The organism is Streptomyces sp. NPDC026673 (genome assembly GCF_040638135.1).
Classification (GTDB): Bacteria; Actinomycetota; Actinomycetes; order Streptomycetales; family Streptomycetaceae; genus Actinacidiphila.
The window spans coordinates 57,672-99,858 of record NZ_JBEZXR010000029.1 but is presented as its reverse complement, the minus strand read 5'-3'; the positions used below and the strand labels follow the sequence as shown (position 1 = coordinate 99,858).

General features: G+C 64.0%; 27 protein-coding genes and 5 pseudogenes (1 of these 32 running past the window's edge). 20 read left to right on the top strand and 12 right to left on the bottom strand.

From position 1 onward, the window contains the following. Both AB0F62_RS20955 and AB0F62_RS20950 read left to right on the top strand, forming a co-directional pair. Positions 1-1,026: Ig-like domain-containing protein (locus tag AB0F62_RS20955; protein WP_361800860.1), on the top strand; the 1,026-nt coding region annotated here is incomplete at its 5' end. Positions 1,027-1,575: 549 nt separating this feature from the next. Beyond that, entirely contained in the window at positions 1,576-1,782 is a 207-nt protein-coding gene (locus AB0F62_RS20950; protein WP_361800857.1) for a hypothetical protein, read from the top strand. Between the two features lie 45 nt (positions 1,783-1,827). On the opposite strand, the gene AB0F62_RS20945 is transcribed toward AB0F62_RS20950, so the two are convergent. After that, positions 1,828-2,040, bottom strand: coding sequence for a transposase (locus AB0F62_RS20945; protein ID WP_361800854.1), 213 nt, complete (start codon positions 2,038-2,040; stop codon positions 1,828-1,830). 1,540 nt (positions 2,041-3,580) lie between these two features. On the opposite strand from AB0F62_RS20945, the gene AB0F62_RS20940 reads away from it, so the two are divergent. The 4 genes from AB0F62_RS20940 (at position 3,581) to AB0F62_RS20925 (ending at position 7,739) form a co-directional block, all read left to right on the top strand. Beyond that, the gene (locus AB0F62_RS20940; RefSeq protein ID WP_361800851.1) at positions 3,581-6,208 is read left to right on the top strand and encodes a nitrate- and nitrite sensing domain-containing protein; all 2,628 of its coding nucleotides are present in this window, start codon (positions 3,581-3,583) and stop codon (positions 6,206-6,208) included. Further along, on the top strand, positions 6,205-6,642 hold the full coding sequence (locus AB0F62_RS20935) for a roadblock/LC7 domain-containing protein (protein WP_361800848.1): 438 nt from the start codon (positions 6,205-6,207) through the stop codon (positions 6,640-6,642). Before AB0F62_RS20940 ends, AB0F62_RS20935 begins: the two co-directional genes overlap by 4 nt. Beyond that, on the top strand, positions 6,642-7,007 hold the full coding sequence (locus AB0F62_RS20930) for a DUF742 domain-containing protein (RefSeq protein ID WP_361800875.1): 366 nt from the start codon (positions 6,642-6,644) through the stop codon (positions 7,005-7,007). The genes AB0F62_RS20935 and AB0F62_RS20930 overlap by 1 nt, the downstream gene beginning before the upstream one ends. 126 nt (positions 7,008-7,133) lie before the next feature. Then, the gene (locus tag AB0F62_RS20925) at positions 7,134-7,739 is read left to right on the top strand and encodes an ATP/GTP-binding protein (RefSeq protein ID WP_361800872.1); all 606 of its coding nucleotides are present in this window, start codon (positions 7,134-7,136) and stop codon (positions 7,737-7,739) included. A 125-nt stretch (positions 7,740-7,864) separates the two neighbouring features. On the opposite strand, the gene AB0F62_RS20920 is transcribed toward AB0F62_RS20925, so the two are convergent. Then, positions 7,865-8,359, bottom strand: coding sequence for a response regulator transcription factor (locus tag AB0F62_RS20920; protein ID WP_361800845.1), 495 nt, complete (start codon positions 8,357-8,359; stop codon positions 7,865-7,867). A 1,045-nt stretch (positions 8,360-9,404) separates the two neighbouring features. Here AB0F62_RS20920 and AB0F62_RS20915 point away from each other — a divergent pair. Further along, a complete protein-coding gene (locus AB0F62_RS20915) occupies positions 9,405-12,152 on the top strand; it encodes a ricin-type beta-trefoil lectin domain protein (protein ID WP_361800842.1) in 2,748 nt (915 codons plus the stop codon). A gap of 532 nt (positions 12,153-12,684) precedes the next feature. Here AB0F62_RS20915 and AB0F62_RS20910 read toward each other — a convergent pair. Both AB0F62_RS20910 and AB0F62_RS20905 read right to left on the bottom strand, forming a co-directional pair. Continuing rightward, positions 12,685-12,983 (bottom strand): annotated as a pseudogene (locus AB0F62_RS20910) (Tn3 family transposase); the annotation flags it as partial. Between the two features lie 105 nt (positions 12,984-13,088). After that, a pseudogene (locus AB0F62_RS20905) lies at positions 13,089-13,202 on the bottom strand (transposase); the annotation flags it as partial. A gap of 426 nt (positions 13,203-13,628) precedes the next feature. Between AB0F62_RS20905 and AB0F62_RS20900 the strand changes: the two are divergent. From AB0F62_RS20900 to AB0F62_RS20885, 4 genes and pseudogenes are all read left to right on the top strand, one after another. Further along, complete coding sequence (locus AB0F62_RS20900; protein WP_361800839.1) at positions 13,629-13,862, top strand: hypothetical protein; 234 nt, start codon at positions 13,629-13,631, stop codon at positions 13,860-13,862. Between the two features lie 701 nt (positions 13,863-14,563). Continuing rightward, positions 14,564-15,232, top strand: a complete 669-nt coding sequence (locus AB0F62_RS20895) for a hemerythrin domain-containing protein (RefSeq protein ID WP_361800836.1) — start codon at positions 14,564-14,566, stop codon at positions 15,230-15,232. 765 nt (positions 15,233-15,997) lie between these two features. Further along, positions 15,998-16,342: pseudogene (locus AB0F62_RS20890) on the top strand (IS21 family transposase); the annotation flags it as partial. A gap of 155 nt (positions 16,343-16,497) precedes the next feature. After that, positions 16,498-16,968 (top strand): hypothetical protein, encoded by a 471-nt coding sequence (locus tag AB0F62_RS20885; protein ID WP_361800833.1) that lies wholly within the window; start codon positions 16,498-16,500, stop codon positions 16,966-16,968. 22 nt (positions 16,969-16,990) lie between these two features. Here the strand turns inward: AB0F62_RS20885 and istB are convergent, their stop codons facing one another. The 8 genes and pseudogenes from istB to AB0F62_RS20845 all read right to left on the bottom strand — a co-directional run. Continuing rightward, the gene (gene istB / locus AB0F62_RS20880) at positions 16,991-17,761 is read right to left on the bottom strand and encodes an IS21-like element helper ATPase IstB (protein ID WP_361800830.1); all 771 of its coding nucleotides are present in this window, start codon (positions 17,759-17,761) and stop codon (positions 16,991-16,993) included. Continuing rightward, positions 17,758-19,175: pseudogene (gene istA / locus AB0F62_RS20875) on the bottom strand (IS21 family transposase). The gene istB and the pseudogene istA overlap by 4 nt, the downstream one beginning before the upstream one ends. 65 nt (positions 19,176-19,240) lie before the next feature. Beyond that, entirely contained in the window at positions 19,241-19,471 is a 231-nt protein-coding gene (locus AB0F62_RS20870; protein ID WP_361800827.1) for a winged helix-turn-helix domain-containing protein, read from the bottom strand. 549 nt (positions 19,472-20,020) lie between these two features. Beyond that, entirely contained in the window at positions 20,021-20,773 is a 753-nt protein-coding gene (locus AB0F62_RS20865; RefSeq protein ID WP_361800824.1) for a hypothetical protein, read from the bottom strand. A gap of 561 nt (positions 20,774-21,334) precedes the next feature. Continuing rightward, on the bottom strand, positions 21,335-23,032 hold the full coding sequence (locus tag AB0F62_RS20860; RefSeq protein WP_361800821.1) for an amidohydrolase: 1,698 nt from the start codon (positions 23,030-23,032) through the stop codon (positions 21,335-21,337). A 105-nt stretch (positions 23,033-23,137) separates the two neighbouring features. After that, positions 23,138-23,908, bottom strand: coding sequence for an alpha/beta hydrolase (locus AB0F62_RS20855; protein ID WP_361800869.1), 771 nt, complete (start codon positions 23,906-23,908; stop codon positions 23,138-23,140). Positions 23,909-24,120: 212 nt separating this feature from the next. Next, on the bottom strand, positions 24,121-25,443 hold the full coding sequence (locus AB0F62_RS20850) for an MFS transporter (RefSeq protein ID WP_361800818.1): 1,323 nt from the start codon (positions 25,441-25,443) through the stop codon (positions 24,121-24,123). A gap of 1,109 nt (positions 25,444-26,552) precedes the next feature. Further along, positions 26,553-28,488: pseudogene (locus AB0F62_RS20845) on the bottom strand (DUF4158 domain-containing protein); the annotation flags it as partial. Between the two features lie 577 nt (positions 28,489-29,065). Here AB0F62_RS20845 and AB0F62_RS20840 point away from each other — a divergent pair. From AB0F62_RS20840 to AB0F62_RS20800, 9 genes are all read left to right on the top strand, one after another. Beyond that, complete coding sequence (locus tag AB0F62_RS20840; protein WP_361800815.1) at positions 29,066-29,227, top strand: hypothetical protein; 162 nt, start codon at positions 29,066-29,068, stop codon at positions 29,225-29,227. 148 nt (positions 29,228-29,375) lie between these two features. Then, positions 29,376-30,776 carry a type VII secretion integral membrane protein EccD gene (gene eccD, locus AB0F62_RS20835; RefSeq protein WP_361800812.1) on the top strand — a complete coding sequence of 467 codons (1,401 nt, stop codon included), beginning with the start codon at positions 29,376-29,378 and terminating at the stop codon, positions 30,774-30,776. Between the two features lie 52 nt (positions 30,777-30,828). Beyond that, positions 30,829-32,313, top strand: a complete 1,485-nt coding sequence (eccB, locus tag AB0F62_RS20830) for a type VII secretion protein EccB (RefSeq protein ID WP_361800809.1) — start codon at positions 30,829-30,831, stop codon at positions 32,311-32,313. 161 nt (positions 32,314-32,474) lie between these two features. Next, positions 32,475-32,849: a hypothetical protein gene (locus AB0F62_RS20825; protein ID WP_361800806.1), complete on the top strand. Its 375-nt coding sequence runs from the start codon at positions 32,475-32,477 to the stop codon at positions 32,847-32,849. Between the two features lie 32 nt (positions 32,850-32,881). After that, positions 32,882-33,205, top strand: a complete 324-nt coding sequence (locus tag AB0F62_RS20820) for a WXG100 family type VII secretion target (RefSeq protein WP_361800803.1) — start codon at positions 32,882-32,884, stop codon at positions 33,203-33,205. Positions 33,206-33,285: 80 nt separating this feature from the next. Further along, positions 33,286-33,861 carry a type VII secretion system-associated protein gene (locus tag AB0F62_RS20815; RefSeq protein ID WP_361800800.1) on the top strand — a complete coding sequence of 192 codons (576 nt, stop codon included), beginning with the start codon at positions 33,286-33,288 and terminating at the stop codon, positions 33,859-33,861. Between the two features lie 83 nt (positions 33,862-33,944). Then, a complete protein-coding gene (locus AB0F62_RS20810; protein WP_361800797.1) occupies positions 33,945-36,551 on the top strand; it encodes an AAWKG family protein in 2,607 nt (868 codons plus the stop codon). Beyond that, positions 36,548-37,078, top strand: a complete 531-nt coding sequence (locus AB0F62_RS20805) for a YbaB/EbfC family nucleoid-associated protein (RefSeq protein ID WP_361800794.1) — start codon at positions 36,548-36,550, stop codon at positions 37,076-37,078. The genes AB0F62_RS20810 and AB0F62_RS20805 overlap by 4 nt, the downstream gene beginning before the upstream one ends. A gap of 473 nt (positions 37,079-37,551) precedes the next feature. Further along, on the top strand, positions 37,552-42,187 hold the start of the coding sequence (locus AB0F62_RS20800) for a hypothetical protein (RefSeq protein ID WP_361800791.1). Its footprint extends 28,817 nt past the window's final position; 4,636 of the gene's 33,453 nt are visible here — the first part of the coding sequence; its start codon is at positions 37,552-37,554; its stop codon lies off the right edge, out of view.

Genomic DNA, 42,187 nt, shown 5'->3' with positions numbered 1-42,187 from the left:
ATACGCAGCGCGGGCGATGTCGAGGTCTCCGGGGGAAGGATCTCGTCCGTCACCCTCACCACCGCGGGAGGACAGGCGGTGCGGGGGACGGCGGCCGGCGACCACCGCCGCTGGTCCCCGGACGCCGCCCTGGCCTACGGCACCTCGTACCGTCTCGTCGTCCGCGCCGCGGACGAGGGCGGCCGCACGCAGACCCGCCGTCTGTCCTTCACCACGCTCGCGAAGGACCAGCGCCTGATCGGCACATTCACCCCCGAGGACGGCTCGACCGTCGGTGTCGGCATGCCCGTGTCCCTGACCTTCAACAAGCCGGTCGCCGACAAGAAGGCCGTGGAACGCGGCATACGCGTCACCAGCGACAGCGGCCAGGAGGTGGTGGGCCACTGGTTCGGCGACCAGCGCCTGGACCTGCGCCCGCGGACGTACTGGAAGGCGCACGCCAAGGTCACCCTGAGCCTGCGCCTGGACGGGGTGAAGGGCGCCGCGGGCGCCTACGGGACCCAGGACAAGACCGTCCGCTTCACCGTCGGCCGCCGCCAGGTCTCCACCGTCGACGCCGCCGCGCACACCATGCGTGTCATCCGTGACGGCCAAGTCGTCCGCACGGTCCAGATCACCTCCGGCGCGCCCGGGAGCACCACGTACAACGGGCAGATGGTGATCTCCCAGAAGTTCGTCTCGACCCGGATGGACGGAGCCACCGTGGGATACGCGGGGGAGTACGACATCCCCGACGTCCCGCACGCGATGCGGCTGTCGACCTCCGGCACGTTCATCCACGGCAACTACTGGGCGCCGGACTCCGTTTTCGGCAACTCCAACGTGAGCCACGGCTGCGTGGGACTGAACGACGTCCGCGGCGGCGGAGATTCGGGGCAGGACGCGGCGTGGTTCTACAACCACTCCCTCATCGGCGACGTCGTCGTCGTCAAGAACTCCCACGACCGCACGATCGCCCCGGACAACGGACTCAACGGCTGGAACATGTCCTGGCAGGAATGGAAGAGCGGCTCGGCTTCCAACTGAATTCACCCCCTATGCGCAATTCACGAACGAGGTCCCCAATCTGGCCTACGGCGGCATCGCCAGTCTCCCACTCTCACAAGTGCGCACACCCGAGGCCTGATCGACGAAGCGACGACTGCAGCTGACCTCAGCTGGTGAGACTTGGGGACGGGCCGGGCACGACCCAAACGAAGCTTCAGTTGGGTGTCGCGCTCACCATGGCACCCGGCGAGGTACCCAGCCGACGCAAGCATGCCGCTGGCCGAGCACGCGGTGTTCGGAGCTGTAGCCTCCGGCCCGACCGTGTTGCGGCTGATCGGCACCCTCACCGCAGGCAGTCAACCCTGGCCAACGGCGACTCGCGCTTCTCGTGCCACCGTGCATGAGCCAGGTGTGGAAAATCGTCACCGCGGCAGCTCCGGACACGGAACGGCAGGTTCACATGCACGGCGTGGCGGTCATGGCGGTCCCAGGCAACCAAGATGCCGCCATCGCCAGGAACTCAAGCTCCGACACCGCCGTCGACACTCACTGCAGCCCGACTCAATCTGGCCCGGTTACCGAAGGCCGATGGGCGTACACACCACACTTACCCTTGCAAATTATGGCGGCGGCATCCACAAGCTCATCGCCTGGATCACCAAGCGGGGAACCTGGCTGCCCCACTCAGTCTGCATCGCCATTACCGACGCCAATCAGGGGGTCGCGCCCGAGATGCAGGCCTCGGCCTGGACACCAGCCACGGAATCGGGTGGCGAGATCCGCGACAGTGCCTGAATCACCGAGCCCACCGGGAGCATTCCGACAGGCCAGCCGAAGCGCCTACTGCTGACTGTGCGCAAAGAACGACCGCACCCGCTCGACACAGGCGGCGGAGCGGTCTCGGCAGATCACTTCGACGCCGGGGTGATTTGCGAGCCGCCGAGCCACCGTCGATGTTGTGCGGTCCGGGAGCAGGTCGATTGGCTGACGGGTCTCGACACCGATCAGGATCGTGCCGTAGTCGTGCCCTTTGCCCGGTTCAAATTCGTCCACCCCCCAGCACCCGCGGCGTCGTGGTTTCGGACTCTGGCAGTCGCCGGATCAGACGCAGCACGTCGGCCTGCTCACTCCGGCTGTCAGGGTCTGGGACACGCGGGCGCCGGCCCGACCGGCCATCATTGCCGCTAGGCGTTCGAGCACGGTCTGCAGACCAGTACTTCGCCGCCCATGCCGGAAGGTGAGCCCGTCGACTGCTCGGCGAACGTCGCTTGCCCGCAGGTGCGTTCATGGCAGCAGAGCCGCCGCACATGTAACTCGACCAGCACCGAGCGACCGCCGGCCGCACTATCTGCGAGTCGACGTACGTACCGGCTGTGCACGCGGGACGACAGTTTCCGCACGCCGGACACGCAGCCTGCCCCACACCCGTCCGAGCCCGTATGTCAGTCAACTCGCCGTCCGGCATCGTGCTTTCGACCTCTACACCCTCGACCTGGTGGAACCACAGGTCCTCGGGGACATCACCCATGGCCGGTTCATGATCGCGGTTTCAGTGAGCCCCGTGGCCCTGGCGCTGAACGGTCCAGAACCATTTTTCACCCGTCGCCGACAATCCCCGTCGAGATGAACCTGTCGTCGTCGGTGGCGCGCGAGGCCGCCTGACTGGAGACGCACGACGGAACGGAGCGGATTCAGTGGTCGGCAAGCGCGAACACCTGGCGGGCGTTTGTCTGCGTGGTACGGCAGCATCGTGGTTCGCCGGGCGGTGGATGAGGGAACCAGGGGCCGTCCGAGGACGGTACGCCTGAGCACGTCACACGGGCGTCCGAAGGACCGCGATCAGCAGTTACTGCGGCTGGCCCGTTGGATTCCAGGCTGTTGAGCGACTGCTCGAGCAACCACACCCACTTCGCGTGACGAAGCCGGAAACCCGTGTCCGAGCGAGTACGGAAGGGCAAAACACCTACCCAAACGACATAGACATTGCGTCTGGACGTGTCATCTCGCAACCACCTCCTGTTTGCAATTACGTAAATCTCCTATCATGTGAGATTCGCGAAAAACGGTCAGACGTGGCGCAAATCGACCGCAGACGCTCCTCCGTTTCCAGCCCGAGCACCCCTCGTTACGTCTCGAGCTCCCGGGGATCAGAGGTCGTGGACGACGGTTCTTGGAACTGTCCCCTACGCGCATCATGACCGCCCCTGTACGCTGCAGCCGTCTCACGTGACCACTCAAGATCGTTCACAGAGCGCAACGTTCACTTCTTCTGTTTCAATCTACAGGCAGCGTTTCGCCTAGTTTCGGGTATGCATCCTTCGATGGTAATGCACGCACTCTGCCATCTCCTGCCAAAATACGGATGGCCGCCTCGTTGCACTTTTCCTGTTGCCGCGTGCCACCGAAGCGGGCCGCAAATCGCAAGAGTATAAGATCTCCAGATTCTCAACCTGGAATCGTCAACGCCCAGCCACATGGCTAACATCGCCTGGCGATTCAAGGCCTTACGCCACCTCCAAAGGCTAACAAGGCCTCACAATTAATCGGAAAAGATCCGACAGTAGATCCTCGCAAGCGGAGACAGTGATAGCGCATGAGATCTCGCAACTGGACCATTCGCAGAAAGATCACTGCTCTACTACTGCTTCCGTTGTTGTCCCTTGCCGTGCTGTGGTCATATGCCGCCTATCTATCATTGGGAAACGCGCTCACGCTCGCGCATGTGGACACCATGGGAAACCACTTGGCACGCCCCCTTGGGCAGGTATTCATCAGCCTGCAAGCAGAGAGGCGTACCAGTGTGGTCCTTCTCGCATCCAAGCGGCCGGCACCCGAAAGCGATACACGGGGGCGATCGTCATACGAAGGTCGCACATCCACTCTGAGCAGGAGCCGTGATGCGACCGATGCCGCACTCGCGCAGTTCCTGATACACGCCAATGACGAGGACGTGCGCAGCGACGCGAGCCCGCAAGTGCGCAAGAACATCGATGCCGCTCAACAAGCTCTCCACGGCATCACCGAACTGCGTGAACAAGTCGACAGCCATCGGATCAGCCTTGCTCAGGCGATGGAGGCCTACAGCAAATTCAATGCCATGATCTCCGAGGCTTTCGATGCGATGACCCTCCTCCCGGACAGCAAAGCCCAGAGCTTCGGGCAGGCCTTGTACACACACACCTTGGCCAGCGACTTCCTGTCTCAGGAGGACGCGCTGATCTCATCCGTGGCGGTTACCGGTCGGATGACGCCCGCTATTCACACCGTGCTTGTGCAAAACATCGGAGCCTCACGCTATCTGAATCGCCTGGCGATGCAGAGTTTGCCGGCGGCGCAGCGCGGGCCTTTCGAGAGACTGGCTGCTCCGGGGGGGCCTCTGCAGCGGGTGGCTAAAATGGAAGATCAGATCATTTCCGCAGGAACTGACGCACGGAGTCTCCCGTTTTCCGTCACGCAGTGGCGAACCGCTTACGATGCACAATGGGCGGCAAGTAATCAGCTTGCGCTCGACAACATCTCCGTAGTCTTCACCCTTACCGGTCCGCCGGCAGAACGCGCGTTGAAGGAGTTGCTCATAGCCGGAGTGCTCGGGCTGGCTTCCCTGATCATCTCCGTGATCCTCTCCGTACGCATTGGACGCTCCCTAGTTGGTGACGTTGCCCGTCTGAGCGAATCCGCGCGCAACCTGACCGAAGACCAACTCCGCGACGTCGTTGGCCGACTGCGCCGTGGCGAGACCGTCGACATCCAGGACGACATGACTCGCCCGGAATTCGTCAACCGCGAGATGGCTCAACTCGGAGATGCCTTCTTTGCCCTCCAGACGACCGCGGTCGATCTCGCTGTGGAGGACGTTCGATTGCATCGGGGCATCAATGAGGTGTACGTCAATCTCGCCCGCCGTAGCCAGACCCTCGTGCACCGTCAACTCGGCATCCTCGACGCCCTCGAACGTCGAGAGGAAGATCCTCAAAGACTGAGTGACTTGTTCAGTCTCGATCAAATAGCAACCCGCCTGCGCCGTTACGCCGAGGGTTTGATCATCGTGTCGGGTTCAGCCACCGGTCGTATTTGGCGACATTCAGTTCCGGCTGTCGACGTAATTCGAGGTGCGATTGCCGAAACCGAAGAATATCAACGTGTGACGGTCTTGCCAGTCCCCGACGTCGCTATTGCCGGACGAGCAGTAGCTGACGTCGTCCACCTCCTGGCTGAACTCATCGAGAACGCCGAGAATTTCTCACCGGACGACAGCCAGGTTCGCGTGAGCGTGGGAATTGCGACTAACGGCCTGGTGCTGGAGATCGACGACCGAGGCTTGGGCATGAACGCTGAGGATATCGAAAAGGCGAATGCCCGGATCGACTCGCACGTAGACATCAGCGCGCTGGACAGCACTCGCCTTGGCTTGGCCACGGTTGGACGACTCGCCAAGCGACACAAGATTGCCGTCACGCTCAGGAAGTCCCCCTACGGAGGTGTAACAGCCGTTGTGCTAATCCCACAACACCTGCTGGATTGGGAACCGCACACGGCTAGTGCCCCAGCTCTACCCCGGACACCAGACTCGGACACGGTGCATGCTCGCGGGCTGGTGCAAGAGAAGCTTCTCGGCGCTGAACAGCCACTTCCACAAACTGTGCCAGTGGCCGAAGGTTCCGCAGGCTCGGCACCGGGCTCCATGCAGGCACGCCTCCGGGAGGTGCCGGACGTCGAGGCTCCTTCCAGCTTCCTTCCCGCAACGGCTCCTTCGACGGCGTTGCCTCAGCCACCCCCTTTGGATCACGCAGACGCTCATCGCTCCGATGCGGAAACCGTCGACGGTCTCCCGCGACGGGTTCGTCAGGCCAACCTCGCCCCGCAGCTGCAGGTCACCGGCTCCCTCGACACCTCACCACCAGCGTTCGACTGGAGCGGATCGACGCCCCAGCATCACGCCCAACCGTGGCAGCCCCCGTCACCCCCGGGTTCTTTCGCTCACCTCGAGTCTTCAGTCCGTCATGCCGGCATACCCCGGGCATTCCCTCGGGGCGAATCAACGCAGCCGGAGGCATCCGAGGCGTTGGGGAACCGTTCCGATCAGGCACGTTCGCTCATGTCTGCCCTTCAGGCCGGCAGCGCTCGTGGACGCCTCGAGTGGGGGGAGTCCCTGCGCAACGGTGGTCACCATCAACTCACTCATCCATCCGTCGATTCACCAGAAAGGGAAGGTACTCGATGACACACCCAACTCCGACGGAAGTCACGCCGAACCTGGATTGGCTTCTCAATGACATGGTCCAGCGAGTTCCCGAGGTTGGGCACGCCATCGTGCTTTCGTCCGACGGGCTCCTACTCGCGGCCTCCAGCGCCTTGGCCCGAGATCAAGCACACCAGTTGTCCGCAGTCGCAAGTGGATTTCACAGTCTCGCCAAGGGAACTGGTCGACATTTCGGAGGGGGGGAAGTCCGCCAGACAGTGGTGGAGATGGAGATGGGCTATCTCTTCGTCTGTGCCGCCGGAGAGAACGCCTGCCTGGCGGTACTCACCCCTCAAGGGGCCGACATCGGCATTGTGGCCTACGAGATGGCACGGCTGGTCGGCCGTGTCGGGCAACACTTGTCGGTTGACTTCCGCGGTCAGCGAGAGCAAGCCCGTGCCCGGTTGTTGACGTGATGCCTGCCGATTGGATAGAGGACGGGTCCGTACCCCTCGTCAGACCTTACGCCATGGTGCGAGGGCGGACGGGCGTCCGCCAGAACCTATTCGAGCTGGTCACCTTTGTAGTTGCCCTCGTCGAGTCCCTGCATGGGCAAATTCATGCTGAGCCCGAACATTTGATTCTGCTGGGGCTATGTCAACACCCCCTGTCGGTGGGGGAGCTCGCGGCCCGGACAAACCTGCCCTTGGGAGTAGTTCGGGTACTTCTAGGAGATCTCCTGGAAATGGGTGCAGTCCAAGTCAGCGAGTCCGCCCGAACCGGCGACCGACCAAGCATTGGGCTCATTAGAGAGGTACTGAAGGGCCTACGTGCACTATAACCCTGGTAGCTCCTTTCTAGCATATGCAAAATGCTGCGGGCGGTGCGGCGCACCGAATTCGGAGATGAAATGTTCAGACACGAAAGGCGTGTGACGGGAGTGCGACGGAAAGATGGCACTGCACCCATGTTGACAGTAGAAATGCCTCAGGCGGTCAAAATTCTCGTGGCGGGGGGCTTCGGGGCAGGGAAAACCACGATGGTCTCGGCGGTCAGCGAGATCGATTCTTTTCACACAGAGGAAAGTCTTACACGCTCGGGCATCGGAATCGACGATACTCAGGGCGTGAGCCTGAAGACACATACCACCGTTGCCCTGGACTTCGGCCGTATCACTTTGAACGAAAAGTTGAGCGTCTTCCTCTTTGGCACACCGGGTCAGGATCGATTCTGGTTCATGTGGGAGGAATTGGCTGCGGGGGCCTTGTGTGCCATCGTTCTGGCTGACACTCGACGACTCGCCACCTCTTTCCCGTCAGTCGACTATTTCGAGCGGCACCGACTGCCATTTGTTGTGGCTGTGAACACATTCGCCGGCGCCCGCTCGTACCGCGCAGAAACCGTCCGCACAGCGCTGGACATTGATTCACGGATACCTGTCCTCGATTGCGATGCGCGGGACCGCATATCCGTGAGGGAAACCCTGGTTACAGCCGTCGAGCATGCACTGGCCATGGAGGAGGCGGGAGAGCACATGGGCCACTACAGTGACGACACCAAGCATGTCACCTGATTTCACGGGTCAGGGGTCCCTGCCAGCCCCCAATCCGGCAATTATGGAACATCCCCCACTTAGCAGATACCCGTGATTTATTCGGAATTTTACATGAAGATCCCATTTGCGTCGTATGGTCAAGCTCAAATCACCCCAAGGCGGGCAGCGTAACCGACCGCGTGCGCTCGGCTGCGAAGGTCGAGTCGGGTGAGCATTCCATGCAGGCAGTTCTTGATAGTACGCTCCGAGTAGCTGAGCTTGTCGGCAATTTCTACCGTTGTCCAGCCCTCGGCAAGCAGCAGGACTATGTCGAGCTCCCGCTTGGAGAAGCTACTTCGCTCGAATTCAGCCGACTGTGCGGATCGTAGATTTTCAATCACCCCGCGAATCCACGCTGCCGGAAGGTGCGCTCGGCCAGCTCGGACGTTCAAGGCGGCCGACAGAATATGCCGCATCTCGGACTGTCGCCTAGGGAGGAAACTCACCACCCGATTCTGGATTGCATTCATCAACTGAGCTTCAGTAATTTCATTGGCCACCAAAATGGTGCGCATTTCAGGCTTTACACTTTCGAGGGACGCTCGCCTCACAGAATTCAGGGTCGAGGTGGTGACATCATCGGCCAGCACGACAGTCACGTCCGCATCGGAATGTCCATCAACACCAAGGACCTGAACTTGTGGTTGGGAGCGCAAGTATCGGATGACACCCTCACAGGTAAGCGGATCACTGGCTGAGATGGCTATTTTGAGAGACGGTGATGAAGTTGTGGCTGCATGATGATCCGTATGGCTGCAGCCCTCGGCTCGAGAATTTCGAAAATTCGGGTTCGATTCGATGACGGACCTCTTTGAAAGATTGGGTCTTGGACGACGACCCATCGACAGATGAATCTTGGTCGCCAGTAAGAGACTCCATTGTGATGCACGATCAGTCAATACGTATCATGACTCATGTGCTCTGCTCCGCGTTCGCACCGTCTCCAACGTCCCGATGTAATGTTGTGGGATCCTGCCCTCGGCGTTTCGTGACAGCCCCTCGGTTCTTCTGGCAGGCCCTTTCAGTGTTCGGACTTGATGGAGGGCGTGCTGTGGGCCCAGATGCCGCGTCGGATGGACGTCGGCGACGCTCCAGGGGGTGCTGCTCATGGGGGCCGGCAGTTGACGGTCAGTAGGGGTTCGGGGGATCTCCGAGCCGTTGCGGGGCTTAAGGAGTCGTGCTCGTCCAGAACCACTGCCGGGAGAGTACGAGGATGCGCGACGTCCGGTGGTCACGAGTCGCAAGGGGGTGGAGAACAGCCGAAGCCGAAGTCGCCGCGGCTCCCAGAGACTGGCTTCGCCGGCGGGAAGGAGAATCGGCTCAGGCGAGTAGCCCGTGAGCGATCTGGACAATCCCCAGCCGGATCCGACTCGGTGGGGCGTCACGCAAGTGGAGGTTGCCGGGCCAATGTCCCGTACAGCACGAGCCCGGCCCACGGCCCGTGCCCGCCGCCGGCACCCCAAGTCCAGGTCGACGAGCCGGGTGTCGGCAGTTCAAGTATGTGCCAAACCCCCAGCATTCCTCCGCCACCGGCTGGCGCGCAATCTGCCACGCGATGAGGTATTGAAGTAGGCGATCCGTAGAGGTCGTCAAATCCACACATATGAGGGGTGTAGCGTTTTGCGATGCAAACAACGGCCGGTCGTGCTGACCCTGGCCGGGATCCTTGTGACTGTCAGTTTGGCGGCCTTCAGCCAAACGCCGGCCGCGGGCAAAAATCAGGCTTCCCCCGCACCGTCATTGAAGAGCGTGCAGGCGGCGCAAGCGCTGGTTGACGCCAGATCGCCGGAGTTGCGGATCGGACGAGATGACGTGCTGTCACGCGCGCGTGTTCAGTCCGGAGGCGGCGGACTGAACTACGTGTCCTACGAGCGAGCATATAGGGGTCTGCCGGTCGTAGGCGGCGACGCAGTCGTGGTCACGGACGCGGCGGGCAAGGTGGTTCAGACCGCGACCGCGTTGAAATCGAGCATTCGTCTTCCCACGGTGAAGGCGCGGATACCGGCCGCAGAGGCGGTGGAGAGAGCCCGTTCTCAAGTGCCCATCGTCCGGTCCTCCACACCACCCCGGTTGAAGGTTCTTTCTTGGACGAAGGTACCTCGGCTGGTCTGGGAATCAGTCGTGGCCGGGCAGTCTCGGGACCACACTCCGTCGACACTGCGTGTGTTCGTGGACGCGGAGACCGGAGCGGTGGCGGGAGTCAAGAGCGAGGTAGCCTCGATCGCAGCCGGTGGCGCCGCAGAAAGGCCATCTGCACCGACGCAGCGAAGGGATGTGATGGCAGCCACGGCATCCCCTGAAGGGCCGAGCAACGCGGCGGGCCACGGCTACTACAACGGCGCTGTAAGCCTCTCGACGACCAGCTCGGGGGATTCTTTTCAACTTCAGGACTCGACAAGAGGACTCAATCTCGCCAAGTACGACAACCCGAACTTCTCCTGCGGTACGTTCACCGACCCGGTCCTCATGAGCGCGGACAACATCTGGGGCAACGGCACCGGCCCGCACGTGGAGACAGCGTGCGTGGACGAGCAGTACGGTGCCGCGAACGTGTACGACATGCTGGGGAGTTGGCTCGGCCGAGATGGCTTTGACGGGTTCGGCAGTGGAATCGAAGCCGCTGTCGGTTTCGACCGTCCCAACGCGAGCCTAGTTGGCACACAACCGCAGTTCGGTATATCCAGCGACGGCAAAAGGGATCTGACATCCCTGGATGTTGTCGGATCCGTCTATGGCTATGGTGTCTTTGCGACAACGCCCGGCGGCGCGGGAACAGGAAACGAAAACGGCGGGCTCCTGGTCGGCACTGGTGACATATTCGGCGCGCTCACCGAGGCCTACGTCAACAACCCCAACGACAAGCCGGACTTCACCGTGGCCGAATTGGACAACATTGACGGCGGGGGCCCTCTCCGGTATATGCATGATCCGTCAAAAACAGGCTTGCCGAATTGCTATAGTTCCGCAATCCCAAACGCCTCACCCCACACGGCGGTAGGCCCCCTCGACCACTGGTTCTACCTGGTGTCGCAGGGATCGGCACCGGCCGCCGGACCGGTCAGCCCCATCTGCGCCGGCGGTCCGGGGTCAGTGAGCGGGCAAGGCATCAAGACGGCGGGCCAGGTATTCTATAACGCGCTTCTCGCCAAGACATCCACGTGGTCCTACCGAGACGTCAGAGTGGCCACTCTCATCGCTGCCAAGAGCCTGTCCCCGCACTCCTGCGCGGTGTACAACTCCGTCCGGGATGCCTGGAACGCTGTCGCTGTGCCGGCCCAGGCAAGCGAGCCTCAGTGTGCCCCTGTCGGCAATGCCTTCTCCCTGAGCGCGTCCCCGATCGGCGTCAACGTCCTGCGGGGCTCCTCGGCAAGTTTCGCAGTTTCCACCTCCGTGCTCGGCGGAACTGCGGAGACCGTGACCCTCTCGGCGGGAAACCTCCCGGCTGGCGCCACCGCCTCATTCAGCCCCGCATCGGTGAAGGCGGGCGAATCATCCACCATGACGATCAAGACGGCCGCGACGGCGCCCGAAGGCGAGTACCTCATCACCGTTGTCGGTTCTGCATCGTCGCTGGTCCGGGCATCGACAATCGACCTGAGGCTGTTCACCGCCAACGTCTCTACCAACGCACCCCGGGCCTTCACCGGCCAGCCGACTGCAGGATCCAGCTTGACAGCGGAGATCACGACCAGCGAGCTTGCCATCGACAAGACTCGCGACACCCTCAGGCTGTACACCCGACCCCTGAGCCTGGGTGCAACGGCCGCATTCTCGCCGCCCACGGTAACCGCGGGACAGGCCTCAACCCTGACCGTAAGCCTCCCGCCTGACTTCCCGTACCGCATCGGCTCCATGTTCGTATGGGTCTACATGGAAAAGGCGTCCGATCCGGGCCACGAATACCTCGTCGGCGGCATCGAGATGAAGTTCGGATCCAGTACCGCTCCGAGCCCAACCCCCACCAGCGGTCCCTCTACCACGCCTACTCCGACCCCCAGCACCACCCAGGCCTCGACGGGCCCCATCCGCGGGCTGGGCGGAAAGTGCGTGGACGTCAATGCCGCAAGTTCCGCCGACGGCACCGCTGTACAACTCTACGACTGCAATGGCACCGCGGCACAGAACTGGGCGGTGTCGCCGGACGGAACGCTGCGCGCGCTCGGCAAGTGCATGGACGTCCAGGGCGGCGCGACGGCCAACGGCTCGAAGGTCCAGATCTACACCTGCAATGGATCCGGAGCCCAGAAGTGGCAGAAGTCCGGAAAGCTGCTGATCAACCCCCAGTCGGGTAGGTGCCTCGACGCCACTGATCACAGCTCGGCCAATCTCACCAGGCTCCAGGTCTGGGACTGCACCGGCACGCCCAACCAGCAGTGGTCCGCGGCCGCATAGCTCCACCTGACCCGCTGTGTGACCGGCAGGTGGCTTCGTAAGCCAAGCACCCGATGGGCACTGGACGACCCTGGTCTGGGGCCTGAGGGGCCCAGACCAGGGTCGTCCCCGGACACTGCCGGGGACGGCCCCCGAACACGCGATGTCGACGCGGCCCACACCCAGATGTGGCACGACCTGGACGCCCTGAACAAAGTGGGTGCCGCTCGTCTCGAGTGAAGATCGTGATCATCGTGATCAAGGGGTGGCAGTCGCTAATTCTCATTGGATCACCCGACAATCCCGCGTGGACGACGTGACCGGAGTGGGCTGCCGTGATCCTGACTGACGCTGAGATAGATGACGTACTCGCACCCGCTGGACTCCGACTCGTCGAAGGGGTTCAGCGGGGCGTCTTGCTGCCCTCGCTGCCGAAGTACGTGTCACCTACGGCCGCCGGGCCCGAGCACGGGCGCTTCGACTCACACCCAGACGAGGTCCCCAACGTGGATACCGCGGACCTAGTCGACTCGTTGACGAAGTGGCCCTCTGCGCGGAGCTGGGCGACGGCAGCATCCAGGTAGCGGGTGTTCAACAGCGCCACGGCGTTGAGCACCAGGCCGAGGGCGGCGAGCTGGTCCCCCTGGCCCCCTCGATATGCCTGGCGGGTCTGACCCCGACCCCCGTGGCATTGCGCTCGGGGCGAGACGTCGGCGGGACTCCTGCACAGGTGGCTGCCGATACATCAATCGGCGGTAGGTGTCGTCGGGGGTCGGCCAGGACGAGCAGGTGCATGGTCTTGTCGATCCGATCGCGCTCCGCGAACGTCGGCCCCAGCGGGGAGGGCCAGCCCCCACGGCCGAACACCGCAGTGGGTCGGGCGTTCGCGGCCCAACGGCGTCGGCGGCTCAGCGGGCACCTCCACCCGGCGCCCCGGGGCCGGCTCGCACCGGCCGCCCGGACCCAGTTCCGCAAGGTTTCGCGGTTGACCCCCAAATCGGCAGCGACCCGCGATTGATACAACGCGACCGCGTCCGCCTTGAACTGCGGCGGATAGTTCTTCATGACCATGAGATGTCCGTTCTCGGATCCTCGGGACTCAGTGTCTCGGATGTCCAAGATCAGGGGTCAAGGCCCTGTTGGATTCGGCAAGGCCATTCGCCCTGTTGACCACAAAGCGGTCATGGTTGTGCCGGAGTGTCTCCGTCAACGGCACTGGACTTGGCGGGGCGGCCGTCGTACCGAATAGGCCCCTCGCTGCCCAATCCCCTCCCCCGGATGCCTCAGGACGGATCCGGAGCTTCTGACTTCCAGTAAAGTTCCATCGGGAGCGATCAGCTTTTCCATTCGGTGCCGTATGGCGAAACCGTCCACTCCGGCCCATCACTGGACGAAGATCAACGGAAGCGGAATTGCATGTCAGGAAATTTGAACGGTCCTGGAGGCGACTCGCTTGGCCTGAAGCCAATGCGCGATGCCTATGCAAGGTGGGGCGACATGGCCCCTGTGACGCTCGACATGCCGCGACAGGAAGCATGGATTCTCATGGTGGGTCTCCAGACTGCGGCGGCACACCCGCTGATTGCGGGAGGGCCGATGGGGGCATGCATGGAAAAGATTGGCCGACAGCTTCAGGAGATCATCTGCGATGATCCCGAAGTTTACATAGTGGCCGAAAGCGGATGGAATCGATCCTTTGACGTGGGCCAGGGCCATAGCACAGCCGATTAGAAGCCGACCAGTCTCAACACTCCCACCGACTCAGGCATGGCTTCCCCGGTTCTGCCCGACTGCCACCGCAGATCCGGGCAATCCGCTGCGCATTCAGGCCAATCAAAGGCTCCCGGAGAACGAGACTACCGCCAGCCGCGGGTCCAGCCACTTCCAGCGCGCCTCGCTGACGACCCGGCACCACGGGCACAGCCAAATCCACGCGGTCACCGCCGGCCCGCACTGTCGCCTTCACTCGACGGGCAACCCTGGTATACCGATCCGTTGCGGCGCCGGGCGTGGCGCGGTCGCCGCTCTCTGTCTTGTCGGCGAGAACCTCAGATTGATCGGATGGCCCGGTAACCTGTATAAAGGGATACGGCTAAAGTTGCTCGCCGTCGAAACTGACGCGCCCTTGCAAAACATGCTCCTGCGCATCGCGACAGGCTTACGACACCCGGCACCTCGGGAAGCCGTTCGCCGCTGGCCCGACAACACTCCGCACGCGACAGCGCCGCCGGGCTATGTCGACAACCGGTCGGGGAGGATCGGTTCATCGATGTTGGCGAGTACAGCACCCGATGGACTTGCGAAGCCCGGTAGCAGACCGCCCCGATCCCTCTTCCCCGTTGCGGGGTCCGGTCGTGATGCCCTTGCCCTCTTTCACTTGCCCGCCACCTAGGCGAGGCGTTTCCGACACCGCCCACCACCGAAGGAGAACCGTGACCAACGCTCACGGGCGCGCCGACATCCGAGACATGCTCGTCGTCCACGAAGCCTTCCGCAGGGTCTACGACCGGATGCCCAACCTCGTGCTCTCAGTCACACCTGGCGATACAAACAGGGCCGCCGTCGTAGCCGATCACATTCAGCTCATCGAAGAGTTCCTGCATCTGCACCACAAGGGCGAGGACGTACTTCTGTGGCCAAAAATCACAGAACGGGCACCACGTTACCTGGCTCCCCCTCTGGCACTCATGGAGGAGCATCATGCCGAGATTGACGGCCTGATCGTGGAATCCTCCGGCTCGCTCGCACGGTGGCGAAGCAGTGCTGGCGCGTCCGACCGCGACGAACTCGCCGCGGTGCTGCGTGCCCTCGGCAAGAAGTTGACGGAACACCTTGCTGTCGAAGAAGCAGAGATACTGCCCGTAGTCGACCAGTACCTGACGGCGGCCGAATGGCACGAGCTGGGAAACCATGCCATCAACGGCCTCCCCAAGAAGAAGCTACCCATTATCTTCGGCATGCTGGCATCGCTTGCGGAGCCCGAGGTCGTCACCTTGATGCTGTCCACCGCCCCGCTCGTCCCACGCCTTGTCATGCCCATAGTGGGGCCGCGTGCCTTCGCCGCGCACGCTCGTAAGGTCTACGGATCCAGCGGCTTCTAATCTTGTTTAGCTGGAGCGGGTTGAACAGTCCGGTGGCAAGGGCCCCGGGCTGTTCGGTCCACGCCGATTTGGGCAGTCCCGGTCAGCCTCGTCGTCCTCCGACAGGGCACCTCGGGCTGAGCGCCTCGGGCCGTTGTCGTGGCGCTGATCGCGGCCTTCGTCACCTTGCGGGCCATGGTGATCCTCGGAAGGAACTTCGGCCGGAAGTCCTCGACCGCGATCGCATCATGGCCGGTCCACGCGCTTGGCCCTTTGCGAACGGCACCCTGCCGCTGACGCGCCACCGTCTTGTGCAGCTTCGCGACTTGCGTCCACACATGTGCCGATAGCCGCTGGACGCAGCCTGCCCACAAACTGGCCCACGCCGGGTTGTCGTCGGCTCATACCACCGGAGTCGCTGCGCAGCGGTCTCCGCGTGCTGGGCGTGCGGCAGGCCCTGGGTGTCGTCGGCGGTGACGGCCTCCCTCACGCCCCAGGCCACGCCAAGCACCACTCCAGTGGCGGGCCCGGCTGCAACCGGACGACGACCAACGGGGCGTCACAGTGGCCGAGGCTGTCGCGGTGAACGCGTACCGAGGTGGGGTGGTCCGACGGGTCGCGGGACCACACAGGGTCACCGCGACGCCGCCGGTCGGGTACAGACGCCCGTCCTTGAGCCGCAATCCCCGGGTGGTGTGGTTCAGCGTCGACGCGGCCTCGCGCTCGCGCCTGATGCGGGGCATCCCAGCCCGCTGCCGACCGAGATACGCCACCGGGTCTGGGCATTCGTGCGTGATGGTGCTGCCGTGCTCGCGGCACATGTTCGTCCGGCCGGTGCTGCACCTGGGGCAGCACGCAAGGACGGAAGCCCACGTTGCGGCCTTCCGCTACTTCGGCGATGTCCCGCGCCGGCTCGTTCCGGACAGCCTGAAGACCAGTGTCGACAAGCCTGACCTCTACGACCAAAGAATCGATTGAGATTGCGTCGAGCTCACCGCCCATTAGGGTGCGTTGGTCAATCCGGCCCGGGCGGCGAAGCCAAAGGACAAGCCGCAGGTCGAGCAGCCGATGCCCTATGTCCGCGACTCGTTCTGGCGAGGCCGGGAGTTCGCCTCGATCGAGTACATGCAGACCGAGGCGGCTCCTGAAAGGTGACGTCTGCTGCCGCCGTTGACCCGGATCACCGGGGTGACGCCTGTACGTGACCAGGTGCGGGCGGTGTGCGGCGTCATCGAGAACCCGGCCTCGTCGGCGAAGACGGTCCAGGTGTCGGCGTACTCGTAAAAGTGCTCAACGAAGTACGGATGAATGTGCTCAGCCGGGTGTTCGTTTGCGGTCCGGAACAGGTGGACGCGTGCGACGATCGTGCTGTGGAGAGTCCTGATCCCTTGTTCCGTCGGCGCTTGTTGCTCGAGTCGCTGACCGTGCTGGCGGCTGATGCCCAGGCCCAGGTTGCCTGGCTGGCCAAGCACGACGTGGTGACGGATGAGATCGCCCTGGACTTCGATCATGCCTTTCGCATGGCTGAGGCGCTGGTGGAAGAGGGGCGACTCGGTCGCGGTGTCCTGCCTGATCTGCGGGAGATCGACGCTGTTCTCAGCGAGATGAGCGGTGCGGGAAACGCTGATCGGTGGATGAGGGACGCGTTGTCCGTCGATGAGGGGTGGATTCAGGCCCGGCGGCTGGCCCGCCGGGTACTCGTTGCGGAGCTGGGTGAATGGCAGCAGCCGCTTCCGGAGATTTCTGTCATCCGGTGACAGGCTCCGCCGTTCTTGCTGGTCAGGCCACTTGGGTGTCTCGTTCGATGGCGGCGAGCCGGTTCTTGATCCGGTAGCTGGGGCCGTTGATCGAGATGACGTCGCAGTGGTGAAGCAGTCGGTCGAGGATGGCGGTGGCCAGTACCTCGTCGCCGAAGACCTGGCCCCATTCGCTGAAGGTCTTGTTCGAGGTCAGGATGATGGAGCCCTTTTCGTAGCGTTTGGAGATCACCTGGAAGACGAGGTTGGCCTCCGTTCGTTCCAGGGGTTGGTAGCCGACCTCGTCCACCACGAGGACGCTGGGGCGCAGGTAGGTGCCGAGTTTGCTGGTCAGGCGTCCTGCGGCTTCGGCGGCGGTGAGGTTGCGGACCATGTCGTCGAGGCTGGTGAAGTAGATCGAGTAGCCGGCCCGGCAGGCTGCGACCGCGAGGGCGACGGCGATGTGGGTCTTGCCGACCCCGGGCGGCCCGAGCAGGGCGGCGTTCGCTTTGGCCTCGACGAAGGAGAGGGTGGCGAGGTCCTTGACCTTGCGCGGGTCGAGTTCGGGCTGGAAGGAGAAGTCGTAGTCCTCCAGCGTCTTGTGGTGCGGGAGCTTCGACAGCCGCAGTCCCTGGCGGAAGCGGCGGTCGTCGCGGACGGCCAGTTCCTCGGAGAGGACCAGGTCGAGGAAGTCGAGGTAGCCCATCTTGGCCTCGTCGGCCCGCTGTGCGTATTGGTTCAGGGCTTCGGCCAGGTGGGGCAGGCCGAGCTTCGCGGCCGTGGTGCGGATGCGGTTGCCGGTCAGCTCGCTCAAGACGGCTCCTGCTTGTCGGCGGCGGTGGTGAAGGGGCGGGTGCCGGTCAGCTCGTCATAGACGGACAGCGGACGGCGTCCGACCTGAACGTTGGCGGCCGTGGCCCGGGTCAGGAGGGCCTGCAGCGGTCCGGCCTCCTCGCCCAGGGGCGCCTCCTGGCGGGGCCTGGGGACGATGTCGCCGGTGGTGACACGGCGGTTCCTGCCGTCTGGCAGACCGTCCCAGTGCTTCTCGTCGACGACGCGGACACCTCTGCCGACCGCTCGGGGGTGGGCGGCCAGCAACGTGGAGCCCTCGGCATCGGCGGTGGTGGCATGGAGCATGACCTGGGACTTCGTCGCCCGGACCTCGATGAGCTGGCGGGCACGGACCTTGCGGGCCGGCACCGAGTAGAGGTTTCCGGCGAACGCGACGAGGCAGTCCTTGCCGACCGGCCGCAGGTGCCGCTGAGTGACGACATAGGGCGTTTCTGGCAGCGGCCGCAAGGCCATGTGATCCCTGACAGCCCGCAGGCCGATGACCTCGCCGTGGGTGCGGTGGGTCCGGGCCCGCCGAAGGGGCACCCAGGCCATGAACGCTGAGTTCATCTCCTCGATGGAGGCAAAGGCCCGGCCGGCCAGGACGTGGTCCCGGACGATGTCGACCTGGCGCTCGACCCGGCCTTTCCCGGTGGGGCGGTAGGCCGCCAGGACGTCGATGTCGAAGTCGTAATGCCCGGCGAACGCGACCGCTTCCGGATGCAGGGGAACGGCCTCACCTGGGGCGACATGCCGACGAACTACCGTCTTGGTGCGGTCGTAGACGATCGACATCGGGACCCCGCCGAAGTGGGCGAACGCCTGGCGGTGGCAGTCGAAGAAGGTGGCCAGGTCCTGGCTGGTGGTGAAGCAGCAGAACGGGTCACGCGAGTAGGACAAGACCATGTGGAACGAGTAGACCTTCGGGATCCCGACGTGGGCGAGGATCTTGCCCTCGTCACCCCAGTCCACTTGTGCCTGCGCGCCGGGAATGACCTCGAACCGGCGGTGCAGGCCCGCCAGGTCGCCGGGAGCGATGCCGAGTTCCTCTGCGATTCGGGGCCGGGCTTCCTGCAGGTAGAGCTTCACACGCTGGTAGTTGCCGGTGACTGGTACGCCTGGGCCAGCCGCTCGTGGACGACCGCACCCTTGATCGTGATCTCCGCTCGCAGCATCGCGTCGATCAGCGGTGCGACCTCGTCGACCACCCGCTTGCGAGACCGGCCGTTGACTGGCCGCCGCGGCGGCGCGACCGGGGCCTGGGCTGACAGGTACTTCCGGGCCGTCCGACGGTTCAGACCGGTCTCCTTCGCGATCTCCGACAGGCTGATCGCACCGGACTCGTACAGACCACGGAACCGGCGAAGCTCCAACCACCGATGAGGGTCCAAAACCATGACCAGCCGCCCTCTGCCGCCCCAACAGATCAAGCAGCAGTTGCCCAGCAACAGCATCCCGCACCTCACGGACTGAGCACGTTCATCCGTACGGGACTGGGCACGTTCACGTGTACGCCGACACCAGGCCCCGAGCGCCGCCGCGGTGGTTCCACGGCCGGCCAAGTCTCCTTCACCCACGTCGCGACCGCCTCATCGTGGCACTGCACCGCCCTGCGATCCGGAACCTGAGGCGACCAGCCGTGCCGGTGCAACAACAGGCACACCCCGGGCACGGTGCTGCACCAAGCGCGCATGCGCGCGCAGCAGCTTCGCCACTTCGGCGCTATCACCACCGGCCGCGAACATCTCGCCCGTGTCCAGACGGATCCGCTTGCGGAATGCCCTCCGCTCGGCAGTCAGCCCACCACCCTGCGCGCACCTCATGACCGTGATGCACCGCGACAATCACGGTCTGTCAGCACCCCACGACATCAGGCACTACAAGTGGGTAGGCACACAGGAAGAGCCGGCGCATAGCGCCTCCAGCATCGAGATCCGCTTCACCTCCGGCCTGAACGCCGGAACACTGCGGATAGTCCTGGTAGCCCCGGCAAGCGCAAAGTACATAAAGGAGTGGCAACGACGGGCACCCACATGTCCGCTTGCCTGGCTCCATCGCCCACCCAGCTCTATAGCCCGGCACCATCGGTGCCCGGGCCCCGGTGCTGTCACCGCACCTCGGCCGACGCCGCATCTGTCATCGGTCCCAGCGCGGGAGCGGGATCATCCCCGTGGGCACGGGGAGCAGAAGTGCGATGTGATCGAACCGAGGACGCCCGAAGGGCGGCCAGTCGCATGGACGGTCACTGCGATTTGATCACAACCGTGATGATGAGTCCGAACGCGTAGGCCACGGTGTAGTAGCGGAGTATTGGCTGCCGGGGAGAACGAATAAGCAGGGCCAGGGCGAGCACGGCAACCATCGCAACAACATAGGGATCGAAAACGGCCTTCTCAAAGGCCAGGTTGGCCACGATGCCCGCGCTGACGAACAGTGCGTTGATGGCGATCAGGACATTGTCCCACACACTCAACAACCTGTGTGACGGGAAACGCACCTGCGTCGCCATCACCACGACGTTGAGCACTGAGAAACCGGCAAGGAACAAAAAATCGGAGAAATTGTCATCGTTGAAGGCGATGATGTCGCAGAGCCGTGACGGCGTCGACGCGCAGAACCGTCCGTGCAAATAATTTGTCACCTCATGGTTTCCGAAGCTGAGCCCGTACACGTAGGTGCCGATGACGAATATGGCACCCAGTGCCTTCCGTGCCCGTGCCTGTTCTCGCCCGGAGGTGACCACCAGGTGGGAGGAGAGATGGAAGTACAGCACCACCGTGGACAGGCCCAAGATCATGTTGTTCATCTCAGTCCAGCGCAGGAACTGATTGGCTGCCACAAACGAGCTGGTGACGCTGCTCTTCCTGTTGATGGACACCAGCACGATCATCAGCGAGATGAGCGAGAGTATCCCGTGCAAGCGCCAATACGACGCCGGGCGACGACCGGTTGCATCCGTAGGAAGTGCTGGATCAGTGGTAGAGGGGAAAATCATGGCTCACATCATTAGCATGCACACGGGCACCCGGGGGTTCCGGCCCCTGCGTGTGGAAGGCACGAGCAGGGTCGGCTCGATGCCCAACCGCCATTTGAAATAGACACGTTCGGGGTCATGACGCTTGAATCGCCTGTCGCTTGACCCTCGGCTACCTCGCGCCCCACAAGTTCAGGCCGGGTAGGTCAACGCCCGCGGCAAACGGCTGGATCGACTGATCCAGGACTTATTTCATTTTCCGGTCCATTCATCGACGGCACAATGCATGAGATCCAACTCTCTGTTGCCTCCGATCCGAGGTCATGGCGATCTCAACAGGCGTGGGGACGCCAGGTAGCCGTTCCAACGGCTTGCGTGCGCTTCCGGTAGAGCCCGCCCGCTCTGCCGCCGGTGGCGCTTCCCTGAGCGTCTTCTCCGTCTGGTCAGGACCCAAGGCTCAGGCATCGAGCCGTGATGCGAACTGGCTGAAACACGCCTCTGTCCCGCTACCCGGGCGCAGGACTGAGTCATCGCCCCGTCCCTGTGGGACCCGCGACGGCCGGGCGGTTGATGCGGGAGGGATCAGGTCACCGGAGGAAGGTTGGGGCCGGTGGTGCCGAGTTGCTCCGTGGCCACAACTTGAGGCACTGGCCACGTCATGCCCTCGGGCGGCCAGCTCTGCCCGGTCCGGCGCAGAAAGTCCGCGGGCGGCTCGTACAGGGGCGGCTGGGTGCCATCGGGGATCATGGACGTCCAGTGGATCCCAGCGGTCCTCCCCTTGAACTCCTGCTTCATGGCTTCCAGGCGGTCAGGCTGGTCAATGAGGTCTACAGCGCCGGCCGCCAGGTAGCGGGCGGCGGACAGCATGCCCTGGTGGCCGATGTTGGTGGCGGCCGTCGCGGTGACGCCCCAGTTGTGGTTCGGGACGCCTGACGGGTAGGCAGCCGACAGCAGCACCGCGGTCGGTGCCTGCCAGCTGATGTCCGCCGTGTCGGTGGCCAAGCCACCGCTGTAGCTGGCTGCGGGCGGTGCGAGCGGGGTGAGCTCGGTGGGCATGCCCACCTCCGGTCGGCCGAGGGCCTTCTGCACGGCTTTCGCCAACGCGTGGTCCCTCTCGGTGAACGCCGGGGGGCCGATCTGTCGCATATTGTCGTTGAGGAGTTCCGCGCCGGCTTTGTTGGCCAGCAGGTTCCATGTGGCGGAGTGAAATTTGTGGACCAGACGCGTCTGGCTGGCCTGGGCGGCTGCCTTCGCACACTCCACGATCTTGTCATACAGGATCCGGGCGCGGTCCGGGCTCCCCTCGCGGACGAAGAACCAGATCGAGCACATGTCGGGAGTCACATTGGGGGCGCCACCACCGTGGATGATCGCGTAGTGGAAGCGGCCCGATGGCGCAACGTTCTTCTCCCGCAGGTACTCGGACATCGTCGCCATCAGCAAGGCACCGTCGAGTCCGCTCCGGTTTCCCAGGGGTGTGCCGCCGTGGCCGGAGGCACCAAGGAAGGTAAAGGTCGCCGAGATCAGGGCGCTTGTGGTGTTCCAGAACGGGACCGTGATGTTGAACGGATGCCAATCGAGGAAGGCGTCAAGGCCGCCGTAGACACCGGCCTTCACTGCGTACGCCTTGCCAACCAATTGTTCCTCGCCCGCGCTGCCGAATAGCTTGACCGTCCCCTTCAGCCCGTGCGTGCGGATCGCATGGGCGACGGCAATGGCGGCGGCCGTGCCGCCCGCGCCGAGGGCGTTGTGGGCGTCGCCATGTCCTGCACCGTATGACGGGCCGTAGGCGTCGTAGTTGTAGACCAGCGGATCGTGCGTCGGCACTCCCTGTTTCTGGGATAGGCCTGGCAAGGCGTCGTACTCGGCGTTGAAACCCAGGACAGGACCGCTGTTGCCGTAGGTGGCGACGAAAGCGGTCGGGAGGCCGGCAGACCCCCATTCGATGGTGAAGCCGTTTTTGGTCAGCAGGCGGGCAGTGGCCAAGGAGGACTTCCATTCACGCAGAGACAGTTCGGCATGCTGCCATACCGCGTCGCTCAGCTTGGTGATCACGCCCTCGTTCGCCCGGATCCAGTCGAGTGCGGTCTTCTTCGCCGCGGAGTCCTTGGCGAGGCCACCAGGGGGTTCGTAGGTAGCGGGTGCGACTCCGATTCTCTCGTCGTACCCAAGGGTGGCCGCCAGCACCGGGTCTGCCTGCACAATGGCAGCCGTCGTCGCGGTGGCACTCAACCCGAACATCTTCAGCAGGCGCCTGCGGCCCACACTCGTTTCGTTCACGTCAACGTCGTCTCTTGGCTCGGAGCGGAATGGGGAAGGCGAGAGTGGACTCTGCCCCGCGGCCGCCCGCACCGTTGAGTGCGGACCGGCCAACGGGCGTAGGGATTAGTCCAGGTCGTCGATGAATCGAGTGAGTACGTCCGCGAAGTCCAGGGGTGCCTCAACGTGCGGGGCGTGTCCGACGCCCGGGAGAATCTGTACCGCCCCGCGCCAGAGCGTCGGCATGGCAAGCCCGCGAAGGTAGTCCAGGCTGACGAGTTGCTCGCCCTCACCCTGCAGCACCGCCAGGGGCCGCGTCAGATCCGCCACGACGGCGACCTCATCGGTAAATGCGCCGGACTCGAGGCTTGCAAGGAGGCCGGCGCGGGCCGCGCCATCGGTGGCGAGTATGTCCGCGACGAACTGGTCCGTCGCTGCGGTCGAACCGGGGGCCAGGAAACTCGACGCGAAGGACAGCGCTGACTCGAGATCCACTTCGGCGGAGAAGCCAGCGTTCATTGCGGGATTCGGCAGGAAGGCCCTGCTGACATCCTCGGGGCCGGCGATCGGTGGGGTTCCGAACAGGACGAACCCCGCGACCCCGGGCAGTTGCGGCACCGCTTCGAGGGTGATGTGCCCGCCCAGGCTCCAACCGGTGATCACGGTATCGTCGCCGCCCAACTCCTCGGCAAAGCCCACGAGAAGTGAGGCATAAGACCGAAGCGAGTAGTCCGCAGGGTGCTCGCGACGTCCGGAACCGCCGTGGCCAGGCAGGTCCACTGCCAGGCAACGGAACCGCTGCCCGAATTCACTTTCAAGCAGCGGACGCCAGACACGTGCGGATGATGAGTTCCCGTGCACGAGGATGATGGTCCTCCCCGTACCCTCCGATGCCATGTAGGCGGTCTCATGTCCGGCGATAGTCAGCCGCTGTTCCCTCACCGTTCTCCCTCCCATGCCAACAAATGGTCGATCAACAAGTTTCCGCGTCGGGCGCAGCGCGCCCATGAACTGCGGGGCACTTGGCACTTTTCCGTGTTCCTGACTCTGCTGCAGAAATCGCCACAGAGGCGCTACTCCGCGGCAGGCCAGCCTCCAGGGAATCCTTCTCAGGCAGTCGCGCTTCCTTGACCGGCTTGCCGATAATGCAGCAATCGGGAAGGTAGAATCCAGAAAATCACAAGCAACCCACCGCAGGCCGATATCATCAGAGTTGACGGCAAGCCAATGACTGAACCAAGAATTCCCCCGATTGCTGCTCCCACTGGCCGGGCTCCGAAGCTCACCATCTGGAAGGCACCCCGGGCCCGGGAACGCATTCGATTCGGGACTTCCATGGTAAATATTGCGCCCACGCTAATATTTTGGATCGCGCGGCCGAGGCCGGATCCGAAGAACACCAGGGCAAGGGCAAGTTCGGTGACCGGGGTTCTCTCGCGGATCAAGGGAACAATAATCAGCGGCGCCGAGATCGAGACCGCTCCAAGTAGCAGAGAACGACCGATGCCAATCTTCTTGGCCACGCCCTTCGTGACAACGGCACCGAGGAGTCCGCCCGCCGCTTCTCCTGCGAACAGTAGACCGATGACACCAGCACTCATGTGGAGATCTCGACTGAGGAAAAGAATCACCAGAGTGTGAAACATAAGGCTGAAGAAATTGACCGTGGAGGTGGTGGCCAGGGCCGTCCTAATGGTGGCCGTCGTCATGATGAATCGTAGACACTCGGCCAACATCCCACGTGATGCACCGGAGTCTGGTGGCGGTTCAGTCGTGTGCGCGCGCACGAGCATGAGGGCCGACCCGAGGAAGGAAAGTGCATCTACGAGGATTGCAAACGGGGCGGTCATTATCTGTACGAGCACCCCGCCAGCACTCGGGCCGGCAAGTGAGGCTGCCGACTGGCTGCCGTACATCAGTGACTGTCCCTCTACATACCGATCGGGGGGGACGAGCGACGCGAACAAGGCATTGTCACTGACGGTGAAAAGCACGGAAAAGGAGCCGACAAGAAAAACGGATGCCCAGAGTTGAGGAAGGCTCAAGACGCCGCACGAGAACGTCACCGGGATACTGATCAGCGCAGCAAAGGAACCCAGGTTTGCGCCGATCATCACCAGTCGCTGGTTCCCCAATCGATCAACCCAGGCTCCCGCATGCAACGAGAAGATCAGGCTCGGCACCCAAAACAACACACCAAGAAATCCCATTTGCGCGGGACTTGCATTGAGAGAAACGGCGGCGACAAGAGGAATGGCAACAAGGGAAACACCGTCCCCCAGCATTGAAATCGTCGACGCTCCCCAGTACCACCGAAAAGGGCGGTTCCCCAGGAGTCGCGGAACAAGAACTTGTGCGAAATTTCGGTGAGCAGACGTTTCCGTCTGCTCACCGACAGCGGGGGAATTTACCTTCCCGTCGGGAAGTGTCACAGGAGTTCTCCCGTGATGTGGGCGATCGAGGTCCGCATCCCAATTTCCCCGGCCAAGACGTTCGCCACCCGTGAATGATTGTCTGAATGTTGGGTGCCTGGCATTTCGCCAGGCACCCAACAGGTCACGCCGAGAACCAGTCGGACTGGCTCGGCCACTTGTCGAACCAGTCGGACTGGCTCGGCCATGCGCTGATGGGATTCATAGGGTTCACCTCCCTCAACGATGATGGAGGAGTTATAACACCACCCGGGCGCAACGGTCCATGCGATGTGGATCACCGTGAGACTCGAAGTCACCGGCGACACAGCACATATGAGGTTCCGTCAGTCACGCCTTCCGATGCGGTCCGACGGCGAAGCAGTCCCGGCTCGACTCGGCTTCAGATGCGGTTGCCGCCACTCCGAAAAGCTACGGACCACACATTCTCCGAACGCTCGATCCGTCGTGGGATACCGGGCATCGCGGGCAGCAATCCAAGTGCAATCGGGCAAGAAATTTGCCCGTCGCGTCTCCCAGACCCCTGCCCTCCGTTCCGCAGATCGGTATTCGCACGGTGACTCAATGCAGTCGGGGCGTCAACTGAGGGCGCTTGCGGCCGCTGCCGCACGAGTGAGGCTCCGACGACGTCGGGGACTGCACGATGTCCCCGGGCCGCGCGTAGTCGAGGAGCGCGCGGGACTTCGGGCGCCGGAGGGGGTGGAGGCGGCTGGGTCCTCCTCGAAGACGACCTGGTCCTCAATCCCGGCCTCGTCCAGGACGAGGTTCTGCCGGTTGATCTACTGCCGGTCGGTCGAGACCCGCTTGTAAACCAGCTTCGCCACTCGTGGGCCCCTTCCGTGCGAAGGATCGGACCTTGTCTGTCGTCAAACCCCGTCAGCAATCGCCATCGGATCTGATTGGATTCGCGCCGCTCCGAACCCCCGAATTGGACGGGTTCATTGGACGCGTCGGCTCGCCTGTCGTCAAACGATCGTTTGACGACAGGCGAGCGCCTGCGGGAGGGCGACGCCGTCCGCGGGCAGCGACGGGCCGGTCCTCGTTGTGCTTGTCCGAACGCCGCGAGGAACGCGCTCGCCTTGGTCTTCTAGCGCAGGGCTGAGATACCGGTACTGGTCGATATGCACGAACCCGGCCCGGGCCAGCGCCTCGTAGCCGGGATTCACCACCGGGGTCAGGCCGCTGTTGCACGCCTCCGACACCAGCAGCGCGACCACTGGGGTGGACAGGTCCCTCATCCGGGTCGTGCCGTCCCCGAGGTACACGAACGCGTCGAGGAACCCCGTCCAGGCGTTCACCCCGAACAGCAGGTCCGGCAGGTCGATCTTCGGAAGCATCCTCTCGACCCGTCCCCGCACCCAGGTCGGGGACTTCGGCTCGCCGAGCGCGCCGAGCTTGTCGACGTTCAGCTTCACCCGCCCGTCGTCCTGCACCCTGATGGACACCTTCGCCGCCGGCCCCGCCTCCTCCAGACGCTCGGCGAGCTGATTCCACCCGGCATCCAGACCGTGCACCGGCTCCGCCAGATGCTCCTCGACGGACATGTCCAGGCTCAGCCCGGCAAGCACGTCCCCCTCGACCGCATCCCAGTCGGGCCCGTCCAGCAGACGGGCGCGCGGGTTGGACCAGCGGTGCGACGGAGCGGCGAACACGTCACGGCTGTTCAGGGCCCTGTGCAACTGGCTCCAACACGCACACCACGTACGCGTCCCGGTCCACCGCAACCTGCGGCAGATCTGGGTTGGCGTACACCGCCTTGCGCCACGCGTGCGGCACGAGCTTGCCGTCTACCTCGCGCGACAGCAGCGGTTTGACCCCCACCTTCCGCCGGGTCAGCGCCGGAAGGCCCCCCACCCCGGCCACGACCCGCTCGCCGGCGCTCGCCGCGTCCAGCGCCTTCGACTCGCCCAGCAACGACAGGAACGGATACACCGTCGCGTACCGGTTCGCGAGCGCGGCCCGCATGGCGGCTTCGGCCGAGCCCGCGTCCTCAGGCACCAGCGAGACCACGGTGGCTGCTGCGGTCACACGGCGGCGCGCGGGGCGGCATCCTCCAGCGCCGCCCACAGCGTGGCCATGTCCAGGTCCGCCTCCTGCTCCTCAACCAGCTCCATTTCCTCGAACAGCACCTTCGCCGCCCGCGCGAGGGTACGCGACTCCTTCTCCAGCTGCGGCAGCGTCGACAGCCGGTTCCTTCTCCGTCTTCCGCGTCGCCGTGTTCAGGAGCCGGGTGGCCATCAGGACCTGGAACTGGTCCAGAGCCTCGTCGATCGCCTTCGCCTCCAGGTGTCGCATCACCGCGGTGAGCATCGCCGTGCGCTTCGGCTCCGCAGCCCGTTCCAGCAACAGCGCCTTCGGCCCCAGCGCGTACGGGCCCAAAGCGGCCATCCGGTTCGGTGGGATCTACGTCAGTTTCAACCTACAGAACCGGTACGCGTCGATCTCGTCCACCCTCTCCAACGCGCGGGCGAAAGCCGTGCCCGTCGTCCGCGTCGGCGGCCGACGCAGCCGCTTCTCCGCGATCTTCCGTACCTCCGACCCCTGCCGGGCCAGCACCGACACCCCAGGCGGCAGCACCCGATTGCGGCGCAGCCAGCCCGCCGCATGGTCGAGCAGCGCCTTCGGGCCCTCGGCGTGCGTCCACGCCCGCCCGTGCAGGAACGTATGGAACCGCCGCGACCACTCCGCATCCTCGTACTCGTGGTACTCGTAAGCGTCCCGGATCTCCCACGCGTGCTCGTACGCCGCCTTCGACCGCTCGGTGTGCCGCTTCACTACTGACGGCTCCTCGATGCCGGGCTGCGCAGCCGAGTGCTCGACCACCGGCCACGGCGCGTCCAGAGGGCCGTCCGGGGGGAACCGGCCGATGAAGCGCACCGTGCACATCTGGAGCGCGGAGCCGAGTTGGTGGTGCGTGGAGCGCCGCAGCGCAATCAGATAGCGGTCGACGTCGTGCGGGAAGAAGAACCGCTCCAGCTCGGGGCGGGTCGGCTCCCCGGCGAACTTCCCGTGCGCCTCGGCCTGCTCAACCGCGAACCCCAGCAGAGCCCCCAGCCGGTGTGCTGGCCGACGGTGATCAATCTCAGCGTCAACCGCTGTACCGATGTTCCTCGAGGCCGTGTTCGCGCCATCGGCCTCGCAGGACACGGCCACACACTCGACCCACCCACCGAGGACGCGCCCACTCAGCCTCCGGGCTGACACCCGCTGTTGACGCCACACGCAGCCGATAGGTGTACCGGACGCGCCCCAGCCCCCTGCCCGATCGTCGACGTCACCCTCCGGAACCGAACAGCCTCCACTGACAATGAAGGAGAGCACAGGTCGCAACAGATACGTACAAAATGCTGCCACAGAGCGACCCCGGCCCAAGAACCCATTCCCTCCCAGCCTGAGGGCCCAGGCGTCCAGGCGGAACTCAGGTGATCCACGGGGAGACTCCGTCGGGAGGGCCTGGCGGCGAACAGGCAGACGGGGCTTGGCGGCGACCTCACCGGCGGAGCGTCGGGCGCCAGAGAGGCGTGCAACGCTCACGCAACGGCTGTCCCCAACAGCGAAGTTGGCAACCTGTGATCTACATCACTGAGCCCCTCGTTGCACCCCCTATAAGGGGGTACATACTATGACGACGCTGTTCACGCGCATCCAGAGTCGTGGGCGCGTGCCTTCAACGCTTCTCATCATCCTGTGCAGCAATGGCCTTCATTTTCGCTGCTTCGCCCGCACAAAAAGCGGCGACGACCTGCTCGGACAAGTCGAAGTGGAAGAGTCTTCGCTCAAATGAACAGGTCCGTCTCGAGTTACGGAACGAAATACCGCAACGGCTCGGCTGTGCATCCGGGCCCCTCGACGACGGACGGCAGCAACGCTCCAGCCCGGCCGCCACAGCAGCCGCACCCACCTGGTCGTATCCTAGAAGAGCCTAAGTTCCCATGACCGAAGCCTCGGTGGCGAATCTGTGCCGCCTCACCATTCACGTCCCGGACCGCACACTCGACTTGGCCGTGCCCGCCGATGTCGCGATCGCAGACCTCCTCCCGACCGTACTTCGCTACGCGGGAACGGAATTGGAGGAGCAAGGAATCGACCACGGCGGCTGGATACTTCAGCGCCTGGGCGACGCACCACTCGACGGTGAGGCGACTCTGGACTCACTCGGCTTCAAAGACGGTGAGGTACTCCACCTCAAGCCATTTCGGGAAGCCTTTCCACCAGTGCACATCGACGACCTTGTCTCCGGCATCGCCGATGTCACACGGGACCGGTTGCACGGTTGGAAGGAGGAGACGAGCCGACGGCTCCTGCGCGGATTCATGATCACGGCCGTACTCATCGCACTCGGCATCCTCATCTGGCCGGGGGGCCCCACGGAACCTCGAACAGTCACTGCCGCGGTGGCCGCGGTACTCCTTCTGGCCGGAGCCGCCACCGCCAGCCACGCCATGGGGGATCTCAGCACCGGCGTGGTACTGGGTTTCATGGCGATGCCCTGCCTGATGGTGACCGGTTGGCTACTTCCCGAAGGTTCCCTGTCGGGCCCCGAGGGTTATCACGTTCTGGGTGCCAAGCTGATGGCTGTGGGTTCGGCGGGTTCGGGTGCCGCGCTTCTGGCACTGACCGCAGTCGGCGGCTTCAGCTCCGTCTTCCTCTCCTCCATGGTGGTAACTGTGTCAACGGCTCTCATGGGGGGCCTGATGACCTTGCTGGACGTCTCCGTGGACCAGGCCGCTGCACTGCTGGCCGTTCTCGTCGTCCTCCTCGGCAGTTTCATACCCGGGATCTCCTTCAGCCTTGCCGGCATGCGCATGCCGACACTCCCTGGAAACGCTCGGGAACTGCAGGAGGACATCGAGCCGCACCAGAGCCAGGAGGTCTCGACCCGAACCGAACTCGCGGCCGAATGGATGACGGCCCTCTACGCCGCCGTCGGAGTCATCGGCGTCGGCTGCCTCCTGGCCTTCGCCCGCCGTCCCAACCTCCCCGAGGCACTCACCTGCCTTGCTCTGACCCTGTTGCTCCTCCTTCACGGCCGCGGCATGGTCAACACCTGGCAGCGGCTCGCCCTCGTGCTTCCGGGCACCTTGGGGGCCGCGCTGCTGGTCATCGCACTTGCGGCCCATCAGCCGCCCGCGAACCGGACGTACATCGTAGGCGCGCTCCTTGCCTTGGTGGCGCTGCTGGTGATCGCCACATGGACAGTGCCGGGCCGTCGGATGCTCCCCTACTGGGGCAGGGCGACCGAACTGCTCCATTCGCTCCTCGCCATCAGCATGCTCCCCCTGGCCCTGTGGACCTTGGGCCTCCTCGGCTATCTGCGCGGCATGAATGGCTGACGTCGATACCGCAATACCCACGGTCAGGAACAACGAGTACTAGCGGACTGGGATGCAGAGCAAACGAGAACAGATCCAGGCTCACAGCTTCATGATGAGCCGGCTCACCGCGGGCATGCTGCTCGCCGAACCCGACGCACCGGAAAATCCACTCAGCAGAACAACTCGGGGAACCTTCATCGGCATCCTGATCGGATGCCTACTGTGCGCCGGAGCACTGGTCCTCGGGATGCTCCGCCCCGGCGGGAACGCCTCATGGAAGAGTCCGGGAACCCTCGTGGTCAACAAGGAGACCGGCGCGCGCTACCTCTACGCCGGCGGACTCCTCATGCCCGTCCGAAACTACGCCTCAGCCCGGCTGATCGGCGGTGCCGAACTCAAGACCTTCAGTGTCGGCACCGCCTCACTCGAGGGCACCCCGATAGGTCCCACCGTCGGGATTCCCGGTGCACCGGAGTCGGTGCCGACGAACGGCAGACTCAACGACGCTCCGTGGCAGGTGTGCGCAGTGCCCGAACCCACCGGCCCCAATCAGTCCGGCGGCCGACAGACCATGCGCTCCACCACTGTGGTGGCGGTCGACCGCGCGTCCGGGACCCGCGGGCTCTCCACCACCGAGGCCCTGATCGTCGCCGGCCCGGACCGGGAGACTTACGTGGTGTGGCGGGGCAGCAGATTGAAGCTCGACAAGAAGTCCGGCGCGGCCGTTTCTCTCGGCTACGGATCGGTCGTCCCGCTCCCCGTCTCGGCGGCGTTCCTCGATACGCTCGCCCTCGGCCCGGTGCTGTCCCCGAAGACTCCACCTGGATTGGGTGAGGCGGGCCCCCGACTGAACGGAGCGCCCAGCAAGGTCGGCCAGGTGTTCCAGATCCGGCTACCAGGATCCGCGCCCCAGTACTACCTCCTGAAGCGAGAGGGGCTCGTATCGGTCACCGACAGCGAGGCGGCGCTCGAGCTGGGTGATGCCACGGTCCGGGAGAAGAGCTACGAGGGTAGAACGACGCAAGCCGCGGAGTTGGATGCCTCGTCGCTCAAGGAACATCTCGCAGCCGGCTCGGAACATGCCGGGCCCGGGAGTACCTTGCCCGCATCCCCGCCCAAGGCCGTAACTCTTCCTGCCGAATCCGCCGTCTGCGCGGTCGTCCGACCCGAAGCACGCGGCCCTCGAGTCACGGTGTCACTGGAGGCGGCGGGCACTCTGGGCCGCTCCGTGCCGAAGTCCGCCGACGTCCGGCCCGCGTGTCACCGCGTGGACCACGTGATCGTGCCATCCGGACACGGCGCGCTGGTACGTGCCCTGGGCGCCGGCGGGAGCGAGGTGGGCAACACCACGTACCTGGTCAGCGACACCGGAGCGAAGTACCGAGTGCCGACGAGTGCCGCACTCACATCGCTCGGGTATACGCCGGCGGACGTGGTCGCCTTGCCGTCGACACTCCTCAACATGCTGCCCACGGGAATGGACCTTGCCCCTGAGGCCGCGACGGGGGCCGAGCGCCCCAGGACCACAGCGTTGACCTGTGGGGTTGAACGTTGAGGGGTGCAAGAACTTCCGGGAGGCGTTGCCGTCCCGGAAAAGTCGGAATCGTCCGACGCCGAACAATTGCCAGACCTTCTCCCTGCGGTCCCGCGTTCAATTTCGGTCAGCATGGGAGAGGTACTCGTTCGGGTATTTAATTCAACGCAAGGAGATTCACCATGCCTGGTGAGAGAATGAACGGTCAGCTGTCAAGTGGTGAGGCTCTGCGTAGGGGCGTACACGCGATGCAGCAGGCGAGTGACGGTATCGCCCGGATCAACAGCGACGTCCAGGTCACCAGCGAGACCCTCACGGGTGGTTATGCCGGCGCAGACGGAGCCGCCTTCAACCGGTTGCTGACCGAGTGGCTGAGCAAGGCAAATAACATCAAGATTTCCATAGATGGCCTGGTAAACGCGCTCGAGGAGACCACCTCCCGCAAGCAGACTCTCCTTGCTGAGCACACCGACCTGATCAACAGGGCCATGACGGCGCAGTCGTCGACAGCGACAGAGAACAGCGCGTACAGCACTCTCATGTCGTCAGGTCAGTAAGCCGCGACCATCCGAAAGAAGGGCGAGTAATCATGCCAGATTTTACCGAAGACGGAGTAATATTCGTCGACTATGGCCACGTCGACGACGCGGTCGCCAACATGGTGCAGCAGACTCGCGCCATTGATCAGACCGTCACGAACCTTATCGCGGAATGCGACACCTTGAGCCAGAGCTGGGAGGGTCAGGACAAGCAGGCGTACCAGAACAAGAAGGCCGAGTGGGATAGGCTGGTGGCGGATTTGGAGCGTCTGCTCAACAGCCACTCTCAGTTGCTGAGCGAAATCGGTGGCAGCTACCAGTACAGCGAGCGGTCCCTGAGTCAGATGTGGTCGGGGGTCACCGTACGCGGCTGACGCCGCACGCTTATTTCTTTCCCTGGCCGCTTCAGCACCGTCTGAAGCGGCCACATAAACATTTGGGAGTTTTGAAGCGCATGCCTGAGGAATCATCGAGTGCCTCACCCGCCGGGAACACGGGTGCGGCAGGGAACCCGACGCCCGGTCAGGTCACCATGGACAGCGCCGGAATGCGGAAGTTTATTGACGGACCGTTGGCGGATTTCATTGAGGACCTCAAGCGCATCAGGCGGAACGACCCCGGGCAGGGTCCGTCTCTGTCCGATCTGATCGTGGGTCGTAGCAACGGAAACGACCTGGCCCAGGACAAAATACTCTCCATCGGCCTGATGAACAGTGACAGCTTCTCGAGTGGCCAGCAACTTCACTCCAGAATCGCGGAAGATGCCACGACCCTGGATGGAACCCTTGCCGAACAGAACAATGTCTTCGGTGAGATAAACCATGGAATGGAATCCACGGTCGAAACACTGGAAGGCACCCAGAACGACAACTTGAGCAGCATCACCGGAGAACAGATGAGCGACATGTTCTCCGATGTCAGCATCGGGTCGGGTGTCGGTGGAGTCGGCTTGGGAGGGACCGGAGGCATCGGAGGATCCGGATCTGTCGGTGGTGGCAGCAGTGGGAACTCTGCCACCCAGGACGACTGAGGTCGCGCGCGAAAGATTCCCTCGGAAGGCCACCCGCACCTACCGCCGTCTTCCCGCGGCCCAATTGATTTCGGAGCTTGTTCATGCCACTGACCGCCGAAGCCGACGACTACTGGGGAATTGCGGTCAATCTCTTCACCGGATTTCCGATGCCGGCCCGAGGAAACCTGTTCGGCGACTCGGAAGGATTGAACGACAGCCCGGTGATCGCCAGCGTCGATGTACAGAAGCAACGAAATTCCGTGACTCCGCTGACCGAGGACGCATTCAGCTACCTCGTCAATGACACCTCGGACATGGACTATCGATTCGCCTTCTACGCCGGCTCACCGACCGATCTCGGAGCATTCCACGCAACCGTCCGCTTCATATTTCGTCTCAGCCTGGACCCGGAAAACCCCTGGACCTCCTGGAGCGGCAACCCAGGAAATCTCCCGAACTGGATAAGTGGGGGGGACGCCGCACTTCGATACCTCTGGCGGTATGGGCACAGTCGCGATTTTGCCTATAACGGCACAGGTGTCGCGGACGCCGACGTTGTGGATTTCGGCAGCTTTGACAGAACAGCGCGAGCATTCGACCGAACTAAGCAGTTTTTCGCCGACCACGAGCAGGAGTTGAAGTGCTGGGCGGACATGTTCGCTTCCGATGGAGCTTCCTGGACGGGTTCGGCGGCGGGAATCTTCAACAATATTGTAACGAACTTGCAGAAGAGATACGGAGACGCCACCGACGACCTGGGAGGTGCCGACTTTTCCGGAGGAAACGTCAGCACCGAGGGATACACTTCCACCTCGAACTACGGTGACGCCCTCATCGGCGCTCAAAGTGACCTGCGCCTCGCAGTATCCGACATGTTGCACGCCTGGACCGCCTGGTCGCAGGGCAATCAGAACGACCCCATGCACTGGGTGACCCGCGAGCTCAACGACTTTTCAGGTTGGCTCCTTCGGAACAACACCAATGCCGTACTCGCACATATGCAGACTCAAGGGAATCACGCCGGTCCGCAGCTCGACAAGAACCGGGTCCTGGCAGGCCCCTCGTTTCAATCCTCGTACGGCGGCCGCCCAATCACGCCGGAAAACTTTCCGAATATTGTCGTCGAAGTGGCGAACGCGGGAATGACTCGATGGAATGAATGGACAAATTCCACGATCGTAGCCAAATCCCAAGAAATACTCGGCGCCTTGAGGAATTCGTGGCTAGATCGGCTGGATGCGGCTCCCACACCTCAAGGATTCGCTTCATTTTCAGCGTCTCAGGACTTCGCGACGACGTCCCTGAACGAACACAACTCGGATGCCATGAACGCACAGAATGAATTCCTGGAGGGCCTCGGTAAAAACCAGAACGAGTTTTTTGAGAGCCTCAACGACGGGCTTGGAGGTGCGAATACCGAATCGCTCCTCGACAACCTCAACGAGCTGGGAGCGGACAACGACCTGGCCAACGCAGGCACAGGAGGCGACGGCAACACAGCGGGCTCCGGCGGGAACACCGATTCGCTCCTCAACGACCTCAACGAACTGGGAGCAGACAACGACCTGGCCAACGCAGGCACAGGAGGCGACGGCAACACAGCAGGCCCCGGCGGGAACACCGAATCCCCCCTCAACAACCTCCCCGATCTGGGCCTCGGTGACCCGGCCGGCGCGGGCACAGGAACCGATGGCAACACGGCATCCCCAGTCGCCCCTCTTCCGCTGAACAATCTTCCGATCGGCACACCTCCCGCCTCAAGCCTGCCCAAGCCACCGACCAATCTGCCGGGGCTTCCGGGCAGCGGCGACGAGGGGGAGATCTTCCCTCTGCCGAACGCTCCCGAACTCAACGACGACGGATCGCTCACGATCCCCTACCCGGACGGCAGTGAAGGCACCTTCAACCCACACAACGGGAATCTGACCGTTGTCGACCACAACGGCAACTCCTCGACCCACCACTTGGATCCCGGCGACACGTTCACCAATCCGGATGGCAGTACGACCCACCTGAACAACGATGGAACGCTGACCACCGAGTTCCCGGACGGTAGTTCACAGACCTTCGACCCTTCCGACGGCTCGCTGCACGTGACCGACCCGGAAGGCAACTCCCACGACCTGGATCTCGACCCCGCTCACGGCGTGCCGACCGGCAGTCCGGCGAACCCGCTCCCGGACTCGGCGAACTCGCCCGCAGGGCTTCCCGGCGCGGGTCACAGCAGCCCCCTCAACCAGCTCCCGACACACACTGCCTCTCCCGGTGCGACATGGGGCGAGGAGTTCCTCGACTACGACGACTCCCCCTTCTCCAACACGGGTCTCGGCGAGCCAGGGACCGGCACCGGGGTCGGCGGCATCAGCCGCGGCACGCCTCTCAACAGCCTGCCCATGATGCCTGCGTCAATGAGCTCTCCGGGACAGGGCGGGGGTGGTTTCGACGAGCGAGTCCGGAATTCCCCGGATGCGCTGGTGTCCCGCAGGCCCGGTGTCTCGATGCCGTCGGTTGAGGAGGACATGTCGATCAGAAACCGGCCAGCGACTTCCAGCACCGCGGCGCAGGCACCCATGTACCCGCCTCCGATGGGGGGCGGCGGCCAGCCGCAACAGACGGAGAGCGGCGACCGTACGCGCGAGAGTTGGATCGCCGAGAGTGAGGATGTATGGGGTACGGAGCAGGGCGGCGCGCCGACGGTGATCGCATGAGCGACATCGGAACGTCACCGGATGGTCAGGAACACGGCCGGCAGCAGGATGGGTCGGGTGCGGGGAGAGGTAATCCCCTGTCGGCCAGCTACGCGGAACGCATCGCCGAACTGACGGAGGTTCTCAAGTCCACCACTCAGGCGGTGGCGAACGCGGAAGCGCAGTTGCGCTCTACCCATCACACGGTCTTGTCCAAGGACCGTTCGGTCGAGGTCACCATCGGTGGGCAGGGTGAACTGGTCAACGTGCGTTTCCCCGACAGCAGATACCGCGCCATGTCGGCCGCCGACCTCGCGGCTTCGGTTCTCGAAGCCGCGGCCCTGGCCCGTACGCGGATGGCACATCAGGTGCAAAGCCTGTTCGAGCCACTGACGACTCCCCTCGATGCGCCCGAACTCGGCAGCGTCAATGTTGATTGGTCCAGGCTTTTTGGACCGCTGGTCGAAGACGGCGCTGATGCCGAGGCCGTACAGAAGTCCCGGGTCCGGGACGAGATCACCGACGATCCGGAGGACGGAAATGCCTAATACCGGTAGTTCATATCAGGCGATACCGAGCAACTTGCAGAGCGGCACACAGTACATAGAGACAATCCGATCGGTAGTCACGGAGATCGTCAGATCGGGTTCTGACGTACTCAACGACTCGAGCAACTGGCCGGGGAGCGGGTCCGATGAATATTCGCGTCAAGCCCGGCCGGTGGAGGGAGAGGCGCGAAGGGCAACCCAATCCAGTATGCACGATATCCTCCGCGTCCTGGTCGGCCTGGCTGACGGTGTGTCAACAAGCCTCGACAACATCAACATCACCCAGCGCAACAACATAGACGCGATCAATAGTTCGCGACATTAGTCATCGTCCGGCAGGCGAAATCCGGCCTGCTCCCGACACGGCTGATCTCATTTCAATCTGCCGGACGATGCCTGCGCAACGCCCGGCAGACCGGGAAAATATTCCTTCCATACGATTGCCGTAATTCCGCAGTTAGGTTCGGATTCCAGTGCCGATCGAGTTCGACCCCAAGTTGAATGCCCTTTTCTTCATTCTCATAGGTGAGCTGCCGCCGAGCGCCAACGAAGATCAGGCCTACAACCAGGCCGTTGGCTATCAGGAGCTCGGGCACGGGTTCGGCACGAGGCTTGTCGAGGCAATCGACGATGCGGCAAAGCATGTGGGATCCGGCCTGCCGCCGGAGGTCACCCGGGGTTTTTACGACACCATCAATCCCATCATCAATGATGGCGGCAGGAATTACCTCGAGGAATTCGGCCGCGAAATGGACAAAATCGGAAAGGGGCGGATTCAGGACTCACTGGACATAACCGAGGCCAAATGGGGGATCATCCTCGAGTTGATCATGCTGTTGCTGACGCTGCTCATCCTCGCCGCACTCTCCTATGTGAGCTTCGGGTGGGCGGCTGCCGTCATGGAGGAACAGCGGGCCCGCACAACGGCCCGCATTCTCATCCTGCTTGACCAACTGAGTAGGCGAACCCGGTTCATGCCCAGTGTGAGCGGCGCCCTGGAGGAGATGTTCCAGACGCTGGCCGTTCGACTGCTGCTGATCGGAATCGGCGGCCCGGGTGGCCACCGCCCGAACGGTATCAACTGGAAGGACGTCGGCGTCTCGGGTCTCGTCGGTTTCGTCACCGACGGAATCGCCAGCGCGATGGGCGGCGCAGGCAGGAACATCAAGGGATGGATCAAGGACGGAAACTCGATCTCTCCGTTCAAGAACGCTCACTCGATTCCCAGACCGATCACGCGGAATCAAACCCCCGGCAGCACGTCTCCTGGCGCACAAAAGCCCAACAATATAGAACGCCTCGCCGACCACACCGGGGATTTCGTCAACGGCGGTTTTTCGGAAACCGCCGCGGAGTTCCTTGTCATGGGCGCTGTCCACGGCTCCTACAACTGGAGCTGGATGACATTCGCAGGCTCCGCTGTCAGTGACAAGGTCACCGAAGGACTGAGCCACGGCTTCGGCTCCGTCGTGAATCACTTCAAGGGCGACCGCCCCGCCAACGGGCAGCAGAGCACCCAGAGTGCGGGTACGAGCACCAGTGCGAACGCAAACACGTCCTCGCCATCCGGCAGTGCCAACACGGGCAGCGGAACGCCCTCGGCGACACCTCCCACACTCGGGGGAAGCACCACCAACGGCCACTCCGGCAACACTGCCGGCACCGCCGGGCGACCGCCCACCACCCAGGGACGGCCGGTCGACGGAACCCAGAACGCCGACGCGGGCGGCACGGGTGGCGTCGTCAGTAACCCAGGCAACGCAACAGATGGACACTCGGTCGCCCCAAGTCCTTCGGATGCCGACAGTTCGGGCGCGGCCCCCTCGCTCAGCGCACCTGTCAGTGCCGGATCCCCGGAGCACGCTGCCTCGGCCCCACCGCGAGCATCGTCAGTCGGCGGCGTACCCGCACCGGGGACTGGCCATTCGCCCTCAGGTCACCAGACATCGGACCGACCGGACTCCGACCGCCCCAACGTCGAGTCCGGCAACTCGCCCGACCCGGTCGCGCAGACCGGGAGCCTTTCCGGCGGTGCCTCCCGCCCCGGAGGGCCCGCGGCACAGCAGCATCCCGGAGTCTCGAATTCCGGTTCATTCGCGTCCGCTGCCTCGCCTTCATCCACCGGCGGGGTCAACAGCGCGCCGGCCACCGGTTCAGCTGTCCCAGGGAACGGCATCCACGCAACGACGGGCACCGGGGCCAACCCGGAGGCCGACTCGAACGACAGTTCCGCTTCCCTGGGCGAGGAAGCGGGCAACGTGCCCCAAGCCGCTCCCCCAGCGCCCACAACCGTCACGCAGGCAGGCGCGGCCGCAACCACAGCCGGGACCTCTGCGGCCGGCGGCACGCCCGTCACAGGCACCGGGACCAACTCCGCCACCCCCAGTTCGACACCGTCCACCATCGCGGCAGGCAGCGGACGCGATGGGGCCGGCATTTCCGGCGCACGCCCCGACAGCCGTGTGCCCACGACCTCCGGACCCGCAACTCCCGGCCAGGACCATGACACGCCCGACGCTCCCGGGCTCTCGACGCAGAGCACGACCGACGGGCCATCCGCCCTTGAGAACCTGGATTCCGAGGCATCCGCCCCAAGCCTCTCCGCCGACGGCACCCCCGACGCTCACCCGGAGACCGGCCTGGTCACCGTGAGCAATCACGAGGCGGAAACCGCTCCAGTACCCCACACGGGAAACGACACTCCAAAGGACACCGCTCAAGGGTCCACTCGCTGGGACGACCTGGCCGAAGCCGACCGGCATGCACTGGTCGACGAGGTTCACAAGGAACTCAGGACCCTCACACGCCCCACAAGCGAGAACGACAACCGTTCCTTCACGGCATACTCCGTCGCCGACATCAGCAGGGTCTACAACCTTCCGGACTTCCCCTCCGACACCTACCGGCCCCTCAGGCAGCGGGCAGGCCTGATTGCCACCTACCTGCTGCACGGCGACTTCTACGTCATGCGAGGCGGCAGCAGCACGCCCACTCAACGCCAGGCAACTGGCCCCGGAAGTGCCTCGACTTCCACTGGCCACGCCTCACACCCGCCCACCACCAGCAGCGCTCCCCCGCTGGAACGCTATGGATTCATCCCGGGCACGGGAGACCGGGAAACCGACCTCCTGCTCACGCCCGACGGCACCCCCCTACCGCTCCAGGAAGCTCCGCGATCCGGTGACGACCCACACACACTGACCGACACCCTGCGCCATGTCGTCCAGCAGACCACCCCGGCCACACCTGGCACGACCCGGGTCCCCCTCACCAACGACGAGTTGCGCCAGGACATCGCCAGCGCTCTGGAACGCCTGCCCGGCGACGCCGACCTGCTCCACTTCATCACCCCGGATCCGAACGACACCTGGACCGAACAGGAACTCCTCAATGCAGGCGTCGTTCTCCCGCCAGCCCTGCGAACCGAACTCACCCTGACGGGCGAGCGGCGCCCACTCCCCCCCGACGTCGACCTGACGCCCCGCCAACGAGCCGTCCTCACCGCCACGCAGATACGACGCTCGGGCGGCAGCCAGGACCACCTCAACGATCTTCTGCCCGCTCTGGCCGCGCACACGTACGACATGGACATCACTGTCCTGCGGGCCGACGGCACACCACTCGTTCACACCACCTCCCCCACTCCCGATGGCACGTCCGAACGACCGCGGGCCATCATCCGCATCGACGGCGACCGCATCCACTACACCTACGCGGGTGCCCAGGAGACGGCCTCCACCCCCGCTGACAGCAAGGCCTCCGCCCCGGTGGCCACGTCGAACGCTTCGGTGGATGGTGTGCCGACCACGGCTCCCCGAAACGTTGGAGGCGTGGACAAGCCACTTCCGGGGCTTCCCCTGGACGCCGACCGTGTGAACACGGCCTCGGACGACGGAACCTACCCGTGGGCCGACCAAGACGGCCGCTACGCCGATGCCCTACCCATCGCGAGGCAGATCGCGTCCTGGCTCGAGCGGACGGACACCGGCGGCTACACACTGCCCGAAGCCCTGTTCGACAACACACAAGTACCGCCCCTCAACACCGCTCACACACTGATGGGGCTGAACACCACCGACCCTGTCGGGTACCAGCAGGCGCTCACCACGTTCGCCGACAACCTCGTCCGCCACACCGCTGCCGAACGCCGCCACGGGCGCGGCCACCACACACGCGTACTGATCCGAGAACCGCGACCGTTCGACGACTTCCACCACGGACCGGAACCAGCCATCGTGTCGGCGGCTCAGCACGACCTCGAGGAAGCAGTTCAGGCCGCTGCCAGGCATCACGGCGTCCCCGAACCATCCCTCACCTTTGAAACACGAGGCCCCCTCCCCGGCCGCACCGGTGGGCGGGCCTTCGACACCGCCGACGTCTTCCTCGTGCTTCTCCCCGAAACCGAAACCACGGCAACGGCCTCATCCGCGCTGCAGACAGCAGCCGCCGACCCGCTTGGACTCGACAAGCCGCTGCCTCCACTCCCCCACCAGCCGGGCCAGCCTCGGGCGTTCCTCGACGCAATCACACACCCGCGCCTTGTGTGGCGATCGCTCACCACCTCCGCCGGCAACGCACTCAACAGCATCCGCCACGTGCTGTCCGGCCCGCTGTCCCACTTCGGCCTCAGCCCCTTCAAGGAGCGCGCCACCCGCCACACCCCCATACAGGTAACAGTCGAAACCACGGTCAGCACACCAGCCGACTCCGCCGGTGACACGGTCGCGACACACACCGACCCCACCGACAGGCCAGCGCTCGACCCGACCGACCCCGTCCTCGGCACCCTTGAGCGGCTCCTCGGCCCGGCGATCAAGTCCTCACCGGAGTTCAGCAGCCTCAAGCACGGCCTGCTAGCACTCCACGCACTCACCGACAAGGGAGACCTCTACGGCGACAGCCCCTTCAAGGGTCGGCAGCTCTCCCCCGAACTCATCCGCGACATCGCTGCCGACAGAACCGGGCTCCCCACCGACGCCATCACAACCACCCACCTCACCTCGCTCCTCAAGAGCGCCCCCCACGCCATCGACCTCGACGATCTCTCCATTCCGGCCATCGGTGCCACTCCCGCCGGCACTGCCGCAAACAGTGAGCTCGGCCTCAATT

What these genes read in the sequence shown, in the direction of transcription:
- AB0F62_RS20865 (WP_361800824.1), bottom strand. Translation starts at nt 20,773, where the DNA reads ATGATTTTCCCCTCTACCACTGATCCAGCACTTCCTACGGATGCAACC.
- eccB (WP_361800809.1), top strand. Translation starts at nt 30,829, where the DNA reads ATGCAGAGCAAACGAGAACAGATCCAGGCTCACAGCTTCATGATGAGC.
- AB0F62_RS20935 (WP_361800848.1), top strand. Translation starts at nt 6,205, where the DNA reads ATGACACACCCAACTCCGACGGAAGTCACGCCGAACCTGGATTGGCTT.
- AB0F62_RS20870 (WP_361800827.1), bottom strand. Translation starts at nt 19,471, where the DNA reads ATGCGCGCTTGGTGCAGCACCGTGCCCGGGGTGTGCCTGTTGTTGCAC.
- eccD (WP_361800812.1), top strand. Translation starts at nt 29,376, where the DNA reads ATGACCGAAGCCTCGGTGGCGAATCTGTGCCGCCTCACCATTCACGTC.
- AB0F62_RS20855 (WP_361800869.1), bottom strand. Translation starts at nt 23,908, where the DNA reads ATGGCATCGGAGGGTACGGGGAGGACCATCATCCTCGTGCACGGGAAC.
- AB0F62_RS20805 (WP_361800794.1), top strand. Translation starts at nt 36,548, where the DNA reads ATGAGCGACATCGGAACGTCACCGGATGGTCAGGAACACGGCCGGCAG.
- AB0F62_RS20810 (WP_361800797.1), top strand. Translation starts at nt 33,945, where the DNA reads ATGCCACTGACCGCCGAAGCCGACGACTACTGGGGAATTGCGGTCAAT.
- AB0F62_RS20840 (WP_361800815.1), top strand. Translation starts at nt 29,066, where the DNA reads ATGACGACGCTGTTCACGCGCATCCAGAGTCGTGGGCGCGTGCCTTCA.
- AB0F62_RS20930 (WP_361800875.1), top strand. Translation starts at nt 6,642, where the DNA reads ATGCCTGCCGATTGGATAGAGGACGGGTCCGTACCCCTCGTCAGACCT.
- AB0F62_RS20940 (WP_361800851.1), top strand. Translation starts at nt 3,581, where the DNA reads ATGAGATCTCGCAACTGGACCATTCGCAGAAAGATCACTGCTCTACTA.
- AB0F62_RS20950 (WP_361800857.1), top strand. Translation starts at nt 1,576, where the DNA reads ATGGGCGTACACACCACACTTACCCTTGCAAATTATGGCGGCGGCATC.
- AB0F62_RS20820 (WP_361800803.1), top strand. Translation starts at nt 32,882, where the DNA reads ATGCCAGATTTTACCGAAGACGGAGTAATATTCGTCGACTATGGCCAC.
- AB0F62_RS20925 (WP_361800872.1), top strand. Translation starts at nt 7,134, where the DNA reads ATGTTGACAGTAGAAATGCCTCAGGCGGTCAAAATTCTCGTGGCGGGG.
- AB0F62_RS20900 (WP_361800839.1), top strand. Translation starts at nt 13,629, where the DNA reads ATGGCCCCTGTGACGCTCGACATGCCGCGACAGGAAGCATGGATTCTC.
- AB0F62_RS20815 (WP_361800800.1), top strand. Translation starts at nt 33,286, where the DNA reads ATGCCTGAGGAATCATCGAGTGCCTCACCCGCCGGGAACACGGGTGCG.
- AB0F62_RS20825 (WP_361800806.1), top strand. Translation starts at nt 32,475, where the DNA reads ATGCCTGGTGAGAGAATGAACGGTCAGCTGTCAAGTGGTGAGGCTCTG.